At 40.9% G+C, this 44,133-nt stretch carries 38 protein-coding genes and 1 other annotated feature; of the genes, 24 read left to right on the forward strand and 14 right to left on the reverse strand.

Features of this window, described 5'->3' with window-relative positions; genetic code table 11:
- The first annotated feature begins 10 nt into the window (after window positions 1-10).
- The gene (locus AC19MX_RS06715; protein ID WP_432399296.1) at window positions 11-349 is read left to right on the forward strand and encodes a hypothetical protein; all 339 of its coding nucleotides are present in this window, start codon (window positions 11-13) and stop codon (window positions 347-349) included.
- An 80-nt stretch (window positions 350-429) separates the two neighbouring features.
- Here AC19MX_RS06715 and AC19MX_RS06720 read toward each other — a convergent pair whose 3' ends face one another.
- Window positions 430-2,373, reverse strand: a complete 1,944-nt coding sequence (locus AC19MX_RS06720; RefSeq protein WP_498297206.1) for a chorismate mutase — start codon at window positions 2,371-2,373, stop codon at window positions 430-432.
- A 58-nt stretch (window positions 2,374-2,431) separates the two neighbouring features.
- Window positions 2,432-2,552, reverse strand: a sequence feature (Phe leader region).
- Window positions 2,553-2,667: 115 nt separating this feature from the next.
- Complete coding sequence (hpf, locus tag AC19MX_RS06725) at window positions 2,668-3,021, reverse strand: ribosome hibernation-promoting factor, HPF/YfiA family (protein ID WP_498297207.1); 354 nt, start codon at window positions 3,019-3,021, stop codon at window positions 2,668-2,670.
- Between the two features lie 421 nt (window positions 3,022-3,442).
- Between hpf and AC19MX_RS06730 the strand changes: the two genes are divergently transcribed.
- Entirely contained in the window at window positions 3,443-4,108 is a 666-nt protein-coding gene (locus AC19MX_RS06730; RefSeq protein ID WP_498297209.1) for a cytochrome b/b6 domain-containing protein, read from the forward strand.
- 196 nt (window positions 4,109-4,304) lie between these two features.
- Here AC19MX_RS06730 and AC19MX_RS06735 read toward each other — a convergent pair whose 3' ends face one another.
- Window positions 4,305-4,754: a c-type cytochrome gene (locus AC19MX_RS06735; RefSeq protein ID WP_498297262.1), complete on the reverse strand. Its 450-nt coding sequence runs from the start codon at window positions 4,752-4,754 to the stop codon at window positions 4,305-4,307.
- Window positions 4,755-4,989: 235 nt separating this feature from the next.
- Between AC19MX_RS06735 and trpR the strand changes: the two genes are divergently transcribed.
- Window positions 4,990-5,268: a trp operon repressor gene (gene trpR, locus AC19MX_RS06740; protein WP_498297210.1), complete on the forward strand. Its 279-nt coding sequence runs from the start codon at window positions 4,990-4,992 to the stop codon at window positions 5,266-5,268.
- 28 nt (window positions 5,269-5,296) lie between these two features.
- Here the strand turns inward: trpR and AC19MX_RS06745 are convergent, their stop codons facing one another.
- Both AC19MX_RS06745 and slyD read right to left on the reverse strand, forming a co-directional pair.
- Complete coding sequence (locus AC19MX_RS06745) at window positions 5,297-5,674, reverse strand: hypothetical protein (RefSeq protein WP_432399292.1); 378 nt, start codon at window positions 5,672-5,674, stop codon at window positions 5,297-5,299.
- A gap of 432 nt (window positions 5,675-6,106) precedes the next feature.
- A complete protein-coding gene (slyD, locus tag AC19MX_RS06750) occupies window positions 6,107-6,673 on the reverse strand; it encodes a peptidylprolyl isomerase (protein WP_432399291.1) in 567 nt (188 codons plus the stop codon).
- Window positions 6,674-7,386: 713 nt separating this feature from the next.
- On the opposite strand from slyD, the gene thrA reads away from it, so the two are divergent.
- The 4 genes from thrA to AC19MX_RS06770 all read left to right on the forward strand — a co-directional run bounded on the left by thrA (window position 7,387) and on the right by AC19MX_RS06770 (window position 12,909).
- The gene (gene thrA, locus AC19MX_RS06755) at window positions 7,387-9,855 is read left to right on the forward strand and encodes a bifunctional aspartate kinase/homoserine dehydrogenase I (protein WP_498297211.1); all 2,469 of its coding nucleotides are present in this window, start codon (window positions 7,387-7,389) and stop codon (window positions 9,853-9,855) included.
- Window positions 9,852-10,811: a homoserine kinase gene (gene thrB, locus AC19MX_RS06760; protein WP_498297212.1), complete on the forward strand. Its 960-nt coding sequence runs from the start codon at window positions 9,852-9,854 to the stop codon at window positions 10,809-10,811. Before thrA ends, thrB begins: the two co-directional genes overlap by 4 nt.
- Window positions 10,812-10,856: 45 nt before the next feature.
- Window positions 10,857-12,140 (forward strand): threonine synthase, encoded by a 1,284-nt coding sequence (gene thrC, locus AC19MX_RS06765; RefSeq protein WP_498297214.1) that lies wholly within the window; start codon window positions 10,857-10,859, stop codon window positions 12,138-12,140.
- A 223-nt stretch (window positions 12,141-12,363) separates the two neighbouring features.
- A complete protein-coding gene (locus tag AC19MX_RS06770) occupies window positions 12,364-12,909 on the forward strand; it encodes a hemerythrin domain-containing protein (RefSeq protein WP_498297215.1) in 546 nt (181 codons plus the stop codon).
- Window positions 12,910-13,002: 93 nt separating this feature from the next.
- Here AC19MX_RS06770 and AC19MX_RS06775 read toward each other — a convergent pair whose 3' ends face one another.
- The 5 genes from AC19MX_RS06775 to AC19MX_RS06795 all read right to left on the reverse strand — a co-directional run bounded on the left by AC19MX_RS06775 (window position 13,003) and on the right by AC19MX_RS06795 (window position 20,420).
- Complete coding sequence (locus AC19MX_RS06775; RefSeq protein ID WP_160053078.1) at window positions 13,003-13,188, reverse strand: DUF3545 family protein; 186 nt, start codon at window positions 13,186-13,188, stop codon at window positions 13,003-13,005.
- Window positions 13,189-13,640: 452 nt separating this feature from the next.
- Window positions 13,641-15,278 carry a glucose-6-phosphate isomerase gene (gene pgi, locus AC19MX_RS06780; protein WP_498297217.1) on the reverse strand — a complete coding sequence of 546 codons (1,638 nt, stop codon included), beginning with the start codon at window positions 15,276-15,278 and terminating at the stop codon, window positions 13,641-13,643.
- A gap of 15 nt (window positions 15,279-15,293) precedes the next feature.
- Entirely contained in the window at window positions 15,294-16,247 is a 954-nt protein-coding gene (gene tal, locus AC19MX_RS06785; RefSeq protein WP_498297218.1) for a transaldolase, read from the reverse strand.
- 295 nt (window positions 16,248-16,542) lie between these two features.
- The gene (locus tag AC19MX_RS06790; protein WP_432399284.1) at window positions 16,543-17,655 is read right to left on the reverse strand and encodes an OmpA family protein; all 1,113 of its coding nucleotides are present in this window, start codon (window positions 17,653-17,655) and stop codon (window positions 16,543-16,545) included.
- 398 nt (window positions 17,656-18,053) lie between these two features.
- On the reverse strand, window positions 18,054-20,420 hold the full coding sequence (locus tag AC19MX_RS06795; RefSeq protein ID WP_432399283.1) for a phosphoketolase family protein: 2,367 nt from the start codon (window positions 20,418-20,420) through the stop codon (window positions 18,054-18,056).
- A gap of 521 nt (window positions 20,421-20,941) precedes the next feature.
- Between AC19MX_RS06795 and AC19MX_RS06800 the strand changes: the two genes are divergently transcribed.
- Window positions 20,942-22,378, forward strand: a complete 1,437-nt coding sequence (locus AC19MX_RS06800; RefSeq protein ID WP_498297264.1) for an alanine/glycine:cation symporter family protein — start codon at window positions 20,942-20,944, stop codon at window positions 22,376-22,378.
- Between the two features lie 101 nt (window positions 22,379-22,479).
- A complete protein-coding gene (gene yaaA, locus AC19MX_RS06805; protein WP_498297220.1) occupies window positions 22,480-23,256 on the forward strand; it encodes a peroxide stress protein YaaA in 777 nt (258 codons plus the stop codon).
- A 116-nt stretch (window positions 23,257-23,372) separates the two neighbouring features.
- Here the strand turns inward: yaaA and AC19MX_RS06810 are convergent, their stop codons facing one another.
- On the reverse strand, window positions 23,373-24,818 hold the full coding sequence (locus AC19MX_RS06810) for a M20/M25/M40 family metallo-hydrolase (RefSeq protein ID WP_498297222.1): 1,446 nt from the start codon (window positions 24,816-24,818) through the stop codon (window positions 23,373-23,375).
- A gap of 134 nt (window positions 24,819-24,952) precedes the next feature.
- Between AC19MX_RS06810 and AC19MX_RS06815 the strand changes: the two genes are divergently transcribed.
- Complete coding sequence (locus tag AC19MX_RS06815) at window positions 24,953-25,249, forward strand: ArsR/SmtB family transcription factor (protein ID WP_160053136.1); 297 nt, start codon at window positions 24,953-24,955, stop codon at window positions 25,247-25,249.
- A 395-nt stretch (window positions 25,250-25,644) separates the two neighbouring features.
- Here AC19MX_RS06815 and rpsT read toward each other — a convergent pair whose 3' ends face one another.
- A complete protein-coding gene (gene rpsT / locus AC19MX_RS06820; protein ID WP_160053085.1) occupies window positions 25,645-25,911 on the reverse strand; it encodes a 30S ribosomal protein S20 in 267 nt (88 codons plus the stop codon).
- Between the two features lie 259 nt (window positions 25,912-26,170).
- Here rpsT and murJ point away from each other — a divergent pair, with 259 nt between their 5' ends.
- The 11 genes from murJ (at window position 26,171) to AC19MX_RS06875 (ending at window position 39,806) form a co-directional block, all read left to right on the forward strand.
- Window positions 26,171-27,730, forward strand: a complete 1,560-nt coding sequence (gene murJ, locus AC19MX_RS06825) for a murein biosynthesis integral membrane protein MurJ (protein ID WP_432399280.1) — start codon at window positions 26,171-26,173, stop codon at window positions 27,728-27,730.
- A 148-nt stretch (window positions 27,731-27,878) separates the two neighbouring features.
- Window positions 27,879-28,814: a bifunctional riboflavin kinase/FAD synthetase gene (gene ribF / locus AC19MX_RS06830; RefSeq protein ID WP_498297224.1), complete on the forward strand. Its 936-nt coding sequence runs from the start codon at window positions 27,879-27,881 to the stop codon at window positions 28,812-28,814.
- A 32-nt stretch (window positions 28,815-28,846) separates the two neighbouring features.
- Window positions 28,847-31,669, forward strand: coding sequence for an isoleucine--tRNA ligase (gene ileS / locus AC19MX_RS06835; protein ID WP_498297225.1), 2,823 nt, complete (start codon window positions 28,847-28,849; stop codon window positions 31,667-31,669).
- A gap of 22 nt (window positions 31,670-31,691) precedes the next feature.
- A complete protein-coding gene (gene lspA, locus AC19MX_RS06840; RefSeq protein WP_498297265.1) occupies window positions 31,692-32,204 on the forward strand; it encodes a signal peptidase II in 513 nt (170 codons plus the stop codon).
- Entirely contained in the window at window positions 32,197-32,640 is a 444-nt protein-coding gene (gene fkpB, locus AC19MX_RS06845; protein ID WP_432399276.1) for an FKBP-type peptidyl-prolyl cis-trans isomerase, read from the forward strand. Before lspA ends, fkpB begins: the two co-directional genes overlap by 8 nt.
- Window positions 32,641-32,649: 9 nt before the next feature.
- Window positions 32,650-33,609, forward strand: a complete 960-nt coding sequence (gene ispH / locus AC19MX_RS06850; RefSeq protein WP_498297227.1) for a 4-hydroxy-3-methylbut-2-enyl diphosphate reductase — start codon at window positions 32,650-32,652, stop codon at window positions 33,607-33,609.
- A 248-nt stretch (window positions 33,610-33,857) separates the two neighbouring features.
- The gene (pilV, locus tag AC19MX_RS06855; protein WP_498297229.1) at window positions 33,858-34,409 is read left to right on the forward strand and encodes a type IV pilus modification protein PilV; all 552 of its coding nucleotides are present in this window, start codon (window positions 33,858-33,860) and stop codon (window positions 34,407-34,409) included.
- Window positions 34,410-34,418: 9 nt separating this feature from the next.
- Window positions 34,419-35,402: a PilW family protein gene (locus tag AC19MX_RS06860; protein WP_498297231.1), complete on the forward strand. Its 984-nt coding sequence runs from the start codon at window positions 34,419-34,421 to the stop codon at window positions 35,400-35,402.
- Between the two features lie 30 nt (window positions 35,403-35,432).
- Window positions 35,433-35,897, forward strand: a complete 465-nt coding sequence (locus tag AC19MX_RS06865; RefSeq protein WP_498297233.1) for a pilus assembly PilX family protein — start codon at window positions 35,433-35,435, stop codon at window positions 35,895-35,897.
- Window positions 35,887-39,411, forward strand: a complete 3,525-nt coding sequence (locus tag AC19MX_RS06870; protein ID WP_498297235.1) for a pilus assembly protein — start codon at window positions 35,887-35,889, stop codon at window positions 39,409-39,411. The genes AC19MX_RS06865 and AC19MX_RS06870 overlap by 11 nt, the downstream gene beginning before the upstream one ends.
- Window positions 39,408-39,806 (forward strand): type IV pilin protein, encoded by a 399-nt coding sequence (locus tag AC19MX_RS06875; protein WP_498297237.1) that lies wholly within the window; start codon window positions 39,408-39,410, stop codon window positions 39,804-39,806. Before AC19MX_RS06870 ends, AC19MX_RS06875 begins: the two co-directional genes overlap by 4 nt.
- Window positions 39,807-39,894: 88 nt before the next feature.
- Here the strand turns inward: AC19MX_RS06875 and AC19MX_RS06880 are convergent, their stop codons facing one another.
- Both AC19MX_RS06880 and AC19MX_RS06885 read right to left on the reverse strand, forming a co-directional pair.
- Window positions 39,895-40,407, reverse strand: a complete 513-nt coding sequence (locus AC19MX_RS06880) for a GspH/FimT family pseudopilin (protein ID WP_498297239.1) — start codon at window positions 40,405-40,407, stop codon at window positions 39,895-39,897.
- 117 nt (window positions 40,408-40,524) lie between these two features.
- Window positions 40,525-41,046, reverse strand: a complete 522-nt coding sequence (locus tag AC19MX_RS06885; protein WP_498297241.1) for a GspH/FimT family pseudopilin — start codon at window positions 41,044-41,046, stop codon at window positions 40,525-40,527.
- A 221-nt stretch (window positions 41,047-41,267) separates the two neighbouring features.
- Between AC19MX_RS06885 and glnB the strand changes: the two genes are divergently transcribed.
- From glnB to AC19MX_RS06900, 3 genes are all read left to right on the forward strand, one after another.
- Window positions 41,268-41,606 (forward strand): nitrogen regulatory protein P-II, encoded by a 339-nt coding sequence (gene glnB, locus AC19MX_RS06890; RefSeq protein WP_124017158.1) that lies wholly within the window; start codon window positions 41,268-41,270, stop codon window positions 41,604-41,606.
- 76 nt (window positions 41,607-41,682) lie between these two features.
- A complete protein-coding gene (locus tag AC19MX_RS06895; protein WP_498297243.1) occupies window positions 41,683-42,969 on the forward strand; it encodes an NAD(P)/FAD-dependent oxidoreductase in 1,287 nt (428 codons plus the stop codon).
- Between the two features lie 216 nt (window positions 42,970-43,185).
- Entirely contained in the window at window positions 43,186-43,887 is a 702-nt protein-coding gene (locus AC19MX_RS06900) for a SapC family protein (RefSeq protein WP_498297245.1), read from the forward strand.
- The last annotated feature ends 246 nt before the right edge of the window (window positions 43,888-44,133 follow it).

Consider the following 44,133-nt stretch of genomic DNA (forward strand, 5'->3'; position numbering starts at 1 on the left):
ACCCATGTCGATGACACCATCGCATATGCTACCTGTACAACAGGTTGAAGATAATTCCCTTGGGCATTTTCTTTACGGCTTAATGAGTGCTTTTCCACTATTTTTTGTTCCTGTGTTACTCAGCTTATGGCTTAACTTAATTCAAAAAAATGTTAATCCTGACTCCGTGCTTGGCAGCCATTTACGCTGGCAACGCATGAGTATTATCGGTTTGTGCCCATTTTTTATCGCGGGTTACTGGATTAGTCCATTATGGTTAAGTTTGCCGATGTATCTTGTCGGTGTCAGTTGGTTTAGTTACCGTATTTTCAAAGGCTGGATAAGCCTCAATGATGGGCTCGCAGTGTGATTTGTTGTTAAAGCCTAGATAACATTGGAATAAAAATGCCGAGAATTATCTCGGCATTTTTTATGGGCTTTAAACACACTTTAGACTTGATACAAACCATGAATAATGTCTGCCTGAGAAACATCATCTTGTTGCAGTAATACGATAGCATCAGCCTTAAGTTGTTTTACTGCGTTAGCATGAGTGCTTAATAATGCTAGATTGACGCAGAAGCTGGTATTAACTATCACAGGTAAGTGGCTACGCGATTTAACTTCCACCACGCCAGCTAAATCGAGGCTGAGCTGCTCTGGGTGAGTAAAACTTCTCACTCCTGATTCACATAATCCAAGTTGTTGATTGCCATGGCTGAGCACCGTATCAGCGGCTTGCAACCAATCGTCAATGCTTGCCATTGTGTTACGTTCTAATATGACCGGTAAATTAACGGATCCAATTAACGTTAACATGTCTGGGTTGTACATTTGTTTACCGGCCAGAATGATCATATCGGCTAATTGACTTGCCAAGGTGAACTCTTGCTCTTGATCAATTTGCATTATGCACAGTAGCCCTGCTTGTTCAATCACAAGGGCATGTTGCTTGAGCTGCTGTTCGCTCATTTGATTTTTTAAATCGTTAAGCAGTATTGCTTGAAAACCCGCTTCTTTAATTAGCTTAGCTTGCGTTGCTAGTACTGTGTTGTCTATTGGCAAATTAATCTGTTGTAGTGCGCTGAATTGACCTGCACCTAACTGCATATGCTGACAGACAAGCTGGGTATCCTGTGCCTTATAAGCTCGAGAATGTTTAGCTTGGCTACTCAATTGCACTTTAACCGGTTCCTGCTTAGAGCTGTCGGGTTCTATTAGCAGCTGAGCTTGTGATAGTTGCGTGGGCTTAACTGTTTCACACGGATAACAACCTAACACTTTGATAAAGCGTGTTAACCGCTCTAGCTCTTTAATCGCTTGTTGTACTTCCGTTGTGGCTAAGTTGCCATCTATGTCTAAATAGAACATTTCTTCCCATGGCGTACCAGGAATAGGGCGAGACTCAAGCTTACTCATGTTGAGATTATGGGCTTTTAATACTAATAGTGCTTCAACCAGAGCACCGGGCTTTTGCCCTGTAGCCATAATCAATGTTGTTTTAGCAGGCAATTGCGATGGCACTGCAGAGGCATTTCTGGCGACAACAATAAAACGGCTTTGATTTATTTTTTGGTTAGCTAAACCGTTTTCAAGTGCCACCAATTGATACAAAGCACCGCCTTCAGCACTGCCAATCGCGGCGACTGAGTTATTGCCGGCCTCAATGACTTTTGTCATTGCCTCAGCACTGCTCGAACAATATTCGAGTTTAATGTGCGGGTACTGGCTTAAATAACGGCTACATTGACTTATCGGCTGTGGGTGGGCATAAATCGTTTTGATATCAGCGAGCTTACAATCTGGTTTTGTCAGTAAGCAATGGCCAACTTCTATTGTCGTTTCACCGACAATGGATAAGGTTGTATGTTGCAAAACATCATACACTTCGTTTATTGAGCCTGATGAGGTGTTTTCTATCGGCAAAAAACCATAATCGGCATGTCCTGACTCAACAGCATTCACTATGTCATCAAAACTTTGACAGCCAAAATCAATCATTTCTACCTGACGACGGGAACAATAGCGTGTAGCCGCTAAATATGAATATGAACCTCTGGCACCTAAGTAAGCCACAGTATATTGCTGTTTTTGAGTGTCAGGATTTGCTCGGCCGTGCAAGTAGGTTTGTTGAAAGAGCACCGAATCCTCAATGATGCTTTGGTAAAGCGATATGACAAAATGTGCATCGAGCCCTTGATCACGCCCTTGCTGTACTAAGCGTTCTAGTAACTCTTTTTCCCGTTGAGTATCACGTATTGGTCTGACATCGATTTCTTTACTGCGCGCGACATTTAAGCTCAATTGACGACGTTTAGATAACAGTGCTAGCAGTGATTTATCTAACGCTGTTATTTGCTCACGAGTTTGACTTAACTCTGGTGGTTTTTGCATATTGACCTCAATGTAACGCGATTTACTGGCGTATCAAATAATACAGCAGTATACATAAGACAAAAAAGCCTCCCAGTGGGAGGCTTTAGAATTTTCATTTTCGTTTTTACACAGAAAATCCGCCTCCGAGGGTGGGCTGAATAAAAAAGAAAATAAAAAAACGGAATATTTTTGTGTTCATAGGGTAAAACTAAAGCCACTGCGTTAACCTGTCAATGTAATTCTACTCAACAAGATGTCATTATAGGCAAAAGAAAGCGCACCCGAAGGTGCGCTGGTGAAAGATAATTAACATCAAGCTGCGTTTTCCTCCTTATAGACATACTCAAATTCGCTTTCTGTGTCATTGGGTAATGATACGTGGCGTTGAGCCTGGGGTTTGTGAGTCAGGCGGTTTAGCTGTTTTTCCAGCTTTTGTCCCATTGCAGTAATCGCTGCGTATAGGTTTTCACTTTTCGCCTGGGCAAATAAATCTCCACTAGGTAATCCAACCGAAGCCTCAATTTTAAACAATTGCTTTTCTTGTGTGATAATAACGTGCGGATTAATTAACTGTATATCGTGTCGAGATAGTTTTTCTAATCTTCCTTTAATACGTTCGCGGATGAGGGCAGTGACTTCAAGTTGTTTGCTAGTGATTTTCAGCATATTTAGAACCTTCTTGTTGTTTGCTTAAGTTCAGATTACCAAGGTTAGCCATAAAAGTTGTGATCTAAATCACATTTCTGCAGGCTGTTAGTGTCGAGTGCAGCATATTTAACCCCTTAGACATTTTTGATAATTTATCGTTAAAATGTACTTGTATTACGTCGACGATAGGCCCATATTTGAATGGATAAGCAGTTCCTCAATTACCTTTTTTACCAATAAAAATCTAAAAAAACCTCTTCAGGGCAACATGTTTTCAGGATTTTCGCTTTAGCTGTACTTTCCCTATTTGTTTACCAAGAATTCTCTTTTGCTTACCAATAACTCCCTATTTAGCCGCAATACCTTTACCTAAATGATTTAAATCATTTTTTATTCGCTTATAATCGAGCAATAAGCAGCATGTTAAGAGTGATTATTAATGAGTATAGAACAACGTAAAATTAAGGTATGGGACTTTCCTACTCGTTTATTCCACTGGGTTATGGTGGCGCTATTGGGTGGATTATGGTGGACTGCTGATATTGGGGAGATGCAGTGGCACCAAGTGCTGGCTTATGTATTAATGACACTCATTGCGTTTAGATTGGTGTGGGGGTTTATTGGCAGTGATACGGCAAAATTTAGTCACTTTTTTGTCTCGCCTAAAAAAGTTATTCAGTATGCGGCCAGTCAACCGAAACCCTTATCCATTGGCCATAATCCTCTAGGAGGGTACATGGTATTTGCATTGCTAGGGTTATTAGCATTGCAATTGACTACTGGGTTATTTGCGACAGATGATATTTTTACTGAGGGCCCGCTGATACACCTCGTGTCGTCAGATACCGCCTCTTGGTTAACCTGGTTACATAAGACAAATTTTAATATTATTTTGGCTTTGGCAGCGATTCATATTTTGGCTGTAATAATACATGTTGTTAAAGGCGATAATATTCTAAAAGCGATGTTCAGCGGTTATAAGCAAGTCGGGGAGCATACCGCAAAGCCCAATCTACGCTCACCTTGGTTGGCTTTGGTTATTATTGCTGTCATTTTTGGTTTTATTTGGTGGCTATTGCTGGAGCCCGTGGTGAGTTTTTTATAAATAAAGAGAGTGTTGCTGGTTGTGAACAGTGAAAGCGAGCGAAAATGTTATTCTAATAAAGTAAGTCTGACAACCTGTAGATAAGTCTACCCTTGTTTTATGCACATCATCCTGAGCGTAAAACGCATGTAAAAAAGCCCATAATTTATGGGCTTTTCAAACGTTTAACTCGATTTAGATTGTGATAAAGACAGTCTTAATCTTTTTTGTATACGTCATGACAACCTTTACAGCTTTTACCTGTGTTAGCAAAAGCTTGTTTAATGAGGTTTTTGTCAGCAGATTTAGCTGCAACAGATAATGCCGCAGCGTTATCTTGAAATTCGGTCATTTTGCTGTCGAAATCTGCTTTGTCCTGCCAAATTTTAGCAAGTGCTTCGGTGTCGCCTTTATCAGAACCAGCGATAAAACCTTCGTGAGGCAGTTTAGATAGCGCTGCAACATTGTCTGCACGGCTGCTGAACACAGTCGCATCAAATGGCTTTTTACCTTTTAACATTGCACCCATGTCACCAAAATTATATGCAATCAAACCAAATGCAGATTGACGATATTCAATCGCGTCAGCAGGTTCTTCAAAGTTGTGGGCAAATGCGGCAGGGATTAATATTGCTGTCGCTGCAATAGCAAGTAATGTCTTTTTCATCATGATCCTTCTCTTCTTTCTAGTAATAGCACGGGTTCCATAGCACTTATTTAAGCCTGTTACACATATCATTATGAGAGTAAACGTGTAATCAGTCACAGTTTTATTCTACACAATTTTATTGCAAAAATGCGATTTGTTTTATCAAAGGTAATCAAGGCAGTATTTTGCAAAGTACTCAAGTTAATTGATACACTTGTACTGTTTCGGCATTACTACAAAGAGAATAAAAATTATGCGTGCCAACTGGAATTTAGTTGTAGATAAAATATTAACTCATGCAAATGATGAAGATCTATCAGTGTTGTTTCAATTATTGCTAACAGAAGAAGAGAGAAGCGCTGTGTCTGGCCGTTTACAGGTGTTCCAAACGTTACTTGCCGGAGAAATGAGCCAACGACAGATTGCCGCTGAAAATCAAGTGAGTATTGCCACCATTACACGTTGCTCAAATTATTTAAAGAATATGTCGCCAAGCCAGCGAGCCAAAGTCAGAAAGTTAATTCTAGATTAAGAGATTGGCTCTTTAGTGTGTTAAGCACTTACTGGCGGATGCTTTTAGGGTACTTATGGTGTCGGTAGCTTGAACGTCTCATCATTAAATAAACGCCGTAGGTGACTAAGCACAATGCAAATAATGTGCTTGAATCTCTTGGATAGAAACGGTAAAGACTGAGCGCTGAAAAAACATAAATAAAAGGCATCAGACCATACAAGGTTTCAGGAACTGCCCCAGGTTTACGCTTTCGCTTGGGATCTGTACGACGATTTTTTGAACGTAAGTTATAAACGTGGGCACCGTATAAGTAGACCACTATGGAAGCGACTAAAGCGTAGCTTGGCTCAAGTAAAAATAGGCTTACCGTGCCAACGATCATATAGCTGTAAGGTAGTAATTCGTATACGGGTTTGATTAACATAAGCACTCCGTCGCTATGTATTAATTCTTATATGGATAGACAATTAGTGAGGATCTTCACTACTTTGTTGTCCTTTACAGTAGTGGCGATAAGTCTGACTAATTGTGGTTACTTAACCTTGACTCAGGATATAAGGATGCACTTATGCTATTAAAAAATCAGCATGTTAATCCATCTCACTTTTAAGCCTGCCATTGGTTATGCTAATAAGGTTAATTGCCGCTGCAATAGCTAGCCTATCGTAAGTCGGTTCAACGCTGTTAGCTGAGCAAAGGATTGTTTGAAATGAGTTTATTATTCCTAGCATCCCTAGCTCATGTTATTTACGTGTTAATTATAACGTATAAAAAAAGGCACTGCCTAGAACTTAGACAATGCCTTGATGTTTTTTCAAACTTTCTAATGACGCAGAGAGGATTTATCTCAGCATTATTAGTGACAGCCGCAGCCGCCATTACCATCACAACCCGGTTTCTCAGAACCACAAGAGCCGTGTTCATGGTCGTGATCATGTCCGTGACTACCACAGCCGCCTTCAGCATGAACGTGCCCGTGAGCGAGTTCTTCTGCCGTTGCTTCACGTACTGCAATCACTTCTACACTAAAGTGTAATGCTTGACCTGCAAGTGGGTGGTTTCCATCTACAACAATCACATCATCTTTCACTTCAGTCACTTGCACAGGACGTTGTCCGAGCTCTGTTTCTGCAATAAAGCGCATGCCTGGAATAATGTCTTCAACGTCACCAAATGCGCTAATTGGAACTTCTTGTTTTAGGCCTGGGTGATATTCGCCGTAACCTTGAGCCGCAGGAATATCAGCTTCAATTTTTTCGCCGGCTTCTTTGCCTTCTAATACTGATTCGAGTCCTGGGATTAAGTTGTCTGTACCTTGCAAGTAAACCATTGGTTCACCATCAAAAGAACTTTCAATTAACTCGCCTTGCTCATCAGATAAACGGTAATGAATAGTGACCGCTGCATGTTTTGAAATTTTCATATCGCCTCCAATTCGTGATGTGCGCATCATACCGTACTTTATTAGCAGCCTGCGATGACAAACATCAGTTTTTGCTTATCCAATCACAGCTTTTTTAATTTTGTAAGCGACTTGTTAAAATATTTACGTTAATGATTAAAATAAATCAGCTTAATCAATCTAAGAACTGATGCTTAAGTCCATTATGCTGATATTCGTTAGGTAAGGTTTTTTCTACATAATTACATTTTCAAGGTGTCAGTATATGCTACTGAAAAATAATAGATTATCCTTTTTCATGCATCGATTTACGTTGACGTAAACAGGGTATCAATGAGTGGTTAGCTATTCCAATGTCGCTATTTTTAAATTATGAAATTCAAAAATAATATAAATCAACTCGTTTGTTAAAATAACTTGGAAATAAACTGTAAGCAGGGGTTGACAACTGTGGGCAAAAAAAGCAATTCTGTTACCCAATGTGTATCAGCTAATTCGGCAGCTTACTATTGTGTGTTGCTAAATGAAAACAAGAGATTATCAGATGTATACCCTTATGCTCGTTGTAATTACTACCATTACAACCACCACTATTACCATAGTGGGGGCGGGCTGATTACACCCTAAAAGATTTGTACAACAAGCCCGCTTCCCACAACAGAAGCGGGCTTTTTTGTTTTTAATTCAAGTATATTAAATTAATGTCGTCATTGTTTGGTGACAGGGAGAAGTAGATGAAGGTAATGAAATTTGGCGGAACGTCGCTGGCGAATTGGTCTCGTTTTTCAATGGCAGCAGATATTATTGCAGATTCTTCATCTGCTGAGCCTGTCGCTACGGTACTTTCAGCTCCTGCAACTGTGACAAATGCGTTACTCGAAATGGTTGATCTCGCGGTTAGCCAACAAGATTACCAACCTGTGTTAGAGCATATCAATCAGGTTTTTAACAGTTTATTTAACGAAGCGTCAGTGTCGTTACTGAATAAACCGCAGTACGAGATGTTAGTCGCTAAGTTAGCGGCGCAAATGCTCGTTTGGCAAGACAAGCTGCATGGGGTTAAGTTATTGGCTGAATGCCCTGACAGTGTTCGAGCCCAAATTGTTGTAACGGGTGAACGTTTGTCTGCAGCGCTAATGGAACAAGTCATGTTAGCTAAGGGGCTGACTTCGGCGCAATTAGATCCTGTTGCACTGTTTTTGGGACATGGTCAGCCTTTAGAGTCGGTTGTTGATATTTGCGTGAGTAAGCCGCGTTTTGCTGCCCTGCCGTTAGATCAATATCGTGTATGGGTGATGCCTGGCTTTACTGCCGCAGATGCGCACGGCAATGTGGTGACGTTAGGGCGTAACGGTTCAGACTATTCTGCCGCAGTACTCGCCGCTTGTTTAGATGCGTCAAGTTGTGAGATTTGGACTGACGTTGATGGGGTGTATAACACCGACCCTCGTGTCGTCGCTGATGCAAAACTGTTATCGCAATTAAGTTATCAAGAGGCGATGGAGCTGTCTTATTTTGGCGCTAAAGTATTGCACCCAAAAACAATCGCACCCATTGCGCAGTATCATATTCCTTGTTACATCAAAAATAGCTTCAATCCATCAGCTCCAGGCACGTTAGTGTCAAATGAGGCTGACCAAACAGGGTTACAAGTTAAAGCCATTTCAAATCTAGACAATCAAACCATGTTTAACGTATCAGGCCCAGGCATGAAAGGCATGGTGGGAATGGCGAGCCGTACGTTAGCCGCTATCTCTCGTAGTGGTATCTCTGTGTCATTGATTACTCAAAGTTCGTCGGAATACAGTATTAGTTTTTGTGTGGCGACTCATGATGCAAACAAAGCGAAATGGGCTTTAGAGCAAGAGTTTGAGCTTGAAATAAAAAATGAATTACTCGAACCCATCGAGCAGCGCCAAGACTTGTCGATAGTGTCACTTATCGGTGATGGTATGAAAACGCATAAAGGGGTAGCGGCTAAGTTTTTCAGTGCCTTAGCTAAAGCCAGCGTGAATATTGTGGCGATTGCCCAAGGCTCATCTGAGCGCTCTATCTCAACGGTTATTCAGCAAAAAAAGACCAAACATGCCATTGGTGCGTGTCATCAAGCCTTTTTTGATGTTCAACAATATGTAGATGTGTTTTTAGTGGGAAGTGGCAATGTTGGGGCTGGATTATTAGACCAAATAAAGCAACAAGCGGCCATGTTGAAAGAACAGCATATCAGTATTCGAGTCTGTGGCATCGCCAATTCGCGACAAATGCTACTCAATAGTGAAGGTATCGAGCTCAACGATTGGCAGACATTACTGGTAGAAAAAGGCCAAGATTATGACTTAGCCAAATTACTTGAGTGGGGTCAAGAACAGCAACTATTGAACCCAGTACTGGTTGATTGTACGTCAAGTGAATTGGTGTCAGACCGCTATATTGAAGTGATGAATGCCGGCTTTCATGTGGTAACGCCTAATAAGAAATCTAACACTCGTGACTATGCTTATTATCAGGCTCTGCGCCAAACTGCGTTAACCCAACGTCGTCAATTTTTATATGAAACGACTGTAGGTGCAGGTTTACCGGTTATCGATAATTTGAAAAAATTGCTTTATGCCGGTGATAAGTTGCATAAATTTAACGGCATTCTTTCGGGATCGTTATCGTATATATTCGGTATGCTCGATGAGGGTATGAGTTTATCTGAAGCAACAACAATTGCGCGTGAGAAGTGCTTTACTGAGCCTGATCCTCGTGATGATTTAAGTGGTATGGATGTCGCTCGTAAAGTGTTGATCCTTGCTCGTGAGGTCGGCTTACCACTTGAGTTAAGTGATATTAATATCGAATCTGTTCTACCTGCCACATTTGACGACTCAGGTGATGTAAACCAATTTATGGCTAAATTACCTTCATTGGATGCTGAAATATCAGCTCGCGTGAATGCAGCTAAAGCCCAAGGTAAAGTATTGCGTTATGTTGGCCAAATTGATGAAGGCCAATGTTATGTAAGAATTGTTGAGGTTGATGCAACCGATCCTTTATACAGTGTTAAAGGCGGCGAAAATGCACTGGCATTTTATAGTCGCTATTATCAGCCAATTCCGTTTGTTCTAAGAGGTTATGGTGCTGGTACAGCGGTAACTGCCGCAGGTGCATTTGCTGATGTACTCAGAACCTTAAATTGGACTCGTGAGGTTGGGCTATGAATCAAGCGGTAAAGGCCAGTCAAGAAATGCTTACCGTATATGCTCCAGCGTCAATGGGAAATGTAGGCGTTGGATTTGATTTATTAGGCGCGGCATTAGCCCCAATTGATGGTTCACTCCTAGGTGATAGAGTGATGATCAGTGTTGCAGACACGGGTGTACACTTTAGTCAAACAGGTGAATGGGCTCATAAATTACCACCCGAAGGTAAAGATAACATTGTGTATCAGTGTGCAGAGTTCTTTTTGAATAAACTGCAACGTAAAGATGGTGTGGCGATTTGTTTAGAAAAAAACCTCCCAGTAGGCAGTGGTTTAGGTTCTAGTGCAAGCTCTGTTGTGGCAGCTCTTTATGCGTTAAATGAACATTTCGGCAACCCATTTGGTGAGCAAGCTTTACTGGGATTAATGGGTGAATTTGAAGGTAAAATTTCCGGCAGTGTTCATTACGATAACGTTGCCCCCTGTTATTTGGGGGGCATGCAATTAATGCTCAATTCAAGCAATAAAGCCTGCGCGACTATTCCTAGCTTTGACAATTGGTATTGGGTGGTGGCTTATCCTGGTATTTCTTTATCTACCGCTAAAATGCGTGAGTTATTACCTGCAAAATATGATAAATCGGTCGCTATCGATTTTGGACGCTACTTAAGTGCTTTTGTACACGCGAGTTATCAGCAAGATGCACCATTGGCAATTGAAATGCTTAAAGATGTATTGGCAGAACCTTATCGTGCGGCGGCAATACCAGGTTATACCGATGCTCGAGCGGCATTGGCTGACTTAGGTATGTTAACGACCGGTATTTCGGGAAGCGGCCCAACGTTGTTTAGCGTTACAGACGATTTAGCCACGGCTGAAAAAGCCAAAGACTGGTTAATGCAACACTATATTTCACAGGCTGGCGGTTTTGCCCATGTGTGTAAATTAGATCAATTAGGTACCCGCTGCGTGTAACCGCAACTAGATATTATTTATTTGAAATTGAAAAAGGCAGTCGTAATGGAATTATATAATTTAAAACACCCATCACAGGTAGTAAATTTCAGTGAAGCAGTACAACTGGGATTAGGCAAAGACAGAGGGTTGTTTTTTCCAAAATCGATCCCTGTTTTAGCCGATATGGATGCCTTATTGGCATTGCCTTTTGCTGCAAGAAGCAAAAAAGTATTGGGTGCTTGGTTGGCCGATGAATTAGGTCAGGATAGCGTTGATAAACTTGTTGATAATGCGTTTACTTTTGATGTGCCGCTTACCAACGTTGACGAGAAGCGTGCTTGTTTAGAATTATTTCACGGCCCAACATTAGCATTTAAAGATTTTGGCGCTCGATTTATGGCTCAGTGTGTCAATTTACTTGCTGGTAATAAAAAGCTAACCATTCTCACTGCGACTTCGGGTGACACTGGTGCCGCAGTTGCTGACGCATTTTATGGTTTAGATAACGTCAATGTGATGGTGCTTTACCCAAAAGGTAAAATCAGTGAACTCCAAGAAAAAATGTTTACCACTCTAGGTAAGAATATTCACACCGTGGCGGTGACATCAGACTTTGATGCCTGTCAGCATTTAGTAAAACAAGCATTTGACGACAGTGATGTACGTGACGGATTAGCATTAAACTCGGCTAACTCTATTAATATTAGCCGTTTATTAGCCCAGATTTGTTATTACTTTGAAGCCGTGGCACAAGCCCAAAAAGCTGGTAATGATGAGATTGTTTTGTCCGTACCCAGCGGTAATTTTGGTAATTTAACGGCGGGTTTGTTTGCCAAAGCAATGGGATTGCCAATCAAACGTTTTATTGCTGCCACCAATAGTAATGATACGGTGCCTCGTTATTTGCAAGAGGGAGCATGGCAGCCACATAAAACGGTAGCAACTATGTCAAATGCGATGGATGTATCTGAACCAAGCAATTGGCCACGTGTTGAAGCCATATGTGAACAAATGGGTTGGCCGCTATCGTTAGTGACGGGCATTGCATTATCTGAAACAGATACCGCGGCCGCGTTAGCTCAACTGTATCAAGCGGGGTATCTTTCTGAGCCTCATGCGGCGATTGCAGCACATGCATTAACTTTGGGCTTAACAGGTAACGAAAGCGGAATATTTCTTGGTACAGCTCATCCTGCTAAGTTTAAAGATGTCGTAGATAAACAGTTATCTATTAATTTACCTTTACCACCAGAGTTAGCAGCAATTGCACACAAGCCTATTTTATCAGCTGAGTTTGCCGCGGATTTTGATGTGCTTAAAGCACATATGTTTAAGGTGCTAGCGTAATCCAGCAATACTATTTGGAGTGAAATACGCTCAAGATCTTCTCAATGCTAATATGATAAAACACTTAATACTCGGATGACTGGTGTTAGGTGTTTTTTTATATTCCAATAGTATGATCTTGGTCATACCTCATTTTGTAGATCCTAGTGTAGATTAGAAAAAACGAGAATGTTGGCTATTATTTATACATGAGTATTGATTACCGAAATGACTGGAGAAGGTTATGTTGCAACGTCTAATGCGCGATCATAAACATATTGCCATTTTGTTGAATATCCTTTCAGATAAATTGACTCGATTAGCCGATGGGAATGGGGTTAATTTCAATCTTGTCAGGGATATTGTTGAGTACATGCAAGGTTATGCAGAACACAGTCACCATCCCCTAGAGGATATTATTTTTGATTATTACAGCAATAAAGCTGGCTTAGCGAATTGTGGTCAATTATATAACGAGCATCATCGATTGGCTGAAGCATCTGGATCGCTTATCTACAGTTTGAATATGATTTTGTCTGATGTGGTTATTTCTCGTGAAAAACTGATAAAAGACTTAAAGGATTATATCCAATTGCAGCAATTGCATATGGAATATGAGGAACGGGAGGTTTTTCCGCTTTTTGTCAGTACGTTAGACGATAACGATTGGGACAGGGTTGCAATCTTATGTCAGCAGCGTTTAGTTGATGATCCGCTTTTTAATGATAATGATAAATCCATGTTTGAGGACCTGCGAGCTCACATCGACAGGGTTGATAAGCCTTTGTAACTCTAGCGACGGGTGTCGGAATAATAAAAAGAGCGCAATATGCACTCTTTTTGTGTGATGTTAGCGACAATCAAGGATTGTGCATTTGGATCATTAGAGCACTAATGTACTAACATCGAAATCGAATGAATCATCGATATCTTGCAATTCCTTGAGTAAACGTTGTTTGTCTTTAATGGCTTCAATTTCACGCCATTTACGTTTCTTGGACGAGCTTTTTGAGCGGCTTGGTCTTTCAACAACTTCGTCTAGCGCACCACCATAGTCTAATCGATCCATGGTAACCTCCCTTGTTATTATGATGTCTCTGCACAAATAAGTATCATATTTCAACTATAGGGTGCAACACTTGTGTTGCATTTACGTTACCAAAACATCACGTTTTAGTGAATATCGACTATATACAACAATAAAACACAGGTTTTACCTAGTTATATTCGATTTTCGTTAATTAAAATAATCACTTGAAGATGAGTTTTTGCCGTTATTTCGATGCGCTGAAATACGTTATCTGAACAGTTTTAACATTGAGATTTAAATGGTGCATTATTCGGTTTGTTTTTTGCTTACAGCACGCTTACAGTTTATTGGATGTCATGAGGCTGGCTGATATTTACAGATGTTTTGTGGTCGAAGTTCGGAGGGGCGTTAGTGCAAGCTAATAAAAATGCCGCTCAGATTAAGTGAGCGGCATTATTCATTCACAGCAAAAAGATAAGCAAACCTGCGAGTTAAAGTTTACCTTGACGATAAATATTCACTAATGCATTACTCGATGCGTCTAACTCTGTTGCATCTTGCTTAGCACCAATTCGCTCGAGTACATCATTGCCTAGCTGTTTACCGAGCTCAACACCCCATTGATCAAATGAGTTTATTTGCCATATTGCACCTTGTACGAATGTACGGTGTTCGTATAGCGCAATTAACGCACCTAACGTTGTAGGGGTTAGCTTGTCCATCAATAAGGTATTGCTTGGCTTATTGCCTGACATGACTTTATGTTTGGCGATAAGCGCTTTTTCTTGATCATCAAGCTTACTGCTACCTAGCTCAGATAATGCTTCATCATAAGTACGCCCTTGCATTAATGCTTGGGTTTGACCAAAGCAGTTTGATGCAAGTTGATCATGATGCTCGCCCAAAGGATTATGGCTTTGCAGTGGCATAATAAAGTCAGCAGGAATTAATGCCGTACCTTGGTGTAGCAACTGGTGATAGGCGTGTTGACCATTGGTCCCTTCGCCGCCCCAAATAACAGGGCCAGTACTGTAATCTACTTCGCTACCATCAAGAGTGACAGACTTACCGTTACTTTCCATATCTAGCTGTTGGAAGTAGGCGGGTAAACCACGTAAATAATGGTCATAGGTTAAAATTACATGTGATTGAGCACCATGGAAATTACCATATAGCACAGATAACATCGCCATGATGACAGGCATATTTTGTGCTAACGGAGCCGATGCAAAGTGTTCATCCATTTGATGAGCACCATCGAGCAAGGCTTTGAAGTTATCCATGCCGACAAGTAACGCAATAGGCAAACCAATTGCAGACCATAATGAGTAACGGCCACCAACCCAATCCCACATTGGGAAAATGTTGTTTGCATCCATACCGAAATCAGTCGCTTTAGCTACGTTAGATGTAACCGCTACAAAGTGTTGAGCAATATCTTGCTGCGTTGCACCTTGTGCTAAAAACCACTCTTTTGCGCTTAATGTATTTGTTAGCGTTTCTTGAGTGCCAAATGACTTAGATGACATAACAAATAACGTGGTTTCGGCATTTAAACCTTTAAGCTTCTCACAAATGGATGATGCATCAACGTTGGCAACAAAGTGACAATTAAGCCCCGCTTGCCAATATGGTCTTAGTGCTTGAGAGACTATCTTCGGCCCAAGAAATGATCCGCCAATGCCAATACTCACAATGTCAGTAATTGATTTGCCGGTATAGCCTTTCCATTGACCAGATTGCACTGATTCAACAAATCCAGCCATCTTACTCAAGGTTTGCTGTACCTCTGGTACGATATCAGCGCCTTCAGCTATGATTTTTTGATCAGCTTTGCTTCTAAGAGCGGTGTGCAATACTGAACGCTGCTCAGTATTGTTAATCACGTCGCCTTTAAACATCGCGGTAATTTTTTCGCTTAAGTTTGCTTCATTCGCCAGTGAAAAAAGTAGCTCAAGTGTGTCATCGTTGATACGGTTTTTAGAATAATCTAAAAATAGTCCACATGCTTTAACACTCATTTGCTCGAAACGTTGTGGGTTTTGAGCAAAGAGTTCACGCATATGGGGCAACTGGCTTGTATGAGCCTGTAATGCTTTCCACGTCGTACTTTGAGTGAGTTTTGTCACGAGTAAAATCTCCAACTAGCTTAATTTGGTTTTTAACATCACTTCTAGTTTGCCTTGGTCAATAGCAAAGTTACGAATACCTTCGGCCAATTTGTCTACGGCCATTGGATCTTCGTTAAATGCCCAGCGGAACTGTTCTTCAGTTAATGCTGTTGGTGCTGCAACGGTTGATGTTGTAGCAACAAGCTTACGGCTAATCGTTACATCACTGTTTGCCAATTCTTCTAAAAGTGCAGGGCCAATGGTTAAGCGATCACAACCAGCCAGCTCAATAATTTCACCGATGTTTCTAAAGCTTGCACCCATCACAACTGTGTTGTAACCGTGTTGCTTGTAGTAGTCATAGATTTCTGTCACAGAAACAACACCAGGGTCGGTTTGAGCGGTGTAATCTTGACCAGTGTCTTTCTTATACCAATCTAAAATACGACCAACAAAAGGAGAAATAAGATAAACACCGGCTTCAGCACAGGCTCTTGCTTGGGCAAAGCTAAATAGTAAGGTTAAGTTACAGTTAATACCTTCTTGTTCTAGCTCTTTTGCTGCGCAAATGCCTTCCCAAGTTGAAGCCAACTTAATTAAAATGCGAGATTTGTCGATACCCGCTTCTTTGTAAAGCTTGATTAGCTTATGCGCTTTATCAATTGAACGTTGTTTATCAAAAGACAGACGAGCATCAACTTCTGTAGAAATACGGCCTGGTACTATTTTTAAAATTTCAACACCGATATTTACCGCGAGCTTATCACCGGCATCTTCAACTTGTTGATCGATATTGCTGCTCTGTGTTTTAGACCATGCAATGGCATCATCAATAAGCGGTGCATATTCTGGAATTTGAGATGCTTTTAAGATTAATGATGGGTTGGTGGTCGCATCTTCAGGCTGATAACGCTTTATTGCTTCTATGTCGCCGGTATCAGCAACGATGGTAGTGAATGATTTGAGTTGCGCGAGTGTGTTAGCCATGAAAATTTCCTCTCGGTAAGCAATTAATATAGAACTATATCTTTATTAGAAGCGATTTTAAGGATTATTCCAACTTAATTTGTAAAAAAATTACGAAATAACCTCTGTTTTTCGCTCGATTTCGGCTGATATTGTTGCTAAATAGACAGAATTGGTTAACCAAATAGAAAGGGGTTTGCAACTCAATCACTGCAACGTCAGTGGATATCACTGTTTTACGAAATTTAGGTTGTTCTGAAAATAAAAAAGCCGCTGCAAGCAGCGACCTTTAAAGTGTAGCGTAATATTGTAACTATTAACGCATTACTGGACGTTTTTCAGTACCAGTAACAATCGCTTCGATGCGACGGTTAACACGGTTAGCTTCAGCTGAGCTACCTTGCATAACTGGTTTAGTTACGCCATAACCCATAGAGCTGATACGAGTACTGTTGATACCGTACTTAGTATTTAATGAGTTTGCAACGGCTACTGCACGACGCTCTGAAAGCTTCATGTTGTAAGCAGCTTTACCTACGTTAGACGCGTGGCCTTCGATAGATACAGTGTGCTGTGGGTATTTAGTTAAGTGGTCTGCTAGTTTTTCTAAATCAGCAAATGAACCTGCACGGATTTCAGCTGAATCATTAGCAAATAAAATGCCACCTAAGTCATACTTAGTAGTAACGTTTTCGTAAACAGTACAACCAGTAGCATCAACTTTATGAGTCATTGGTGTGTCTGGACACTTGTCGATGTTGTTTGTTACACCGTCTTTGTCAGCATCGCCAGGAGCGGCAACAACAGCAGCTACAACAGGAGCCGCGGCAACAGGAGCTGCAGCAGCAGTACCAAAGCGATAGCTTAATGCTAATCCCCAGTAGTTACTGTCCATTTGTAAATTGTTTAATACCTTAGCGTCCATGTTTTCATAACGACGGTATTTTGCTTGAAGCTTAAGATTGTCAGTAAAGTTATAACCAACACCAGCGCCAAGGAATAAAGCAATTCCTGAGTCGCTTAAATTCACGCCGTTAAATTTCTGGTCATTTTCTAGGATATAGCTGTAGGTACCTACTTCTGATGAAAGGCTCCATTTGTCAGCTATAGGATGAAAACCTACGATACCAACGCTAACACCTGAAGCGCCAACATCATATTTGCGGTTATCATTACCAGTCCAATCAGCGTTACCTAAATCACGGTAACCTAATTCAATACCGATATATTCATTAAATAAGTAACCACCAAACACATCCCAAGCATATGGGTCATCGTCACCACATGTTAGTGCGTTGTCGCAATTTTGTTGATAATCGTTAATACCTAAACCACCACCAACATACCAAGGCGTTAGGCCTTCAGCTGCAGAAGCTGCGAAAGGTAACATAGAGGTGAGTAATACTACTTTTAATGTGTTCTTCATCATATTTTTTTAGTCCATTGTTATTTTACTCCACCATACATGCATGTAACGGAGTTGTTAGGGTCATGCATTACTGACACTTAGCGTGGTGATTCTTTGTAATATAGTCAGCGGCGCAATTATGGGCTGTAATTAGATGTTTTTCCATAGTAAAAAGGATTAATATTTTGTAATGGTGAATTAAAAACCACAGTTGAAATGATGATGTTGAAACGAAAAACCAAATAAAAACAATTGGTAACGATGATTGTTTAGAATCTCGGGTGATTGAAAAATAATTGTAAATATCGTCTTTATTTTTAATAAGTTACTCAAAGACACCTTAATTTATCGATATCTTTGGTATTTGTAAAAAAAAATACGCCATTAAGGCGTATTTTTATTAGTAATAAAGACTCAAATTAACGCGTCCAAACCCAGTTTTCAATTTCTTCAGGATCTACACCGTTAGCTTTAATGTAGTTCTTATGGTCAACCAGACGTTGCAACATGTCGGTAGTGATGGTCACATGTTGTGATTCATCAATTACGCCTTGCTGGAACAATTTGTACGCCATATCGATAACTAAGTGGTAGCGAGATGTTCCGTTACGTACACCCATATCAAATGGTGTCGTTGTTGAACCTTCTTCTTCATAACCTTTAATGCGGAAACGACGGTTACCTTTATAGTCAAATACTAACTTTTTGATGGTATTTGGATATCCATGGTAGTTAAAGACAACGCCTTTATCTTCAGTGAATACTTCATCCATCATCCAAGGCTTGCTTTGGAACTCAAGGCTGCCTAAACCACTGCTGTGTAGCTCTGATACACTGACGAAACGGATACGTACACGTGGTAATATTTCACGAATGAGTACCAGTGAAGCCATACATTCTTGAGTCGCGTAATCACCGCAGCCTGCTAAAACAACATCAGGATTATTATCAGATGCAAAATCCCACACCATCATGCCGTCTTTCGCTTGCTTACGGGCTTCATCAAGTGACAACCATTGTGGTAGTGACTTTTTACCCGCAACAATGATGTTCAATTTATCACGATCGGCATACGCTTTTTCGGTATAAACTAAGGTGCTGTTAGCATCTGCTGGTAAATAAGCAGAGATAATGTTTGGGTGCTTCTCAAGCATAGCGCCTAGGAAAGACGGATTTTGGTGAGAATAACCGTTGTGATCTTGACGTTCTAGTAACGAAGACAGTACCACGTTACAGGCTGGAATTGGCTTACGGAAATGGATGTCTTGGCTAGCATGCACATACTTACAGTATTGGTCAGCCATTGAAGATACAACTTGAGAGAACGCCTCATAAGTTGGGAACATACCGTGACGGCCTGTTACTGTGTATCCGTGTAGCATACCAAAAAGTAAGTTTTCAGATAGCAACTCAATGACACGACCGTCGCGAGACATATCTTCATCCCAGCTCTCAATTGGCCACTGCCAAGCGCGGTCTGTTTCTTCAAATACAGCTTGTAACTGGTTTGAGTAAGTTTCGTCAGGGCTGAAGATACGCAAGTTGCGTTGATCGCGGTTTAGTTTGAATGCATCACGCATCCATTGACCCATTTTTAACATTGAGAAACCACGTTGACCACGAGGGGTTTCTGCACCATAACCTAATTTAGTTAAATCAGGGTTAGCGAGTGCACGCACTACTTCACCACCGTAGCTTAGACGTTGACGGCCACAGCATAAGTCTTTTGGCGGTACTAATGATAAAATGTCTTTATCAAATACTAATTCGCCATCAGCGGTAGTTTGCACTAGTTCATCAAACTTATAGCTTGCTAACCATTGATCCAGTGCATCTAAATGACCTTTGTCGGTTGCACAGTTATTGACGATAACTTGGTGAGATTCGCAGTTACCTTCAAGCTTTTTACCTGCATATTCAGAAGTACCGGTCCAACCTTTCGCAGTTCTCATTAAGATAACTGGCCAGCGTGGCTTAACAACATCTTCGCCAGAACGAGCACGACGTTGAATATCGGTAATCATGTCATAAGATAAATCCATCGCAGCGATCATCTGTTCATAGATGTCGGCTTCTAGTTCATCGTCAACAATGATTGGGTGGTAACCAAGACCACGGAATTCTAAATCAAGTTCTTCATGGCTCATACGACCCATACGAGTAGGACCTGAAATTTTGTAGCCGTTGATATGAACGATAGGTAGAACTGCGCCGTTATGCTCAGGAGAGACTAAACGGTTTGCATACCAAGATGCCGCGAGTGGGCCAGTTTCTGCTTCGCCATCACCAATTAAACAGGCTGCGATAAGGTTAGGGTTATCGAGTACAGAACCCCAAGCGACAGACAATGAATAACCAAGTTCACCACCTTCAAGGATTTGTCCAGGGGCTTCTGGGTTAGCGTGTGATGGGTAACCATATGCCGCTGAGAATTTTTTACAGATATCTTCGATGCCTGTTTCTGTAAACGGGATCGTATCTGGATAAAAATGGCTTAAAGAACCTTCCATAAATAAGTTTGCTTGAACAGCAGGGAAGCCATGGCCAGGACCAACAAGGTAAATGAATTCACGATTATGTTTAACAATAAGGCGGTTAACGTTAGCGTAGACAAAGTTGATACCAGGACATGTTCCCCAGTGCCCAAGAAGGCGAGGTTTAATGTCTGTATGCTGTAAAGAACGTTTGTAAAGTACGTTTTGCTTTAGATAAATTTGTGAAGTAGCAAGGAAGTTAGTTGCTCTTACATATTTTTTTAGCGCTGTGATCTCATTTGAGTTAGTCATAGTGACCTCGATTAAAAGTGAAAATATTTAATTAACTTTCTTGGGGAACACTGTATTCGTAATTTAGTTACAATAATGTGGCCTTTATCTAACTTTTGAGTAATGAATTTGATGTTAGATCGCACTTTTAACCATTACCGGGCTAACTGCTTGAAATTTAGTAACGATTTATCGACGCTTTATGAATAGAGCATTAATAACAGAAATGTTAAAGTGTGACTGGGGTCACTTGCGGTCTTTTGTTTTATTTGTGTTATCTGAACGTATCATTTACTTAAGTAAAATATCTGGTAGGTAACATGCTTTTAGCATTCAAGAACCTCACAAAACAATCCCTATGAATATGCATCCTTTAGCTTTTATAATGACTAATTAATGTTGATATTTTTAAACGGTAAAACGTTTAACGCAAAACAGTTTGCACAATGACGTGCTCAGTCTGTTTATGACGAGATTAATATTCGGGTCTAAACCTGAAATAAAAAATAACCTTATAACGGGGAAGATAAAACAATATGGCAATGTTAGAAACGATTGTTAATTTCATGAACAGTTTGCTTTGGGGCAAATTGTTAGTTTATGGGCTGGTGGGTGCAGGTCTGTTTTTCACTATTCGCCTGGGCTTTATACAGATAACCCATTTTGTTCATGGTATTAAAGTGTTGGCCATAAGCCGTCGCCCAGGTAAGCACGGGCTGTCATCATTCCAGGTTTTCTGTACCAGCATGGCTGCACGTGTCGGTGCCGGTAATATGGCCGGTGTTGCGGTTGCCATTGGCACCGCAGGTCCTGGCGCAGTATTTTGGATGTGGGCCATTGCCGTCTTGGGTATGGCTACGGCTATGATTGAGTCAACACTGGCACAGGTTTATAAAGTTAAAGATGGTGACGGACAATATCGTGGCGGTCCTGCTTATTATATGGAAAAAGGCTTAGGACAACGTTGGATGGGTGTGTTGTTCTCGTTCTTCTTAATCTTGGCATTTGGTTTAGTGTTTAATGCCGTACAAGCCAATACCATTACCGGTGCGATGACTCAAGTATTTGGGTTCGAACCTATCTATGTTGGTATCGGCATAGTGATATGCAGTGCATTTGTGATTGTTGGTGGGTTAAAGAAAGTCGCTAAAGCCTCTGAGTTAATCGTACCCGTGATGGCAATTGCATATATTGCTATCGCTTTCGTCGTCGTTGCGATGAATATTGAAAAACTGCCAGATGTATTTATGCTCGTGATAAACAGTGCATTTGGTTGGCAAGAAGCCGCTGCTGGTGGTATTGCCTATAGTGTTGCTCAAGCAATGCAAGCCGGTATTGCACGTGGCCTGTTCTCAAATGAGGCGGGCATGGGCAGTGCGGCAAATGTTGCCGCAAGTGCTTCGCCTAATCCTAATCACCCAGCGTCACAAGGTTTTGTGCAAATGATGGGGGTGTTTGTAGACACTATCGTGATTTGTACCGCTACCGCGGCAATTATTTTACTTTCTGGTGATTCCGCCGCAGGTTCTGACGGTATCGCAAAAACCATTAGTGCATTAACAAGCCATGTTGGCGATTGGGGTGGGGCATTTATTGCTTTTGCTATTTTGTTGTTTTGTTTCACATCGATTATTGCTAATTACTCATACGCTGAAACTAACGTAATGTTTTTGTCTGGTAACAGCAAAAAAGCCTTACCTGCGTTCCGTTTAGTTGTTTTGGCCATGGTGATGTTCGGTTCTATGGCAAAAATTAGCTTAGTCTGGGATTTAGCGGATGTCTCAATGGGTTTGATGGCGATTGTTAACTTAGTGGCATTAGTTTTGTTATCTGGTTTAGCGGTAAGAGTGATTAATGATTATCGTGAGCAAATCGATGCAGGCATTGACCCTAAGTTTGACACCAGTAAATTCCCTGAATTAGCCGATCAGTTAGAAGATAAAATTTGGCCGAGTTCTGCTGACGCGGTTAAAAAATAATATTTACCTATTAAGGTAATCGAAAAAACCATGCGACTTCGGCATGGTTTTTTTATGTCAGTTCAGTATCATAAAGCCATGATTTTATTTGGAGTGCACTTATGCTGGTTTTAATCTCACCTGCTAAAACATTGGATTTCGACAATCCTCCCATCACCAATACGTTTACTCAAGCGACTTTGTTGAAGCAAAGCCAAGAATTGATCGACGTGTGTCGAGAGCTAACGCCAATGGACATTGCCAGCTTAATGAAAGTGAGCGACAACATTGCCGGATTAAACGCCGCACGCTTTGCCGACTGGCAGCCTCCCTTTACGTTAAAAAATGCCAAGCAGGCTATTTTTGCTTTCAGAGGGGATGTTTACACCGGATTTGATGCCGACCATTTATCTGACCCACAAATAAATGCGAGCCAAAAACATTTGCGAATTTTGTCTGGTTTGTACGGTTTGCTTAAACCTCTGGATTTAATTCAACCGTATCGCCTAGAAATGGGCACCAAGTTGGCAAATCCTCAAGGCAGTAATCTTTATAATTTTTGGGGCGAAACCATTACTGACGAAGTGAATAAAGCATTAAAAGAGCAGGGTGACGATATTATTGTTAACTTAGCATCGAATGAGTATTTTAAATCTATTAAGGTTAAACAACTCGCAGGAACGCTCATTACGCCGGTGTTTAAAGATTGTAAAAATGGCCAATTTAAAGTGATCAGTTTTTATGCCAAAAAAGCCCGTGGCTTGATGGCCCGCTATATTGTCGACACTCAACCTAAAAGTATCGAGCAACTGACCCAGTTTGATCTTGAAGGCTACTACTACAACAAAGCGCTATCCACTCCGACAGAACCCGTGTTTTTACGCGATGAACAAAAATAAGCAGAGCTTTCTACCTTGTAATCTATGTTCATTCAGTGCAAATAGACAACAAAAAGCCCTTAGTTAAACGTTAACTAAGGGCTTTTTTTCGTTGGTGCTGTTAACTCATTATGTGCTTAATGCTGAATTTCTTTTTGCTTAATCGGTCTTAAGTCAATTTCTGACTGTGCCATCATATAAGCAAACTGAGCATATGCCGCTGCACTTTGCGCGAGCTTTTTAGGATCAATTTTATCCAGGGTATCATTCGGTGTGTGATGATAATCAAAATAGTCGGTACCATCTTGATTGAGTGATGCCACAGGTACACCGAGTGCTGGCATAATGGACACATCAGGCCCACCGGATGCTTCATTATTACCTAATTGCACGCCAAATAACGTCATCGCCGAGTGCTCTTGTTTCACTTGCTCAAAGGTATCTGGATTAACGTTAAAATCGATTTTATACACAGGACCTGCGCCAAAGTCAGATTCTGCGGCAATATAGTGTTTATCTAACTCATCAGCATGTTGTTCTGCATACGCTTTAGCACCCACAATACCAACTTCTTCGGCGGCAAATAACACCACTCTAATTGTGCGAGCTGGTTTTTGTGGTAAGTCTAAAATCAGTTTAGCCGCCGTGGTGACAATGGCGACACCAGCACCATCATCAATTGCGCCAGTGCCTTCGTCCCATGAGTCTAAATGTGCACCAATTAGCACGATCTCATCAGGCTTACTGCTACCGGTTACTTCGGCAATCACGTTATATGATGTCGCTATGCCTTGGTTTTCAGAAGTCATATTTAATGACAACACGATATTAGGATCGCGCTTTAGCATGGCATTAATTAAATCGGCATCAGGATTAGACATGGCCGCAGCAGGAATTTTTGGGATCCCTTCTTCATAACGCATCATGCCTGTGTGAGCCATTCTGTCATGATCAGTACCAATTGAGCGGATCACAATGGCTACTGCGCCTTTTTCAGCCGCCGCCACCGCACCACGTGAACGTCCGCCAACACTTTCGCCGTAACCTTTACCAGAAATATGACGTTCAGTTTTATGATCGATAAATACTATTTTGCCTTCTATCCGACCTGGAGAGGCATTTTGAAGTTCTTCTAGGCTTTCAAAACGCACGATAGAGGCTTGGATACCATTAACTGGCGTAGCTACGCTACCGCCAAGCGCCGTAACCACTAACGGTTGCTCATAAGGTGACACGATACTGGCATGGGCTGAGCCGCGTGACCAAGCAGGCACTTGTACCGACTCTTTATAAACTTTATCGAACCCCATTAGCCAAAGCTTTTCCATGGCCCAATCGACAGCGACGATATCTTTATCGGTTCCTGCTAATCGAGGTCCAACTTCTACGGTAAGCGATTCAACAATGTCGTAGCTTAAGCGTGACGATAACGCCTGCTTAGCTAATTGTTGGCTAATTTGAGCATCATCGGAGTTATTAATCACCAATGTTGGTGTTGTGGTTCTAACTGGCGAAATGGTTTGACAGCCAACCAATGCGACAAAAATGGCGCCGACGAGGCTTGCCGTTTGAAAGTGTTTCATGAGTTTCCTTTGATTATTTTAGCTAAGTCTCACTTTTTACAACAATCTACCAAAAAGTGTGCTTTATGTCCCGACTCTATTTGTAAGGGAACGCTATATTAGTGCGGGGTTAGATTTAGGAGAACATACTCGTGATGAATATAGAAAAAATGCAGCATCAAGCAGATCATGCAGTAGTGTTGCTAAAAGCATTAGCAAATGAACGTAGATTGTTTATTTTGTGCCACCTTCTTAATGAGGGTGAAATGTGTGTCGGAGAAATGAACAAAAAATTGGGATTGAGCCAGTCGGCCTTATCTCAACATTTAGCATGGCTTCGAAAAGATAATTTAGTGTGTACTAGGAAAGAAGCACAGACCGTTTTTTATTCATTAAAGAGTGATGAGGTAAAAGAGCTGATCCAAGTGCTAAATAATATGTATTGCCATTAATATCATCTCACGAACGTCTTAATGAATTACTCATTAAGACGTTTCGCGTTTATGCGTGAGCAAGAGCCTATCAATTTTTACCCGTCCTTTAATCATATCTATGTGTACGCTATCAACTCAAAACGTCAGTGAACGGTGCTTATATCAGTATCAACCAAGTCGCTAACTCAGCATTGACTTCATTCTGTCATTCAAATCTACAACATTGATAATTTCTATTCGTTCAATCAACGTATACATCATTGAATAACGCAAGGATGAAACTGGCTGGTTGTAGCTAATTGCACAAGGGAAGGTTCGTAATGCGTAAATTGCGGTTACATATTCTAGATGGGGAATTTAAGATATAAAAAAACCGGCCTAAGCCGGTTTTTTAAAATCTTAAATCGTAAGAGTTAAGCAACTAGTGCTTTGATTCTTGCGTTTAAGCGTGCCTTTTGACGAGCAGCTTTATTCTTGTGAATAAGGCCTTTAGTCGCCATACGGTCAACAATTGGTTGTGCAGTAGCGAATGCTTCTGTAGCCGCTTTATGGTCACCACTTTTGATAGCAGCGATGACTTTTTTAACGTATGTACGTAACATAGAGCGACGACTAGCGTTATGCTGGCGACGCTTTTCAGACTGAAGCGCGCGCTTCTTTGCAGACTTGCTATTAGCCAAGGTGCAACTCCTAAAAACTGGATTTGATACTTTTAAAGGCCGAGGAATATGCCTGTTTTTCGTCGTCTTGTCAACGACTACAATTGAATATTTATCATAAAGATAAATTAATCCAACCTAGCATGCCTATCTTCAACCCAACTCGTGTAATATGTGGCGCAATTCTACCAGCTCTTGTGCCTGTGTGACAGAGCTAGAATCGAATATTTATATAAATCCCATCAATTTTGTTAGAAGTGACCGTAAGTCTGGGGGCTGTTTGAGCAAAAAATTATTTAAATCAGGTCTAATTGTGAGTGTTATGACACTGATTTCGCGAGTATTAGGTTTAGTTCGCGACGTGGTGATTGCTAATTTAATGGGTGCAGGTAGCAGTGCTGATGTATTTTTCTTTGCCAATAAAATCCCTAATTTTTTAAGGCGCTTATTTGCCGAAGGTGCTTTTGCTCAAGCTTTTGTGCCTGTGTTAACCGAATATCAAGAAAAAATGACACCAGAAGACACGCGCGAGTTGATCGGTAAGGTCGCGGGTACCTTAGGTGTGTTGGTTACCATTGTGACTTTGTTTGGTGTTATTTGTTCACCTGTCTTGGCGGCGTTGTTTGGTGGCGGCTGGTTTTTAGACTGGTTAAATGACGGCCCTAATGCGGAAAAGTTCGAGTTAGCATCATTAATGCTAAAAATTACCTTTCCTTATCTTTGGTTTATTACCTTTACTGCTTTGGCCGGTTCCATATTAAATACTCGAGGCCGGTTTGCGGTGTCGGCATTTACTCCCGTGTTCTTAAATGTCGCGATTATTGCTGTTGCGATGTGGTATGCACATACGCTTGAAAACCCAGAAATAGGTTTAGCGTGGGGCGTATTTGCGGGTGGCTTGATACAGTTTTTGTTCCAAATTCCTTTCTTGATCAGAGAGAAAGCCTTAGTTAAACCTTCTTGGGGTTGGCACCATCCTGGTGTAGTAAAAATCAGAACGCTAATGATCCCCGCGCTGTTTGGCGTGTCGGTTTCGCAAATTAATTTATTGTTTGATACCTTTATCGCCAGTTTTTTAATGACAGGTTCAATTAGTTGGTTGTATTACGCAGACCGATTACTCGAGTTTCCGTTGGGACTATTTGGTATTGCCATTGCGACCGTCATTCTGCCAGCGTTATCACAAAAGCATGTGAATGCAGAGGGCAGCGGTTTTAATCAAACAATGGATTGGGGCGTTAAAGCCATCATGCTGTTAGGCGCACCGGCGATGTTAGGGTTAATTATTTTAGCCAAACCCATGTTGATGGTGCTGTTTATGCGCGGCGCATTTACGATTAATGATGTTGAAATGGCGTCATACAGTTTAGTAGCTTATGGCTGTGGCTTGCTTAGCTTTATGATGATTAAGGTGTTAGCGCCAGGTTATTACTCACGCCAAGACACCAAAACACCCGTTAAATACGGCATCATTGCCATGGTAAGTAACATGGTGTTTAACCTCATTTTTGCTATTCCATTTGGTTATGTTGGCTTAGCCATTGCGACATCAATGTCTGCATTATTAAATGCTGGGTTACTCTATCGCGGCTTACACCGTGCTGGGGTATATAAAATGACTCGCCAAACTTTATTTTTTACCGGTAAAGTCATTATTTCAACTGCATTCATGACAGCGGCCATCCTTTATTTTATGCCGCAAGTCAGTGAATGGCTTGAGTGGCAGACGTTTGAACGTATGATGATGTTAATTGAACTTATTGTAGGCGGCGCACTCGTTTACCTGTTGAGTTTATTGATGCTAGGCGTTCGTCCTTGGAAAATTAAACGCAGTGCATAAATAGCGACACTCACTCAGTGACGTAAATTAACATTCAAACAATCGTAGATGCGCCAAAATGGCGTTAATAAACTGAGCTGTAAACTCGCATCTAACATTGGTTTGGGTATATAATCTGCCGATTTACAATTGGCAGTTATTGAGTGCAATGGAATTAATCCGCGGTATACACAATATTTTACCTTCTCATCATGGTTGCGTTTTAACTATTGGGAATTTTGACGGTGTCCATCGTGGCCATGCGCAGGTGATAAGCAATTTAGTTAATAAAGCGCGTCATTTTCAACTGCCTGCTACGTTAATGACTTTTGAGCCTCAGCCTCAAGAACGTTTTCGTGGTGCAGATGCTCCGGCTCGTTTAAGTCTTTTACGCGATAAAATTAGGTTACTTGACGAGCTAAAAGTTGATCAGTTGTTGTGTATAAATTTTACTGCCGCATTTGCCAATCAGCCAGCAGAAGCCTTTATTGAAGACTTACTGGTTAAAAAACTTGGTGTTAAGTACCTGGTTGTCGGTGATGACTTTTGTTTTGGTCAAGGCCGGGCGGGTAATTTTAACATGCTGGTTGAGGCGGGTAAAAAGTTTGGTTTTACCGTTGTTAGTACTCAAAGCTTTATGGTGGGATCGTTAAGGGTGAGTTCTACTGCCGTTCGAGAGCACCTTGCACTAGGGCATTTAGAGCAAGCAAGACGCTTATTAGGGCATCCATTCATATTAAGTGGCCGAGTTGCCCATGGGCAAAAATTGGGCCGCACGATTGGGTTTCCAACGGCAAATATTGCGTTAAAGAGAAATGTGGTTCCGGTGCGCGGCGTGTTTGCTGTGCGTTTGTATTGGGATGGCAGTGATGTATATGAAGGCGTTGCCAATGTGGGTTTTAGACCGACAGTGAATGGGCAAACCTGTAGATTAGAAGTCCATTTGTTTGATTTTTCCGGTGACTTATACGGCAAACGAGTGGAAGTAGAATTAGTAGCAAAAATCCGTGATGAACAACCTTTTGAATCATTGGATGCGCTAAAAAAACAAATTTTAAATGATGCGAACGAAGCTCGCGCTTTGTTTAGCAACGATGCTAGCTGAAACTAATCAGCTTTAATAACGGTATGGGATCAATGAGCGACTATAAATTTACTTTGAATTTGCCGGAAACTGAGTTTCCGATGCGCGGTAATTTGGCAAATCGCGAGCCAGAAATGTTAAATCGTTGGACGGAAGACGGGCTGTATCAACAGATCCGCGATAGCCGTACTGGTCGTAAACCTTTCATTTTGCATGACGGCCCTCCATACGCTAATGGCAGCATTCATATTGGTCACTCTGTAAATAAAATTCTTAAAGACATTATAATTAAGTCTAAAACCATGTCAGGTTTTGACGCACCTTATATTCCTGGTTGGGATTGTCACGGTTTACCGATTGAACTGAAAGTAGAGCAAAAAGTCGGTAAGCCAGGGGTTAAAATTTCTGCAGCAGAATTTCGTGAAGAATGCCGTAAATATGCCGCCACTCAAGTTGAAGGTCAGCGTGACGACTTTATTCGTTTAGGCGTACTAGGCGACTGGCAAAACCCATATTTAACAATGGATTTTTCAACTGAAGCCAATATTGTTCGCTCGTTAGCCAAAGTGATTGAAAGTGGTCATTTGCATAAGGGTGTTAAACCTGTGCATTGGTGTACCGACTGTGGTTCAGCACTTGCAGAAGCAGAAGTTGAATACGAAGACAAAACCTCTCCAGCCATCGATGTAGCTTTTTTTGCCGTCGATGCTGCAGCCGTAGCGGCTAAGTTTGGTGTTGAAAATTACACTAAACCTGTTGCAATGGCTATTTGGACCACAACGCCATGGACTATACCTGCTAACCGCGCGCTATCACTTAGCCCTGAGTTAGATTATAGCTTGGTTGAATTTGTGAAAGAGGGTAAAGCTACCACGCTTATTTTGGCCCAAGTTTTAGTTGAGTCTTGCTTAGAGCGTTATAGTGCCGAGTCACATACTATTTTAGGTGAAGTTAAAGGCGCTGAGCTGGAGCTGATGCGTTTTAATCATCCATTTTATGCGTTTGATGTGCCAGCTATTCTTGGCGATCATGTGACTACAGACGCTGGTACCGGTATTGTTCATACAGCACCTGGTCATGGTCAAGACGACTTTGTGGTTGGCCAGAAATACGGCTTAGAAGTCGCAAACCCAGTTGGTGACAATGGTGTTTACAAACCAGACACCGAGTTTTTTGCTGGTCAGCATGTATTTAAAGCCAATGCGAGCGTAGTGGAATTACTTGAAGAAAAAGGCGCATTATTACTGCATGTTGCTTATCGTCATAGCTATCCGCATTGCTGGCGCCACAAAACGCCAATTATTTTCCGTGCTACGCCACAGTGGTTTATCTCTATGGACAACCACGGTCTGCGTTCTCAAGCACTAAAAGAAATCGAGCAAACAAAATGGATCCCTGACTGGGGTCAAAGCCGCATCGAAAAAATGGTTGAAAACCGTCCTGACTGGTGTATTTCTCGTCAACGTACTTGGGGCGTCCCTATTACGTTATTTGTTCACCGTGAAACGGATGAATTGCATCCAGACAGTGTTTCATTAATGGAACGCGTCGCAAATCGTATTGAACAACAAGGCATTCAAGCCTGGTGGGATTTAGACGAAAGTGAATTGTTAGGTGATGAAGCGGACCAGTACCGTAAAGTGACTGATACCTTAGACGTATGGTACGACTCAGGTTCATCATTTTCATCAGTGGTTGCTGCCCGTCCTGAGTTTCATGGACATGACATTGATTTGTACCTAGAAGGAAGCGATCAGCATCGTGGTTGGTTTATGTCATCATTGATGATTTCTACTGCGATGAATGGTAAAGCACCTTATAAGCAAGTATTGACGCATGGTTTTACCGTTGATGGTAAAGGCCGCAAAATGTCAAAATCTGTTGGTAACGTGATTGCGCCATTACAAGTAATCAATAAGCTTGGTGCTGATATTCTACGCCTGTGGGTTGCTGCGACAGATTACAGCGGTGAAATGACCGTATCTGACGAGATTTTAAACCGTAGTGCAGATGCATATCGCCGCATTCGTAATACTGCGCGTTTCTTGTTGGCTAACTTAAATGGCTTCAACCCTGAAACTGACATGATTGCATCAGAAGATATGGTCGCGTTAGATCGTTGGGTTGTTCGTCGTGCAGCTGCATTACAACAAGAAATCATTGAAGCGTATGATCAATACAACTTCCACCAAGTGACTCAAAAACTGATGCAGTTCTGTTCAGTTGAGTTAGGCAGTTTCTATCTTGATATTATTAAAGATCGCCAGTACACCGCTAAGCAAGAAGGGCATGCTCGTCGTAGCTGTCAATCTGCGCTTTACCATATTGCTGAGGCAATGGTGCGTTGGATGACACCCATTTTAAGCTTTACCGCTGACGAAGTGTGGCAATTATTGCCAGGTAAACGTGAAAAGTATGTGTTTACCCAAGAATGGTACCAAGGCTTAGAAGCGGTCACGCTTGATACAGATTTAAGCGATGATTATTGGGATAAACTATTAACTGTCCGTAATGAAGTTAACAAAGTACTTGAACAAGCTCGTCGTGACAAACGTATTGGTGGTTCATTAGAAGCTGAAGTGACATTGTTCGCCGATGCTGATTTAGCCACCGAGTTAGCTAAAGTGGGTGATGAATTACGCTTTATTCTTATTACCTCTAAAGCCGCGGTTGCGGATATGTCGCAAGCCGGTAGCGATGCCATCGAAACTGAATTAAGTTCGCTTAAATTGGTCGTTGCCAAAAGTAGCGCCGAGAAGTGTGAGCGTTGCTGGCACTATCGTGAAGAGGTCGGCACCATTGAAGCTCATCCAACATTGTGTCAACGCTGTGTGACCAATATTGAAGGTGAAGGCGAGCAGCGCGAATTCGCTTAAAGGAATAACAATAATGAGTTCTGTGCCATTAACTTGGAAAGACAGTGGCTTGCGTTGGTATTGGGTAGCTGCATTGGTGTTTTTAGCCGATCAGCTATCTAAACAATGGGTCATCGCTAATTTCGAACTGTATGACTCGGTAAAGCTACTGCCGTTTTTTAACTTTACCTACGTAAGAAATTACGGAGCTGCATTTAGTTTTCTCGATGATGCAGGTGGTTGGCAGCGTTGGTTTTTTGCCGTTATAGCTGTTGGTTTTAGTACTTTGTTGACTATTTGGCTGCGTAAACAGTCACACACCATGTGGCGCAGTAATTTAGCGTTCACCTTAGTGATTGGTGGTGCTCTAGGCAACTTAGTTGATCGCTTAATGCACGGCTTTGTTGTGGATTTTATCGATTTTTATTGGAATACCAGCCATTACCCAGCCTTTAACATCGCAGATGCTGGCATATTTGTTGGCGCGATATTGATTATTTGGGAATCGTTTAAGCCTGATAATAAAACATCAGAGGAGCAATCTAGTCGTGACTGATTTAACAAAACAAGATGACCAAGCGTTACTGTGTCATATGAACATAGTCTTAGAAGATGGTTCTACCGCTGACAGCACCAAAGCATCGGGAAAGCCTGCTCGTTTAAATATAGGCGACAACAGTTTAAGCCCTGCATTTGAAGCTCAGCTTAAAGGTTTAAAAGCGGGTGATAAGCATCAATTTACGCTCGCACCACAAGATGCGTTTGGTGAGTCAAACCCAGATGCAATTCATTATATGGATCGCAGTCGTTTCCCTGCAGACATGAAACTGGAAGCGGGCGTCATTGTCAGTTTTGCCGGCCCGGGTGGCAGTGAAATCCCTGGTATTGTCCGTGACACTGCCGGTGACTCGATTACCGTTGATTTAAATCATCCGCTAGCAGGACACACCATTACATTTGAGCTTGAAGTGGTCAGTGTTATTACGGAATAAAGGTATAACATGTTGAAAGTTGATCCAACATCGCCAGAACTCAGCATTTTACTTGCAAATCCTCGTGGTTTTTGTGCTGGGGTTGATCGCGCTATCAGTATTGTAGAGCGTGCTCTAGAGCTGTTTGAGCCTCCTATCTATGTGCGCCATGAAGTGGTGCATAATCGTTATGTGGTTGACAATCTAAAGCAACGTGGTGCGCTTTTTATTGATGAGCTCCATCAAGTGCCAGATAATAGCATCGTTATTTTTAGCGCCCATGGTGTATCACAAGCAGTAAGAAAAGAAGCCAAAACGCGTGGACTAAAAGTCTTTGATGCGACTTGTCCGCTGGTGACTAAAGTGCATCTACAAGTGACACGTGCAAGCCGGAAAGGTATTGAGTGCATTTTGATTGGTCACGAAGGTCATCCAGAAGTTGAAGGCACCATGGGGCAGTATGATAATCCCAAGGGCGGTGTTTATCTGATTGAGTCACCAGAAGATGTGAATAATCTGAAGGTCAATAACCCTGATAACTTATGTTTTGTCACCCAAACGACGCTTTCAGTGGACGACACATTAGATATCATCGCGGCTCTACAGCAACGCTTCCCTTCTATTGAAGGTCCGCGTAAAGATGATATTTGCTACGCCACTCAAAATAGACAAGATGCGGTACGTAGCATGTCAGCTGAAGTCGATTTGCTTATTGTTGTCGGGTCAAAAAACAGCTCTAACTCAAATCGTTTACGTGAACTTGCTGAAAAAACCGGTACCCAGTCTTATTTAGTCGACACCGCTGCTGATGTTGAGCCAGTGTGGTTTGATGGTGTAAAAAAAGTAGCTGTTACCGCAGGCGCTTCAGCACCAGAAGTTTTGGTACAACAGGTCGTTAACGCAATCGCTACATTAGCACCGAGTGTTATTACCGAAGTTGAAGGTCGAAAAGAAGACACCGTCTTTGCTGTCCCTGCTGAATTACGATAATAAATTCAATAATCTAGATGTACTTACCCGCAACTTAATTTAGGTTGCGGGTTTTTTGTACTTGCGCGGTAAACCGAGTATAATACTGATTAGATGTTAACTTTTTAAATCAATGTAAATATATATCAATGCTACTTACTGATTACATTTAACTCAGTTATTATTACAAATGGTTAATGCAATTGTCAGTAGATTAGGTTTAAGGCAAACCAATATTTTGATTGCCTTTTCATGGAGGTTTGGCGCTGATGTCATTTAAAAGGAATGGATTTTCCTTAATAGAAGTAATGGTGTCACTGGTTATTCTGGTGATAGGCCTTATTGGCATTTTTAATCTGCATATTGTGTCTAAGCAGGGCAGTTTTGAATCTTTTCAGCAAACTCAAGCCTCATATTACGCCAATGACATCATTAATCGTATGCGCTTAAATCGAAGTCAGCTAAGCTCCTATGGGTCAGTTAGTGGAATCAGTTATGATGGCAAGTCACTATCCGCCCCCACTAAGCTCTGTACCGGTGCTAATTTATGTACACCTGCAGAATTAAAAGCATGGGATGTATATGATTGGCAAACAGAGCTCATAGGATCGAATGAAAAAAGTTCAGGTGTGAATGTGGGCGGATTAGACACTCCTGTTGTTTGTATTTTCGTAAAGCCGACGGAAGTCATCGTTGTTATTACTTGGAAAAGCATTCGTGAAATGTCTACAGATAGCACTGGGCACAGTGCAGAAGTAATTCAGTGCGGAGAAAACAACAAGAGACGTCGTATATTTGAAGTCAGAACGGCTATAATTTAGGTGGGGAAAATGCAATTAAATATTTATAAACAAAGCGGTATGTCACTAGTCGAATTGATGGTTGCAATGCTGATCAGTTTATTTTTAACTGCTGGCCTTTTTACCATGTTCAATATGTCTTCAAGTAACGTCACCACGACTAGTCAGTTTAGTGAGCTCCAAGAAAATGGACGTATTGCGCTTGCGCTAATGGAAAAAGATATCAGTCAGTTAGGATTCATGGGCGATATTACTGGAGCTGATTTAATCTTTAACGTTAATGCAACCGTAAGCGCGACAACGGTAACGAATGATTGTGTTGGTGACGGTATTAATAATTCAACGTTCCCAATCAATGTTTCGGGTCACTTCAGGCGTTTGTGGGGATATGAAAAAACAGCCTCTGGCCCAGCGTTAAGTTGTGGCAGTTCTTTTGCACCTAATGATAATACTGATGTTATTCAAATTAAACGATTAGTTGGACCTTCTGTACCTGCAGCCGATAGGCAAATTACTCGATATTATGCTGCTGTAGCAGCTAATGAGATAAATTTTTTCAATGGCAATGGTACTGTACCAAATATATTGAACAGCCGACTTTGGGAATACCAACATCATGTTTACTTTATTAAAGATGATGAAGCAGATGTTCCCGTTTTAAGGCGAAAAACTTTGACTATTGAAAACGGTATGAATAACGAAGATCAATTAGTTGAAGGTATAGAAAATATGAGGATTCTTTACGGTTTTGATAACAACGGAGATTCCTCACCCGATAGTTTTATACCGGCAAGTGCTGTGACTAAGCTGATGTGGGATAACCAAGGGTTTCAAAGATTAGTTGCGATAAAACTTTTCGTTTTAGTGCGAACGTCTCAAGAAGATAGATCTTATAAAAATGAGATTATTTATAAATTAGGTGATAAGACCATTGGTCCGCTAGATGACAAATATCGTCGAAAAGTTATGTCTACAACCGTGGTGTTAGAAAATCCAGTGTTAATAAAGAGTTAGTTTTAATAACTTATTTAAAAGGCAAATGTAATGATTACATCTTTAAAAAAGCAACAAGGTATAGTGTTGTTTTTTTCATTAATTATTTTAGTGTTAATGACCATTATTGGTGTTGCGTTAGCAGTAAACTCAACACAGTCGCTTAGGATGGCAGGTGCTGGCACTGATCGTTTAGCTGCTATGTCACAAGCGAATGGTGCCATAGACCTCATTATTTCACAAAGTAAGGCGAAAAAATTTGATACAAGTATTGTTTTTACGGATGGTACTGAATTAACCGGGACACAAGTTATAACCGCTTTACCGATTAGTAGCCCTGGTATTGAGGTTGGGTGCCAGCGCTCAGAAACTAATGTGTTTGGGGCTAATCTCGTGAAGTGCCGGCGCCTAGAAATCTCTAGCTCAGCTACATTTGGTCGCAGTGGTTTAGGGCAATTAACTGTCACATCGGGTATTGAACAAGAAGTGAATGCAGGGAGTTATTATGTTAATTAAGCATATTTGTATCGCAATAGGATTTGCTTTTATAGGTGCGTCAGCAAACAGCTTAGCCGACGATACTGAGTTGTATGTTTTGGAAGCATCAATTAGAAGCCAAGATAATCCACAAGTATTAGTTATTCTAGATACGTCAGGGAGTATGGGAGATAACCCCTTTACAGCACCTCGTTTTCATGATCAACCAAGCATTTCGAATAATACTAAAATATATTATTCCTATGATGCTGCCGATGTGCCTTTAGCATCGAGTAATCAATACTTCTTAAATTCTAAAAATAGCTGCGAATCTTCTAAAACTTTTTTAACCAGTTATGGGGTTTATACAGGGTATTTTCGTGAGTACAAAAGTTCCAAGTGGGCGTCATTTCCACTTACAGATGGAACAGCAATGACAGCCATTGATTGCTATGAAGACATTGCAGAAAGCAATAACAAAAATGCCTCTGGTGTTAGTAATGGGTTTCCTGTAGATGGTTTAGCGTCTGCATACGACTCTGATATTGAAAAAGCAAAGTTGACAGAGTTTGGCCTGGGTAAACCTGTTTATCTCTATACCGCGGAATATATAGCTTGGCATCATGATTCGAATAAACCTAATGGCAAGAGTCGTTGGACTCCTTACACGCGAATGGATGTAGCGAAACGTGTTATTGAAGAAATGATTGTCAACACTCCTGGTGTTGACTTCGGTTTAGCGATTTTTAATAAGAATAGTAATAATAGTCAGGATGGCGGTCGTATTATTTCTGGTATTAAGCCTGGTAATATTTCAAACAAGAATTCACTAATCAATACAGTAAAAGCTTCAATATCGATAAATGGAAACTATACCCCGTTATGTGAAACATTATTCGAAGCATATAGTTACCTTTATGGAAAACCAAGAAAATTTAGTCGAGAAACAAGTGGTTCTACTGGCAATCCAACTTATGATACAAGTATAGAAAGTGGTTCTAATTATATATCCCCTTTTGCAGATAAAAAATGCCAGTCGAAAGCATCTATTATCTATGTCACAGACGGAATACCAAATAATGATACCGCTGCTAATACTTCCATTGGTTTATTGCCGGGTATAAAAATAGCTGATGGTGTCGATGTTGTATGGGGGAGAGACACAACTACGAATTTACTTCCCGCCTTAGCCGGTTGGATGTTTAGAAACGATGTTAATCCTAATATAGCAGGTGATCAAACTGTTACGACATATACCGTTGGTTTTAGTGAGGGTGCGGCAGATGCTAAACCGTTACTTGAAAAAACAGCATTGTTAGGCGGAGGTAAGTTTTATGAAGCCACTTCAGCAGCAGCACTACAAGTTTCACTGCTTTCTGCTCTGGCTGCTATTCAAGAAGACAGTGCAAGCTTCTCGTCTCCATCGGTTGTTTTAGATAAAACTCAAACAGGCAATGCAGCCTATTTTGCGATGTTTCTTCCTTCAACAGGACCGCGCTGGGCCGGCAATATTAAAAAGTTCAAGGTTAAAGGCGATGGCACGTTAGTTGACAAAAATGGTGTTAACGCAATTGACGATGCCGGTGCTCTCTCTAAAACAGCTTGTTCACTGTGGACTGATGATATAGTTTGTTCTTCAGCTAAATATAATGCAGCTGATGCATCCGTTGGTGGTGTTGCCGCTAAGTTAAGATCGACTTATAGCTCTTCAGTCTCAACACGAAAAGTGCTTACCAATACAGGTGCTTCAGGTGCTTTAGTCGCGTTGTCTAAAACGAATATTCAATTAAACAGTACTTTAAATAATGACACAAAGCTAGCAACCGCGATGGGTATAACCACTGGTAGCATTGATAGTATGCTGAATTGGGCTAAAGGAGTTAATCTGGATCAAGACAAGGTCGATCCAGATGATGCAACCGCACCATATATCCGCCCCGACATTATGGGGGATCCATTACACTCAAGGCCTTTAGTGATTAACTTTGGCACAGAGGCATCACCTGATAATAGGGTGATTGTGGGGACCAATCATGGCTTTTTACACATGTTTAAAGACATCGAAAGTGCTGATGGTAAAAGTGATAGTGTGGTTGAGTCATGGGCATTTTTACCTTCAGAACTTCTTAAAAATATTAAAGGATTAAGGGATAACCCTAAAACAGGGGTGCATTCTATTTATGGTTTAGATGGTACCCCTGTGCCGTATGTTGAGCGTAATTCTAGTGGCGCAATAACAAAAGCATGGATATTTTTTGGGATGAGACGTGGTGGTTCATCTTATTATGCACTCGATATTACTATTCCAGACTCACCATCTTTAAAATGGATATCACGAAGCGCTGATTTTCCTCTCATGGGGCAATCTTGGTCTAAGCCAGTTGTTACTAAAGTTCCTGGTTGGCCATCTGGCGCCCTTACCGCAAGTAGTGCGAAACCTGTTCTTATCGTTGGTGCTGGTTATAACCCAACCACTAAAGATGGTCCTAGTGTAGGTGCTAATGATACAGGCAATAGTTCGGGTATTGGTGTATATATTATCGATGCAGATACCGGTACTAGAGTACATAGCTTTGGTGCATCAGGTACAAATACTAATATGCCTGGATTAGTTGATAGTATCCCGAACTCGGTAGCAGTCTTAGACAGTAATAGCGATCAGCTAACAGATCGTATTTATGCAACAGACACAGGTGCCAACGTATGGCGTATTGATATGCCTGGTTTACCTACTTCATCTACTGATCCATGGAGTGCTTTTAAATTTGCAAGTCTTGGCGATAAAAGCTCCGCTGTTACGGATATTCGTTTTTTCTCTGAGCCTGTAGTTGCGCAAACGGAATTTAGTAATGTTCATGTTTATACGACAGATGATCCAGATGAAACGACATATGAGTATCAAAAAATCCCATACGATGCAATAACGATTGGTTCTGGTCATAGACCCCACCCTTTGGATAAGGTTAGAAAAGATAGTTTCTTCGTATTACAAGATCGTAATATTGTTTCTAAATCATTTAGTTCAGCAGCAGATAACTCTGTGCCTTCAGTATTACAGCTCACGAATCTTTATGATGTAACAACGTCGCCACCGATAACGGAGTCCCAAAATGGCGATTTTGGTAAGAAACGAGGTTGGTATTATAATTTTAGTTCTGTAGGTGAAAAGTCATTATCGGCATCGACGATTGCAAATGGGAAAGTATTTTTTACTTCCTATGTACCGCAAACTGGAGCTTCAGTAACCGCTTGTATCGTCCCAGGGCAAGGACGTTTATATGGTTTTAATTTGCATAAAGGTATACGAACCTATAGTCATTCGAAAGATTATTTTGAAACCGGTGAGCAAGTGCCTGACACTCCCACTTTGGTAATCCCTAAAAATGGTACTAGTGATAGCTATATGTATTTAATCGGAATTGGTGATGCAGCCAATGATATGATTAAGAAAGAAGAGTATAAAAATGATGGCTGCGCTGCGGGTGATGAAAAATGTATCGGGAACGGTTTAGGCGTGAATCGAATTTATTATCATGTTAATGAGAATCAATGATGAATTATTCTAGAAGTAACGGTTTTACACTTATCGAGTTGATGATATCGGTTGCCGTTGTAGGTATATTAGCTGCAATTGCTTATCCTTCATATTCACAATTTGTGGCTAAAGGTGCAAGAGCAGATGCACAAGCTGGGTTAATGCATGTTGCTAACCTGCAAGAGCAATATTATATTGATCATCGTATATTTACTAATGATATGACTAAACTCGGATTAAGTGAGGATCCTTGGGAAGTAGAGAATAAATTTTATAAAATCGATACAACATTAACTGCTACTGGTTACTCTATTATTGCAACAGCTCAAGGTGTTCAGGCAACAAGAGATTCTGCTTGTGCTTCTATTACACTCAGTTCAACAGGTGCTAAAGCACCAGCGGCTTGTTGGTGATAGTTTAGTGTAGTTAACCTCGCATTAAAAAATGGATGTAAAGCATATACTCTACATCCATTTTTTATGGCTAAATATAGGTGAAATGTTAAGAGCAATTTACCAAAGTAGTAATTGTTTGGAGCCTCCCTGAGACACCAATAGAAAAGCCTTTTGAATCTTTGCTTGTTTTAGATGTAGGACAATAATGCATTGTATTAACGTCATTGTTGGTTGTCATACCATCGGGAGTATAACTTAAGCTTGAAAAACTTGATCCTATAAAGTCATTCGTATTAAACGCGCCAAATTCTTTTAATACTGTGTCTGTACTTTCTTTTGAGCCGAAAGGAGTCTTATCAATAAAAATACTGTATCCGTTTTCCCAGTTAGTCTCACATGTAGATCCTGATAAAGGGCAAATTGTAACCCGCGTTCCTAAACTTACCGCCTGAGAGCGGGCAAATATGAACGATGACTTTATCGAGTCTATCGAGTTAGAAGCTCTGACCTTATCGTATACAGAACTTAATGAAGGAATTGCGACCATTGCGAGAATAATAGCAATCGTAACCGTTACCATTAACTCTATAAGAGTAAATCCTTTTTCGACACGTTTCATATTGTTTACCCTATAGCTAATAGGTGATTAGTTTAATACTACTCAGTATAACTAAGGATTATGCTAAATACATGATGTTTTTTATTTCGCATCATGTACTTATCGTTTGCACGGTGTTTATTTTGGTTTACAGGCAATAGTTTTTTTCTTAGAAAAGCGTATTCTTCCCGCCTGATTGATTATCACTGCTTTAGAGTATTGATTATTAATGTCATCAGGACAGTACACTAGTGTTCCATTTGTACCTGATGCTAGCCCGTCTGGTTGGAACCTTATCGATTTACGGTTGTACTGTATTATATCATTTTTATTAAATTCATTTGTTTCTCGTAATAAAACATCATTTCCATCAATTACATTTTTCTTTCCAGAATCAATAAATACCGTTAAGCCAATAGACCAGTCTGGATTGCATTTACCTGATAATATAGGGCAAACGGTTACTCTTGTCCCATAGTTTATGGCAGTATTCCTTGCAAAAGATAAAGTATTTTGAATTAATCTTATATTGCTTTTTGCTCGCACGTTTTGGTTTATCGCTAACATAGAGGGGAGGGCTATCAGCGTTAACAAGCTAAAAATCGAAAGGGTAGCCATTAACTCGATAAGATTAAAGCCTTTAGTATTAGTGTAAGGCATAACAGTTCATCCTTAATCTAGTTGCAGCATCCTGCTACGGGGTCAATTAGTATAGAAAATGAACAGCGTTTTTGCTGTGAAATATCTTTTTCTAAATACGTAAAATAGCAGCGACAATTAGCTGCAGATTCAAGTAAGATATTTGCAAGCAGTTTGGTTGCAATAAACGTCAACGACGACATATGTTTAACCAACAATTTAGCCGATGACAGGAGTATGTAATGAAAAAAGTCGAAGCCATTATTAAACCATTTAAATTGGATGATGTGCGTGAGTCACTCGCTGAGATTGGCATTACGGGTATGACAGTGTCAGAAGTAAAAGGTTTTGGCCGTCAAAAAGGCCACACTGAGCTATATCGTGGCGCAGAATATATGGTTGATTTTTTGCCTAAAGTTAAAATTGAACTAGTGATTCAAGATGAGCTGCTAGAGCGTGCTATCGATGTCATCGTTGATACTGCCAGAACAGGCAAAATTGGTGATGGTAAGATTTTTGTTACCGATGTAGAGCGAGTTATCCGTATTCGTACCGGTGAAGAAAACGAAGAAGCAGTATAAGGCCCACAGGGGCCTTTTTTTATGTTCGTTTATCTTGTAGTCACATTGTTAAAATAAAGGTGTTCAGAGGTCATTTATGCAGCAAAGAATTGTTATTGTAGGCGGTGGAGCAGCAGGGTTAGCATTGGCTTCAAAATTAGGGCGTAAGTTCGGTAACAATTCTTTGGTCGATATCAGTTTGATTGATAAAAACACCGTACACATTTGGAAACCTAAATTACATGAAGTTGCCGTAGGGGTGATAGACCAATCCATCGAAGGATTACAATATCGCGATCATGGCCTTAAAAATGGTTATCGCTATATTCGCGGAGCCATTGAACAATGTGACCCGCAAACCAAAACAATTCAACTCGCCCCAGTCTATAACGATGATGGTGAACAGATCATTGCCGCTCGCCAAATTGAGTACGACACATTGGTGTTAGCCTTAGGAGGTGTGTCTAATAGTTTTAATACGCCTGGCGCTGAGAAACATTGTATTTTCTTAGACAGCCTCGATAGTGCTAATTTATTTCACCACAAATTGATGGATGCCTTGCTTCAACTTAATGAAACCCAAGATCAGTTGGGGATTGGTATTGTTGGCGCGGGAGCGACTGGGGTTGAGCTATCGGCAGAGCTTCATCATGTTATTGAGTCAGTAAAAGAATACGGCTATCAAAACATCTCGAAAGATCATTTAGACATTAACCTGATTGAAGCATCGAATAAAATATTGCCACAATTGCCAGAGCAAGTGAGTGCAAGAGCACAAACGGTATTATCAAAGCTCGGTGTCAAACTCCATCTTGGCGTGCAAGTCAAAGAAGTCACTAAAGAAGGCTTTGTGACCGCAACGGGTGATATCATTAAAGCCAATATTAAAGTATGGGCTGCAGGCGTTAAAGGGCCAAAAGTATTCGAGAGCTTTACTCAGCTCCCTGTGACACCACGTAATCAATTAGATGTTGATGACTGCATGCGAGTAAAAGGGTTCAACGATATCTATGCGTTAGGCGATTGCGCGCAATTGATATTACCATCAGGTAAACCGGTTCCACCTCGTGCCCAAGCTGCAGCGCAAATGGCAGACCGCCTATATGCTAATTTGTGCTTAAAAATGAAATTGCAGCCAGAAAAGCCATTTGAGTATAAAGATTATGGTTCATTGGTTTCATTAAGCCGTTTTTCAGCGGTCGGTAATTTGATGGGGAGTTTACGCTCTGGTGATTTTTTCGTAGAAGGTCACGTAGCACGCTTAATGTATATCTCGTTATATCAACGACATTTAGCCAGCTTATATGGTTGGTTTTCTGCTTCTGTATATCGTATTGCACAAAAATTACTACGTTGGCAGCGTCCTAAGCTTAAATTACATTAATGCCCGTTTAGCCAGCTTAAGGGTTTTATTACTGCTAAAGCCCTTTTTATTGCACAATAAAGCAGCTTTTGATGATGATAAGCGCAATTTAATCTAAATGTACTTGAATTTAAGATTGATCTTGGTAGTTTCAGTTATTAACGAGTTGTTAACTCTTGTATCGCAATTACGCTATACGTACGTCAAAGAAGATAATCAGTGCCTCAGGGAGCCAAGATGCAAAACCAAATTACGCTATTAGAACAAACAAAACATGGTGATTTAAAGCTGATCCCAAGTGACTTCTCACATGTGTCTGAGCAACATATTGTGCCAGTAACACTTCATGAAATCAGTCGCGCGGCTACGGAATACCCAATCGTATTTGTTAAAAATAGCGATACTAATGTATTTCAATCAGTTGCGATGTTAGGTTTAAAGCCTGGGCAAAACTTAAGTGTCAAAGATGGCAAGTGGCAAGGTCTGTATATTCCTGCAGTAGTGCGCGATTACCCACTTGGATTAGTACTTAATCCTGATGTGAAAGACAAAGTGTGGATAGGGATCCGTGAAGAAGCAAAAGAAGTCAGCAAAACTGATGGCGAAGCATTGTTTGAAGACGGCAAAGAAACACCGTTTTTAGAGGCTCGTAAGAAAGCACTGATTAGTCACTATGAGCAAGACCAAACCACTCGCGGCATTTTAGGCTTTTTAAATGAAAAGGGCTTATTGATTAATCAAACACTTACTGTAGATGTGGCTGGCGAAAAGCGCAATATCAATGGTTTGTATGTTATCGATGAAGTAAAGCTTAACGCATTAACTGACGAAGAATTTTTAGACTTGAAAAAACGTGGCTTATTAGGTCCAATCTTTGGCCATTTAGGTTCGTTAAATCAAGTTAATCGTCTTGCAAGGGTTGAAATGCAAAGTAAATAATCTGTTAGCTTATTGATACCGTTATAACTAAGGCACTCTATTGAGTGTCTTTTTTATGGCTAGCTTTTAAGAAGCTTAAGATGTTTAAGGGATTAAGTGAAATGGTGAGTAGTGCTAAGGTAAGCGTCCGGGCAAGTACGTCTTCAACTGCGCTCATCGAGCCTTTATCTTAACGACTGATAATGACATCAGGAGTTAACATGGCTACACGTTCACATCAAGATTGGGCTGCTTTGATACAACAGC

Source organism: Shewanella sp. MF05956 (assembly GCF_059758055.1).

Coding starts and splice junctions, on each gene's coding strand:
- thrB (WP_498297212.1), top strand. CDS start 9,852: ATGAATCAAGCGGTAAAGGCCAGTCAAGAAATGCTTACCGTATATGCT.
- tal (WP_498297218.1), bottom strand. CDS start 16,247: ATGGCTAACACACTCGCGCAACTCAAATCATTCACTACCATCGTTGCT.
- AC19MX_RS06790 (WP_432399284.1), bottom strand. CDS start 17,655: ATGATGAAGAACACATTAAAAGTAGTATTACTCACCTCTATGTTACCT.
- AC19MX_RS06775 (WP_160053078.1), bottom strand. CDS start 13,188: ATGGATCGATTAGACTATGGTGGTGCGCTAGACGAAGTTGTTGAAAGA.
- AC19MX_RS06735 (WP_498297262.1), bottom strand. CDS start 4,754: ATGAAAAAGACATTACTTGCTATTGCAGCGACAGCAATATTAATCCCT.
- hpf (WP_498297207.1), bottom strand. CDS start 3,021: ATGCTGAAAATCACTAGCAAACAACTTGAAGTCACTGCCCTCATCCGC.
- AC19MX_RS06865 (WP_498297233.1), top strand. CDS start 35,433: ATGATTACATCTTTAAAAAAGCAACAAGGTATAGTGTTGTTTTTTTCA.
- AC19MX_RS06885 (WP_498297241.1), bottom strand. CDS start 41,046: ATGCCTTACACTAATACTAAAGGCTTTAATCTTATCGAGTTAATGGCT.
- AC19MX_RS06770 (WP_498297215.1), top strand. CDS start 12,364: ATGTTGCAACGTCTAATGCGCGATCATAAACATATTGCCATTTTGTTG.
- ileS (WP_498297225.1), top strand. CDS start 28,847: ATGAGCGACTATAAATTTACTTTGAATTTGCCGGAAACTGAGTTTCCG.
- AC19MX_RS06795 (WP_432399283.1), bottom strand. CDS start 20,420: ATGACTAACTCAAATGAGATCACAGCGCTAAAAAAATATGTAAGAGCA.
- AC19MX_RS06900 (WP_498297245.1), top strand. CDS start 43,186: ATGCAAAACCAAATTACGCTATTAGAACAAACAAAACATGGTGATTTA.
- AC19MX_RS06800 (WP_498297264.1), top strand. CDS start 20,942: ATGTTAGAAACGATTGTTAATTTCATGAACAGTTTGCTTTGGGGCAAA.
- AC19MX_RS06715 (WP_432399296.1), top strand. CDS start 11: ATGACACCATCGCATATGCTACCTGTACAACAGGTTGAAGATAATTCC.
- glnB (WP_124017158.1), top strand. CDS start 41,268: ATGAAAAAAGTCGAAGCCATTATTAAACCATTTAAATTGGATGATGTG.
- AC19MX_RS06880 (WP_498297239.1), bottom strand. CDS start 40,407: ATGAAACGTGTCGAAAAAGGATTTACTCTTATAGAGTTAATGGTAACG.
- AC19MX_RS06730 (WP_498297209.1), top strand. CDS start 3,443: ATGAGTATAGAACAACGTAAAATTAAGGTATGGGACTTTCCTACTCGT.
- AC19MX_RS06870 (WP_498297235.1), top strand. CDS start 35,887: ATGTTAATTAAGCATATTTGTATCGCAATAGGATTTGCTTTTATAGGT.
- AC19MX_RS06860 (WP_498297231.1), top strand. CDS start 34,419: ATGCAATTAAATATTTATAAACAAAGCGGTATGTCACTAGTCGAATTG.
- AC19MX_RS06720 (WP_498297206.1), bottom strand. CDS start 2,373: ATGCAAAAACCACCAGAGTTAAGTCAAACTCGTGAGCAAATAACAGCG.
- thrC (WP_498297214.1), top strand. CDS start 10,857: ATGGAATTATATAATTTAAAACACCCATCACAGGTAGTAAATTTCAGT.
- slyD (WP_432399291.1), bottom strand. CDS start 6,673: ATGAAAATTTCAAAACATGCAGCGGTCACTATTCATTACCGTTTATCT.
- yaaA (WP_498297220.1), top strand. CDS start 22,480: ATGCTGGTTTTAATCTCACCTGCTAAAACATTGGATTTCGACAATCCT.
- ispH (WP_498297227.1), top strand. CDS start 32,650: ATGTTGAAAGTTGATCCAACATCGCCAGAACTCAGCATTTTACTTGCA.
- AC19MX_RS06895 (WP_498297243.1), top strand. CDS start 41,683: ATGCAGCAAAGAATTGTTATTGTAGGCGGTGGAGCAGCAGGGTTAGCA.
- AC19MX_RS06875 (WP_498297237.1), top strand. CDS start 39,408: ATGATGAATTATTCTAGAAGTAACGGTTTTACACTTATCGAGTTGATG.
- AC19MX_RS06745 (WP_432399292.1), bottom strand. CDS start 5,674: ATGTTAATCAAACCCGTATACGAATTACTACCTTACAGCTATATGATC.
- thrA (WP_498297211.1), top strand. CDS start 7,387: ATGAAGGTAATGAAATTTGGCGGAACGTCGCTGGCGAATTGGTCTCGT.
- pilV (WP_498297229.1), top strand. CDS start 33,858: ATGTCATTTAAAAGGAATGGATTTTCCTTAATAGAAGTAATGGTGTCA.
- trpR (WP_498297210.1), top strand. CDS start 4,990: ATGCGTGCCAACTGGAATTTAGTTGTAGATAAAATATTAACTCATGCA.
- AC19MX_RS06810 (WP_498297222.1), bottom strand. CDS start 24,818: ATGAAACACTTTCAAACGGCAAGCCTCGTCGGCGCCATTTTTGTCGCA.
- AC19MX_RS06815 (WP_160053136.1), top strand. CDS start 24,953: ATGAATATAGAAAAAATGCAGCATCAAGCAGATCATGCAGTAGTGTTG.
- ribF (WP_498297224.1), top strand. CDS start 27,879: ATGGAATTAATCCGCGGTATACACAATATTTTACCTTCTCATCATGGT.